Annotated in this window: 49 protein-coding genes and 1 pseudogene (1 of these 50 running past the window's edge); 17 read left to right on the forward strand and 33 right to left on the reverse strand. The window is 36.9% G+C overall.

Annotated elements, in window-relative coordinates:
• Positions 1-123: 123 nt before the first annotated feature.
• The 4 genes from GVN22_RS14985 to GVN22_RS15000 all read right to left on the reverse strand — a co-directional run bounded on the left by GVN22_RS14985 (position 124) and on the right by GVN22_RS15000 (position 2,695).
• Complete coding sequence (locus GVN22_RS14985; RefSeq protein ID WP_166551820.1) at positions 124-642, reverse strand: hypothetical protein; 519 nt, start codon at positions 640-642, stop codon at positions 124-126.
• A 129-nt stretch (positions 643-771) separates the two neighbouring features.
• Positions 772-1,443, reverse strand: coding sequence for an imm11 family protein (locus tag GVN22_RS14990; RefSeq protein WP_166551821.1), 672 nt, complete (start codon positions 1,441-1,443; stop codon positions 772-774).
• A 166-nt stretch (positions 1,444-1,609) separates the two neighbouring features.
• Complete coding sequence (locus GVN22_RS14995; protein ID WP_166551822.1) at positions 1,610-2,071, reverse strand: hypothetical protein; 462 nt, start codon at positions 2,069-2,071, stop codon at positions 1,610-1,612.
• Positions 2,072-2,194: 123 nt separating this feature from the next.
• Positions 2,195-2,695: an SMI1/KNR4 family protein gene (locus tag GVN22_RS15000; RefSeq protein ID WP_166551823.1), complete on the reverse strand. Its 501-nt coding sequence runs from the start codon at positions 2,693-2,695 to the stop codon at positions 2,195-2,197.
• A 119-nt stretch (positions 2,696-2,814) separates the two neighbouring features.
• Between GVN22_RS15000 and bla the strand changes: the two genes are divergently transcribed.
• Positions 2,815-3,576, forward strand: coding sequence for a subclass B1 metallo-beta-lactamase (gene bla, locus GVN22_RS15005; RefSeq protein WP_166551824.1), 762 nt, complete (start codon positions 2,815-2,817; stop codon positions 3,574-3,576).
• Between the two features lie 201 nt (positions 3,577-3,777).
• Here bla and GVN22_RS15010 read toward each other — a convergent pair whose 3' ends face one another.
• The 5 genes from GVN22_RS15010 to GVN22_RS15030 all read right to left on the reverse strand — a co-directional run bounded on the left by GVN22_RS15010 (position 3,778) and on the right by GVN22_RS15030 (position 9,505).
• On the reverse strand, positions 3,778-4,599 hold the full coding sequence (locus tag GVN22_RS15010; RefSeq protein WP_166551825.1) for a hypothetical protein: 822 nt from the start codon (positions 4,597-4,599) through the stop codon (positions 3,778-3,780).
• Between the two features lie 185 nt (positions 4,600-4,784).
• The gene (locus GVN22_RS15015) at positions 4,785-4,997 is read right to left on the reverse strand and encodes a heavy-metal-associated domain-containing protein (protein WP_166551826.1); all 213 of its coding nucleotides are present in this window, start codon (positions 4,995-4,997) and stop codon (positions 4,785-4,787) included.
• A 50-nt stretch (positions 4,998-5,047) separates the two neighbouring features.
• Positions 5,048-7,252 (reverse strand): cation-translocating P-type ATPase, encoded by a 2,205-nt coding sequence (locus GVN22_RS15020; protein ID WP_166551827.1) that lies wholly within the window; start codon positions 7,250-7,252, stop codon positions 5,048-5,050.
• Positions 7,253-7,746: 494 nt separating this feature from the next.
• Positions 7,747-8,502 carry an SDR family NAD(P)-dependent oxidoreductase gene (locus tag GVN22_RS15025; RefSeq protein ID WP_166551828.1) on the reverse strand — a complete coding sequence of 252 codons (756 nt, stop codon included), beginning with the start codon at positions 8,500-8,502 and terminating at the stop codon, positions 7,747-7,749.
• A gap of 97 nt (positions 8,503-8,599) precedes the next feature.
• Positions 8,600-9,505 (reverse strand): AraC family transcriptional regulator, encoded by a 906-nt coding sequence (locus tag GVN22_RS15030; protein ID WP_166551829.1) that lies wholly within the window; start codon positions 9,503-9,505, stop codon positions 8,600-8,602.
• A 153-nt stretch (positions 9,506-9,658) separates the two neighbouring features.
• On the opposite strand from GVN22_RS15030, the gene GVN22_RS15035 reads away from it, so the two are divergent.
• Both GVN22_RS15035 and GVN22_RS15040 read left to right on the forward strand, forming a co-directional pair.
• A complete protein-coding gene (locus GVN22_RS15035; RefSeq protein WP_166551830.1) occupies positions 9,659-10,657 on the forward strand; it encodes a nucleoside hydrolase in 999 nt (332 codons plus the stop codon).
• An 80-nt stretch (positions 10,658-10,737) separates the two neighbouring features.
• Positions 10,738-11,127 (forward strand): DUF1398 domain-containing protein, encoded by a 390-nt coding sequence (locus GVN22_RS15040; protein WP_166551831.1) that lies wholly within the window; start codon positions 10,738-10,740, stop codon positions 11,125-11,127.
• A 169-nt stretch (positions 11,128-11,296) separates the two neighbouring features.
• Here GVN22_RS15040 and GVN22_RS15045 read toward each other — a convergent pair whose 3' ends face one another.
• The 4 genes from GVN22_RS15045 to GVN22_RS15060 form a co-directional block, all read right to left on the reverse strand.
• On the reverse strand, positions 11,297-13,849 hold the full coding sequence (locus GVN22_RS15045; protein ID WP_166551832.1) for a family 20 glycosylhydrolase: 2,553 nt from the start codon (positions 13,847-13,849) through the stop codon (positions 11,297-11,299).
• Between the two features lie 150 nt (positions 13,850-13,999).
• On the reverse strand, positions 14,000-14,428 hold the full coding sequence (locus GVN22_RS15050) for a DUF6526 family protein (RefSeq protein WP_166551833.1): 429 nt from the start codon (positions 14,426-14,428) through the stop codon (positions 14,000-14,002).
• A 137-nt stretch (positions 14,429-14,565) separates the two neighbouring features.
• Positions 14,566-18,132 (reverse strand): response regulator, encoded by a 3,567-nt coding sequence (locus GVN22_RS15055; protein ID WP_166551834.1) that lies wholly within the window; start codon positions 18,130-18,132, stop codon positions 14,566-14,568.
• A 314-nt stretch (positions 18,133-18,446) separates the two neighbouring features.
• A complete protein-coding gene (locus GVN22_RS15060) occupies positions 18,447-21,353 on the reverse strand; it encodes a DEAD/DEAH box helicase (RefSeq protein ID WP_166551835.1) in 2,907 nt (968 codons plus the stop codon).
• 357 nt (positions 21,354-21,710) lie between these two features.
• On the opposite strand from GVN22_RS15060, the gene GVN22_RS15065 reads away from it, so the two are divergent.
• The 3 genes from GVN22_RS15065 to GVN22_RS15075 all read left to right on the forward strand — a co-directional run bounded on the left by GVN22_RS15065 (position 21,711) and on the right by GVN22_RS15075 (position 23,044).
• Positions 21,711-21,923 carry a hypothetical protein gene (locus GVN22_RS15065; RefSeq protein WP_166551836.1) on the forward strand — a complete coding sequence of 71 codons (213 nt, stop codon included), beginning with the start codon at positions 21,711-21,713 and terminating at the stop codon, positions 21,921-21,923.
• A gap of 41 nt (positions 21,924-21,964) precedes the next feature.
• Positions 21,965-22,711 carry a hypothetical protein gene (locus GVN22_RS15070; protein ID WP_166551837.1) on the forward strand — a complete coding sequence of 249 codons (747 nt, stop codon included), beginning with the start codon at positions 21,965-21,967 and terminating at the stop codon, positions 22,709-22,711.
• 81 nt (positions 22,712-22,792) lie between these two features.
• Positions 22,793-23,044, forward strand: a complete 252-nt coding sequence (locus GVN22_RS15075; RefSeq protein WP_166551838.1) for a hypothetical protein — start codon at positions 22,793-22,795, stop codon at positions 23,042-23,044.
• Positions 23,045-23,478: 434 nt separating this feature from the next.
• Here GVN22_RS15075 and ccoG read toward each other — a convergent pair whose 3' ends face one another.
• The 9 genes from ccoG to GVN22_RS15120 form a co-directional block, all read right to left on the reverse strand.
• Positions 23,479-24,921, reverse strand: coding sequence for a cytochrome c oxidase accessory protein CcoG (gene ccoG, locus GVN22_RS15080; protein WP_166551839.1), 1,443 nt, complete (start codon positions 24,919-24,921; stop codon positions 23,479-23,481).
• 269 nt (positions 24,922-25,190) lie between these two features.
• On the reverse strand, positions 25,191-26,057 hold the full coding sequence (locus GVN22_RS15085) for a cbb3-type cytochrome c oxidase N-terminal domain-containing protein (RefSeq protein ID WP_205690911.1): 867 nt from the start codon (positions 26,055-26,057) through the stop codon (positions 25,191-25,193).
• A 26-nt stretch (positions 26,058-26,083) separates the two neighbouring features.
• The gene (locus GVN22_RS15090) at positions 26,084-26,278 is read right to left on the reverse strand and encodes a hypothetical protein (RefSeq protein WP_095167122.1); all 195 of its coding nucleotides are present in this window, start codon (positions 26,276-26,278) and stop codon (positions 26,084-26,086) included.
• A gap of 139 nt (positions 26,279-26,417) precedes the next feature.
• A complete protein-coding gene (gene ccoN / locus GVN22_RS15095) occupies positions 26,418-28,559 on the reverse strand; it encodes a cytochrome-c oxidase, cbb3-type subunit I (RefSeq protein WP_166551840.1) in 2,142 nt (713 codons plus the stop codon).
• Between the two features lie 115 nt (positions 28,560-28,674).
• A complete protein-coding gene (ccoS, locus tag GVN22_RS15100) occupies positions 28,675-28,830 on the reverse strand; it encodes a cbb3-type cytochrome oxidase assembly protein CcoS (protein WP_166551841.1) in 156 nt (51 codons plus the stop codon).
• 204 nt (positions 28,831-29,034) lie between these two features.
• The gene (locus GVN22_RS15105) at positions 29,035-29,496 is read right to left on the reverse strand and encodes a group III truncated hemoglobin (protein WP_166551842.1); all 462 of its coding nucleotides are present in this window, start codon (positions 29,494-29,496) and stop codon (positions 29,035-29,037) included.
• Positions 29,497-29,882: 386 nt separating this feature from the next.
• A complete protein-coding gene (locus GVN22_RS15110; protein WP_205690912.1) occupies positions 29,883-30,701 on the reverse strand; it encodes a phytanoyl-CoA dioxygenase family protein in 819 nt (272 codons plus the stop codon).
• A 102-nt stretch (positions 30,702-30,803) separates the two neighbouring features.
• The gene (locus GVN22_RS15115; protein ID WP_166551844.1) at positions 30,804-31,550 is read right to left on the reverse strand and encodes an acyl-CoA desaturase; all 747 of its coding nucleotides are present in this window, start codon (positions 31,548-31,550) and stop codon (positions 30,804-30,806) included.
• A 203-nt stretch (positions 31,551-31,753) separates the two neighbouring features.
• Positions 31,754-34,147 (reverse strand): heavy metal translocating P-type ATPase metal-binding domain-containing protein, encoded by a 2,394-nt coding sequence (locus tag GVN22_RS15120; RefSeq protein WP_166551845.1) that lies wholly within the window; start codon positions 34,145-34,147, stop codon positions 31,754-31,756.
• A 149-nt stretch (positions 34,148-34,296) separates the two neighbouring features.
• Here GVN22_RS15120 and GVN22_RS15125 point away from each other — a divergent pair, with 149 nt between their 5' ends.
• From GVN22_RS15125 to GVN22_RS15135, 3 genes are all read left to right on the forward strand, one after another.
• On the forward strand, positions 34,297-34,998 hold the full coding sequence (locus tag GVN22_RS15125) for a Crp/Fnr family transcriptional regulator (RefSeq protein ID WP_166551846.1): 702 nt from the start codon (positions 34,297-34,299) through the stop codon (positions 34,996-34,998).
• Positions 34,999-35,087: 89 nt separating this feature from the next.
• Positions 35,088-35,453: a cyclic nucleotide-binding domain-containing protein gene (locus GVN22_RS15130; RefSeq protein WP_166551847.1), complete on the forward strand. Its 366-nt coding sequence runs from the start codon at positions 35,088-35,090 to the stop codon at positions 35,451-35,453.
• Positions 35,454-35,910: 457 nt separating this feature from the next.
• Positions 35,911-36,738 (forward strand): universal stress protein, encoded by an 828-nt coding sequence (locus GVN22_RS15135; RefSeq protein WP_166551848.1) that lies wholly within the window; start codon positions 35,911-35,913, stop codon positions 36,736-36,738.
• Between the two features lie 237 nt (positions 36,739-36,975).
• Here the strand turns inward: GVN22_RS15135 and GVN22_RS15140 are convergent, their stop codons facing one another.
• Both GVN22_RS15140 and GVN22_RS15145 read right to left on the reverse strand, forming a co-directional pair.
• Positions 36,976-38,037: a response regulator gene (locus tag GVN22_RS15140; RefSeq protein WP_166551849.1), complete on the reverse strand. Its 1,062-nt coding sequence runs from the start codon at positions 38,035-38,037 to the stop codon at positions 36,976-36,978.
• Positions 38,038-38,181: 144 nt separating this feature from the next.
• On the reverse strand, positions 38,182-39,783 hold the full coding sequence (locus tag GVN22_RS15145) for a PAS domain-containing sensor histidine kinase (RefSeq protein WP_205690913.1): 1,602 nt from the start codon (positions 39,781-39,783) through the stop codon (positions 38,182-38,184).
• Positions 39,784-39,968: 185 nt separating this feature from the next.
• Here GVN22_RS15145 and GVN22_RS15150 point away from each other — a divergent pair, with 185 nt between their 5' ends.
• Positions 39,969-40,550, forward strand: coding sequence for a hypothetical protein (locus GVN22_RS15150; protein WP_166551850.1), 582 nt, complete (start codon positions 39,969-39,971; stop codon positions 40,548-40,550).
• Between the two features lie 16 nt (positions 40,551-40,566).
• A complete protein-coding gene (locus GVN22_RS15155) occupies positions 40,567-41,082 on the forward strand; it encodes a GNAT family N-acetyltransferase (RefSeq protein ID WP_166551851.1) in 516 nt (171 codons plus the stop codon).
• Between the two features lie 37 nt (positions 41,083-41,119).
• Here the strand turns inward: GVN22_RS15155 and GVN22_RS15160 are convergent, their stop codons facing one another.
• The 4 genes from GVN22_RS15160 to GVN22_RS15175 form a co-directional block, all read right to left on the reverse strand.
• The gene (locus tag GVN22_RS15160) at positions 41,120-41,476 is read right to left on the reverse strand and encodes an iron chaperone (protein WP_166551852.1); all 357 of its coding nucleotides are present in this window, start codon (positions 41,474-41,476) and stop codon (positions 41,120-41,122) included.
• The gene (locus GVN22_RS15165; protein WP_166551853.1) at positions 41,463-41,834 is read right to left on the reverse strand and encodes a DoxX family protein; all 372 of its coding nucleotides are present in this window, start codon (positions 41,832-41,834) and stop codon (positions 41,463-41,465) included. Before GVN22_RS15165 ends, GVN22_RS15160 begins: the two co-directional genes overlap by 14 nt.
• A 41-nt stretch (positions 41,835-41,875) precedes the next feature.
• On the reverse strand, positions 41,876-42,058 hold the full coding sequence (locus GVN22_RS15170) for a hypothetical protein (RefSeq protein WP_166551854.1): 183 nt from the start codon (positions 42,056-42,058) through the stop codon (positions 41,876-41,878).
• Between the two features lie 109 nt (positions 42,059-42,167).
• A complete protein-coding gene (locus GVN22_RS15175) occupies positions 42,168-42,581 on the reverse strand; it encodes a VOC family protein (RefSeq protein WP_166551855.1) in 414 nt (137 codons plus the stop codon).
• A 179-nt stretch (positions 42,582-42,760) separates the two neighbouring features.
• Here GVN22_RS15175 and GVN22_RS15180 point away from each other — a divergent pair, with 179 nt between their 5' ends.
• On the forward strand, positions 42,761-43,738 hold the full coding sequence (locus tag GVN22_RS15180; RefSeq protein ID WP_166551856.1) for a helix-turn-helix domain-containing protein: 978 nt from the start codon (positions 42,761-42,763) through the stop codon (positions 43,736-43,738).
• Positions 43,739-43,800: 62 nt separating this feature from the next.
• On the opposite strand, the gene GVN22_RS15185 is transcribed toward GVN22_RS15180, so the two are convergent.
• Together GVN22_RS15185 and GVN22_RS15190 are read right to left on the reverse strand one after the other, a co-directional pair.
• A complete protein-coding gene (locus GVN22_RS15185; RefSeq protein WP_166551857.1) occupies positions 43,801-44,595 on the reverse strand; it encodes an alpha/beta fold hydrolase in 795 nt (264 codons plus the stop codon).
• A gap of 112 nt (positions 44,596-44,707) precedes the next feature.
• Positions 44,708-45,214 (reverse strand): GNAT family N-acetyltransferase, encoded by a 507-nt coding sequence (locus GVN22_RS15190; protein ID WP_166551858.1) that lies wholly within the window; start codon positions 45,212-45,214, stop codon positions 44,708-44,710.
• A 433-nt stretch (positions 45,215-45,647) separates the two neighbouring features.
• Between GVN22_RS15190 and GVN22_RS15195 the strand changes: the two genes are divergently transcribed.
• Positions 45,648-47,363: an IlvD/Edd family dehydratase gene (locus tag GVN22_RS15195; RefSeq protein WP_166551859.1), complete on the forward strand. Its 1,716-nt coding sequence runs from the start codon at positions 45,648-45,650 to the stop codon at positions 47,361-47,363.
• Positions 47,364-47,644: 281 nt separating this feature from the next.
• Here the strand turns inward: GVN22_RS15195 and GVN22_RS15200 are convergent, their stop codons facing one another.
• Positions 47,645-47,839, reverse strand: coding sequence for a hypothetical protein (locus GVN22_RS15200; protein ID WP_166551860.1), 195 nt, complete (start codon positions 47,837-47,839; stop codon positions 47,645-47,647).
• A gap of 359 nt (positions 47,840-48,198) precedes the next feature.
• On the opposite strand from GVN22_RS15200, the gene GVN22_RS15205 reads away from it, so the two are divergent.
• Complete coding sequence (locus GVN22_RS15205) at positions 48,199-49,608, forward strand: glycoside hydrolase family 125 protein (RefSeq protein ID WP_166551861.1); 1,410 nt, start codon at positions 48,199-48,201, stop codon at positions 49,606-49,608.
• 253 nt (positions 49,609-49,861) lie between these two features.
• Here GVN22_RS15205 and GVN22_RS15210 read toward each other — a convergent pair whose 3' ends face one another.
• On the reverse strand, positions 49,862-50,647 hold the full coding sequence (locus GVN22_RS15210) for a transglutaminase family protein (RefSeq protein ID WP_166551862.1): 786 nt from the start codon (positions 50,645-50,647) through the stop codon (positions 49,862-49,864).
• 286 nt (positions 50,648-50,933) lie between these two features.
• Between GVN22_RS15210 and GVN22_RS15215 the strand changes: the two genes are divergently transcribed.
• Positions 50,934-51,698 carry an SDR family oxidoreductase gene (locus GVN22_RS15215; RefSeq protein ID WP_166551863.1) on the forward strand — a complete coding sequence of 255 codons (765 nt, stop codon included), beginning with the start codon at positions 50,934-50,936 and terminating at the stop codon, positions 51,696-51,698.
• Between the two features lie 176 nt (positions 51,699-51,874).
• Here the strand turns inward: GVN22_RS15215 and GVN22_RS15220 are convergent.
• A pseudogene (locus GVN22_RS15220) lies at positions 51,875-52,714 on the reverse strand (transposase).
• Between the two features lie 173 nt (positions 52,715-52,887).
• Here GVN22_RS15220 and GVN22_RS15225 point away from each other — a divergent pair.
• A complete protein-coding gene (locus tag GVN22_RS15225; protein WP_166551864.1) occupies positions 52,888-54,528 on the forward strand; it encodes a DUF4419 domain-containing protein in 1,641 nt (546 codons plus the stop codon).
• A gap of 235 nt (positions 54,529-54,763) precedes the next feature.
• A protein-coding gene (locus GVN22_RS15230; RefSeq protein WP_166551865.1) for a two-component regulator propeller domain-containing protein crosses the window boundary here: on the forward strand, positions 54,764-57,671 show its 5' portion. The gene runs 1,220 nt beyond the window's last position; only the first 2,908 of its 4,128 coding nucleotides appear in the window; its start codon is at positions 54,764-54,766; the stop codon falls past the right edge of the window.

The following is a 57,671-nucleotide window of genomic DNA, read 5'->3' on the forward strand; positions in this document are numbered from 1 at the left end:
CCGCCGCTGCGGTTACTTTTTGTATCAAGACAAAAAGTAAGACGAAGAATTAATCAATAAAATATGCTTTTTGAAAAATTTAAATAGCTTCGATATTAGAGAAAGTAGCTAAAGTAAATTTAGCTACGCCAGTGTAGATTCCAACAAAGTCATGGCTTCAATAATGTTGGTAGCCTTCTCCATACTTTTGATTGGTGACAACCCAATACTTTTTCTTGCAGTATTTATTGAATCGGTATCAAACTGCTGTACGTTACGAATTTTAAGCATCACCGCAGTTTTAAGCGTAGCTGACTTGATACGTATAGTGAAGGGAGAATATCTTGCAGGGTGAATATGCACGTATCGCTCAGGCTCATTACCCCATAAAAATACCCACTTGGAAGTATCCGATAACTGAAAGGTTGCATAACCCTGATGTTTCTCTAAAAAGGCTTGATAATCCTCCTCAGAAGTAATCCCCTGCTCTTTCAAAAAATATAATGTCTCTTCAAAAATTGAGTCTAGCGATAAGCGACCTGTGTACAAATCCATCAACGAATCGCCCAATTTCGACAAATTCACCTCCGAATCTACAGTATGATTTGCAATAAAATCTATAATGCTGGGTAAATGGTGTTTGAGTGTGTTAAATAAAATCATAGTTTTTAGAGAAAGGGATACAATTCTTAAAACTGCCTAAGTGAGTGCCTAATATTAAAGCTTTTCAGTATTTGCTGGTCTTTTCTTTCATTGTTGATAAAAAACAACAATGGCAAAACTATGAACTACTTACTCATTTTCTTCTATCTCAAAAAATAGATTTTTAGCCTCTACAAAATCATAACCAGTAATTTGCTTCTCTTTAATCATATCAACCAATTTTTCGGACATATATTTATAACCCACATGAATATTATTGGCAAACAAATCATATTTAGGCATTTGACTCTTGAAACAGTATTCAATATTTATTCGATAATCACCACCATATTTTTTAAAAATCTGATACATTTGACCTTCTGATTCAATATTACCTTTTAGAGATACCTCTTTTGTACTCTGATCAATTAGTTCATAGAAACTCATCTCTCGGTCTATAAATTGATACAAATCAACAAAAAAATGAAGCCAGTAATATCCAGCTATTTGTTCTCCCTTATGCATAACTTTAATTGGATGATATTTATGAGGGGGTAAATGAAAACCTTGTAATAGCTCCTTCACTTTGTCATTTAAAAAAATCCCAAATCCTAGTGGACTACCATCTATAAAATCTGTTAAGAAAGCTTTCTTGTGAAGGGTTATTTGTACCTCTAGATTAAAATCAAGGAATTCTCCTTTTGTAAATTTCCCGCTGTAGGGTGGCTTGTAGAGCTCTATTGGGTAAGCTACACTTTCTGTTTGATGATAATGACCAACCACTTTTTTATTCATTGATGGTGCAAAAATGTAATATTTCATAGCTGTGAATATTTTGGTAATATTTCAGGGGTTATTACTTCAGCCATTGTTGGTATTGTGAACAACAATACGAGTGTCAGTAATTAATCGAATGGAAAATAAACGTTATTTTGGTGATTGCTTTCCCGCCTGTTGTAGGTCAAAGACCGACAACGGCTGTAAAAGATTATCTCTTGTAATTTGCTTTTATATTGTGTAACCTTATAAGTGCATATATTTGATTACTTGAAACAAACATCTCTTCCAATCGTCTAAGCATCAATGCTAATTCGTCATCATATAGTGCTCTATGTACAATTAAATCATCGTTTTCCATCTTTTCAAACAGATTGTATTCTCCTTTACTTATAAAATTTCCTTTTTTATAAGAGTAACACCTCCAAAATCGAGATATACACACCGCATACTTGAGTGTATATTTAGATTGGAGGACTAGTGTATTTGGATCAAAGGAATTCGAAATAAACTTTAGCTTCACTTCATCAAAAAATTCCTTTTCAAGTTTTTTTTCCAAAAGTTTGCTCCTCAAAACACAAATAGAGTTGTAAGCATCAATAAGGCATTCATCAATAATATTTTTAATATTATCTGAAAAGTCAGTTTCTATTTCATTAATTAATTCTAACATTATCATATTTGTTCGAAATCCATAGAATAAAAATCGTATTCAGCCATCGTAGTTTTTTGACCGACAATGGCTGTAAAATGCTTATTTTATATAACACTTAGTTGGTATAAAATAAGCATTCTTTTAAAGCATCTCTACAAATTCTAAGAAGGTATCTGCAATTTTGAAATAATTAAAATTATCTAGATCTCTAAAATTCATCCAGAAAATTTGCCCTTCTATCTCGTTTCTTAAACCTATGGCGATTGAGGCACTTATTCTTGTAAATCCAAATATTAAATAATCATTCGGGTCAGGCATATAAGGTACAAACCCTCTAAATTCTTTATAATTTTCATAATCCTCCATATTGGAATGATATAATATTTCCCAACGCAATGGAGTTTCAAAATATCCAAAGGTATCTTCATCCTCTTCGTAAAGAAATACATCGGTATTTACTGGGATATCATCTCCGATATTATCATATAACGCCAATAGTTCTAATAAGGGCTGTGGTAATTTTCTACCAATGGTTTGCTCCAGAGATTCTATATCAAAAACATAAGAATAAAGAGTATTATCCACCTGTGGTCTTCTAATGATTTTTTCAATTAATACCCGTTGTATTTTTGTTAATTGCATAGGAAGAAATGTTTGAGTGTGAAATAGTGTAGTTATTTTGACCAATAAGGACAAATATGCCTCTATAATACTAATAAACAGACAAATTTCGTTGCTTTGTAAAAATTATACGCAACAACATGAACTCCATTCTTAGAACCGCAGGCTTTATTCTTTTATGTGCTTTTACATTTCAATGTACCTCTTTAAAAAAGAAAGATTTTGATACGCGTCAGGTCTATAAATCTGATAAACTAATCATTCTTCAATTGGCGCCAAATTCATATCAGCATATCTCCTATCTCAAAACTAATGATTTTGGCAATGTGCCTTGTAATGGTCTTGTGGTAGTCGACGACAAAGAGGCAATCATTTTCGATACGCCGACTGATGATAAAGGTTCTGAAGAACTCATTCTATGGCTGACTGAAACCCAAAAATGTAAGATTAAAGCAATTATTCCTACGCATTTTCATGATGATTGTTTGGGAGGTTTGGGAATATTTGACAAATATCAAATACCATCTTATGCCAATGAAAAAACCATCGCATTGGCCAAGGAGAACGATTCAATTTTACCTCAAAATGGCTTCAAAGACTCTCTTTCGCTAGCGATTGGTCATGAAAATGTAACGATAAAGTTTATTGGCGAAGGACATACAGTGGATAATGTAGTCGGATATTTCCCTAAAGATGAGATTATGTTTGGTGGATGTTTAATCAAGGAATTGGGTGCTACCAGAGGCTACCTTGGAGATGCGAATCTGAAAGCTTGGTCTTCAACCGTTTTAGAAGTAAAAGCCCGTTATCCAAAAGTTAAAATTGTGGTGCCTGGGCATGGAGATGCAGGCGATCAAAAGCTTTTAGATTATACCGCAAGATTGTTCAAACCAAAAGAATAACTATTTCGATTAGGGTACGACTTAAGTCGCATCCTAATCGAAATAGTTGTCTATAGCACAAATGATAGCGACATCTCGATTTTGGGGATAAGTTTATCAAAAAAGCGGTCAAAGTTCAATTTTTGACCGCTTTTTGACTTTAGCCGTTATTGGTATTTTGACCAACGTTGGCTAAAATTTATTTGGAAGGTTGAAACAATGTCATTCTAATTCAAAACTTAAGATATTCTTTTTCCTCTCATATTCGCTCAGAAGAATTTTCTTTAAATCTTCATTATTTTCCATAATTTGATACATCTTTTCTCTAATCAGAGTCAAACGTTGTTCAGAACTTAATGTTAAATATTCCCTGGAAAGCTTTTTTACATTTAACTTAAAATCTTGATAATAGTTTGTTCCGCCAATTTGAGCAAAGTCCATCACTGTCATGAAACAAAATGCCTCTACTAAAGGATGAGATTCATTCTTAACAGGCTTCCCTTTGAATCCATTGAGTCCTACACAAACTTTAAAATAGACACTACTATCTGGCTTTACCATTACGGCATGAAAGAATTTACTAGCTATTGTAAATAATTGTTCTTTAGAAATTTTCTCTTTCTTCAAAAGTCCAATATTTTTACCTGCACCTGAACGCTGCTTTGAGTTCAAATACCAATATAGGAGGGGGTTTACATTTTTTTGAAAATAGCTATCCTTTTTTAATTCTTCAATGAATACCTCCTTCAACCTTACTGTGTCATTTTTATAATCAACTAACTTAGACCTTTCAAAAGATGAATAATTTTCAAGAATATAATCCAAATAAAGCGTGTTGTTGTTAGTCAAGTCTGAAAATACATCAGAGGTATCTAATGTATTATTTGGAAAAATAAATACGAATGAAGATTCTTTATTTTTTTCTACAGTAACTTGAAAGAGTTTTGAATAATCGTCGACAAACTGAATTTGATTAAAATTTTGAGCAATGCTAACAATTGAATTGCAGAGAAAGGCGATTAATAGATATAAAACTTTTTTCATTTTTAGGATAACTTTAGTTTAGAGTATACAACACACCAATATAAAACTAAAAAATTAGTTTTATATATCCTGTAACAAAAAAAATATTATTATGCCTCCTTGCTAGTGCTGGATTCCTATCCAGCACTCACAACTTCTTAGGATTTTATCCTATTTCTTTTGAAGAAAATATCAACAAATACAAACTAGGCAATAGGAGCTATCTCAAAACCCGCAGATTCTACCACTTCTTTGATTTTATCACTTGAAAGGTCTTCACCTTCGACAGTCAATATTTTCTCGGGAATTGAGGTGTCAACCTTCCAGTTTTCGATTTCTTCCACTTGATTTAAGAAAGGGGTTACTTTGCTTACGCAGTTACCACAATTGATATTTGTTTTAAATTGTAATTTTTCCATGATTTTTGTTTTTATAATTTAACTATTAATTTGAGATGATTTCTCCTTTTTTACTTTTTCAATCTTAACGAATTTGTCACTACTGATACTGAACTAAATGCCATCGCTGCACCCGCTAACATGGGGTTCATTAAAAAACCATTGATCGGAAACAACACCCCAGCTGCTATCGGAATTCCGATGATGTTATAAATAAAAGCCCAAAACAAATTTTGTTGAATAATGGACTGTGTTCTTTTGGATAAGTTTATTACCTCAGAAATTTTGGTTAACTGATCTGAAATCAAGGTAATTTTTGCGACATCCATCGCTACGTCCGAACCTTTACTCATCGCTATACTGACATCCGCCTGAGCCAAAGCCTCCGAGTCGTTAATACCATCACCCACCATTCCGACAACATTACCTTTTTGTTGAAACTCTCTGACAATCTTAGATTTATCGCTTGGCAGTACTTCAGCTTTAAATTGTGTTATTCCAAGTTCAAACGCTACCTTTTGGGCTGTCTTATGATTATCTCCTGTTAGCATGACTATCTCTATTCCAGACTCTTGCAAGGCTGAAATCGCATTTTTTGCATCAGGTTTTAAGGTATCTTCTAAGGCAATTCCTGCTAATATTTCTTTCTCATTTGCTAAAAATACAGTGGTATATCCCAAGTTTTGCCAATGATGATATAATTGATTTTCTTGATATATCCCTAATTCTCGCATCCATTTGACACTTCCTAAAAAATAGGTAGTTTCTTCCAAAACAGCCTTTACTCCTTTCCCAACAACATTTTCAAAATGGCTCAAAGTTTGAGTTTTACCATTTTTTTCTTTTAAAAATGGAATAATAGCCTGTGCTAATGGATGTGAGGAGGCTTGTTCTACACTCACAAATAGGTCAATTATGTGGCTGTCCTCTAATCCAAAACTATCTTTGATACTTGGTTTTCCTTCAGTCAATGTGCCAGTTTTATCCAAAACTATGGTGTCTAAACGATGTGCTAGTTCCAGACTTTCAGCATCTTTAATGAGCATTCCTTCTTCGGCTGCTTTGCCTATTCCAACCATAATTGCCGTAGGGGTTGCCAGTCCTAATGCGCAGGGACAAGCAATCACCAATACTGAAACGGAGGTAATAAGTGCATAAGAAAAAGCATTCGTTCCACCAAAAACCATCCATGAAATGAAGGTGACAATCGCAATTCCTAATACCACAGGCACAAAGACACTGGCAATTTTATCAACCAACTTTTGTATTGGCGCTTTACTACCTTGTGCCTCTTGTACTCGTTTGATGATTTGGGATAATAAGGTCTCAGAACCTACTTTTTCAGCTAAAAACTTCAAAGTTCCTTGTTGGTTAATAGTTCCAGAAAAGACTTTTGTTCCCTTCGACTTTTCTACTGGAATAGGTTCGCCCGAAATCATACTTTCGTCAACAAAGCTATGTCCGAATAGAACTTTTCCGTCCACGGCAATACGCTCTCCAGGTTTAACAACTACCCTATCCCCTACTCGAACATCCTCTATAGGCACTTGTTGTTCTTCGCCATTAACGATGAGCCAAACCGTTTTAGGTTGAAAACCAATGAGCTTTTTGATGGCCGAAGAGGTATTGGATTTGGCATTTTCTTCCAAAAGTTTTCCAATTAACACAAAAACAATTACAATGGCAGATGCCTCAAAATAGATGTGAGCATGCAAGCCTCGATGGTGCCAAAACTCAGGGAAAAGGGTGGTAAAAACGCTAAAAAAGTAGGCTACTCCTGTACTGACCGCCACGAGTGTATCCATATTGGCGCTCCCATGAAGCGCTTGTTTCCATGCGTTGAAAAAGAAGTTTTTTCCAAAATAAAAAACCACTGGTGTAGACAAAATCCAAGACACCCAAGGCACCCACGGTTCATTCATAAAGAACATACCTAATATAGAAACAGGTATGCCCAAAATCGCAGAACCGATAGCACTTCTTTTTAAAGAATCATGTTTTTGAGTTTTGTATGCCTCAACCTGAGTTCGGGTATCCTCCGAAGGCAAAATCAAGTCATAACCAACAGATTGTACTTTGGACTGTAGTTTTTCGATAGAAGTTTTGTCGCCATCAATCGTCAATTGCACAGTTTCGTTGGCAAAATTGACAGCACAATTTTCAACGCCCTCCTGCTTTTTTAGGACTTTCTCTACGCTTAATGCACAGGCTGCACAGGTCATTCCTGTAACAGAGACTTGAATATGAATTGTAGTATGTTCCTCTAAATTTTCCATGTCATATCGATTTCTTGGATACAAAATTAGAGGATGTTATGAGGAGAATTGTTACAGAATTTTCGGATAGATGTATATAATTTTCAGAAAGGGACAGTTTAAAGCACAAACTTATTGAATGAATTGAGATTGCGTAAATGAATGCATATTCTAGGCTGTAGAGACGCAATGATTGCGTCTTAAGCCAAATCAGCCATAGCGGAGTAATATCAAAAAAGCGGTCGAAAAAACAATTTTGACCGCTTTTTAATGAAAAGTTGGAGCATAATCCTAGTTTTACAACTCAGGATTATTCATGCTTGTCCCAATATGGCTATTATTTGATAGTAGTGTACGAAGCGTTTTAAGTACAATCTATTTTGAACATCGGATGTTGAATTTCGAAAATGGAACCTACTTTTTTATTTATATTTTGTAAAAAATAAAAGTATTTTAATTCATTTCCGAAATCAGAAATCCCAAATCCGCAATAGTTTGAAATCCTTCGTACAGTCCTAATTATGAATTCCCCCTGAAACCTCGATACGCTGACCGTTAATCCACTTGGCGTCGTCACTACACAAAAACGCAGCCACGCTTCCAATATCATCCGCCAAACCTACTCGCCCAAGGGCTGTTCTTGATGCAATAGCCTGATTTAGCGCCACGTTATCACGAACATTCCCTCCTCCAAAATCTGTCGCAATAGCGCCAGGAGCAATCGAGTTAGCTCTGATTTTGCGACTACCGAGTTCTTCCGCTTGGTATCTTGTCAGCGTATCTATTGCAGATTTCATAATCGCATACGCTGAAGAGCCTGGGTAAGAAAAACGTGCCAAACCAGATGATGTATTCAAAATACTTCCACCGTCATTCATTAATGGTAAAAGTTTTTGAGTTAAGAAATAAGGTGCTTTCAAATGAATGTTCACCATTTTATCAAAATCAGCTTCGGTCGTTTCAGTGTAAGCGCTATAATGTCCTACGCCTGCATTATTAATGAGTGCATCAAACTTATCTGTACCAAATTCTGCTTTTAATACTTCTTGAAACTCAGCGATAAATGCGTCAAAGTTTGAAGTGTTAGATATGTCTAAAGAAATAGCCGCTGCTTTCTGCCCGATTGCCTGAATTTCAGCAACCACTGCGTCAGCATCAGTTTTTTGACTTTGATAGGTAATCACTACATCGAATCCTTTGTGGGCTAATTGGATAGCCTCATCTTTTCCTAAACCACGGCTACCGCCTGTAACTAATGCTATTTTGCTCATTGTTGTAAGTGTTAAATTTGATGGTACAAAGTTGTGACATCTCTCAACACTTTTGTTTGCAAAAAGAAAAGCATTATTTGCAAAATTCAAACAATGGCTAAATTCTATATTGAGCAGGTGAAAAAGACGTTTGTCTTTTGAAAAAATTAGAAAAATGCGCTATCTCTTCAAAACCTAGACTGTAGGCAATTTCAGAAATATTCCAATTGGTTTCTTTCAAAAGTATTTTTGATTCTTGGACAATTCTACTGCCGATTATCTCTGTGGTAGTTTTGCCTGTGCTATCTTTTAACACTTTGTTCAAATGGTTGACGTGAACAGCCAAGCGGTCAGCATAGTCTTTAGCACTTCGTAAGTGTAATTTTTGCTGTGGTGATTCTATTGGAAATTGTCTTTCGAGTAGCTCTAAAAACAAGGAAGATATTCTGTCTGAAGCGTTGTGAGCTGAATACAATGCTGTGGCAGGTTGTAATTTTTGACCAAAATGCAGCAGTTCCATGACATAGTTTCGCAACAAATCATACTTGAAAGCGTAGTCAGAGGATAATTCTTTATGCATTTTCTTGAAAATATAAGAAACCTCCTCTACGTCTTCAGAAGAAAGCTTGAAGATAGGAAATCCATCAGGGCGAAAAATTGGAAGCTCGTCAATGGGAAAGCCTACCTTATTTTTCATCATAAATTCAGAAGTAAACACGCAGAAATTTCCCGACTGAAACTCATCTTGAGGAAGGTAATGATAAGGTATTTTGGGAGTAGCAAAAAGCAATGCATTTTCCTCAATATCAAAAACTTTGTTGGCATATTCAGCACGATTTTTGCCGATAATCAAGCTGATTTTGTAATAAGAACGTCGATTGTAAGGCATCATATTGCGCTCTCGAAGTCCACGGATAAACTCGTCGATAGCAAATACATTAAAATGACCGATTTCCTTTTTAAAATTTTCAGGAAGCGGAATATTAACATCATTATAAAACTCTTCTACAGATTTTGTGCTCATGTTTGTAAAAATCAAAGAATGTATTAATTTTCCAACATATTCTTTTGTATTAAAATTCCTCTATCCATAATTATTCCACCTTACAACACTGCTACTCACAGTAAAATCCAATGAAAGCGTTCTTTTCTAGTAAACAAATCCCCTTATGATCTCATGAAGAAAAAAATAATCTTGTCCCTCTCTTTATTAATAGCTAGTCTTACTCCTTTCGGTCAGACTATTCCTTCCGAAATCAAACCTCGTATGCGTGTCATTGTCGATAATGATTTTAGTGGTGACCCCGATGGATTGTTCCAAATGGCGCACTTATTATTATCGCCTTCGGTTGATATTCGTGGGATTATTGGTTCGCATTTGAGTGTCAAAGATGGCTTTGACCCTTCTGCTACACAGGCAGAAAACGCTGCAAAAAAAGCTAAAGAGCTTCTTCAAATTATGAATTTGGAAGGAAAAATGCCAGTAGTGGCTGGCTCAAATTCAGGTATGTCAGACGATTATACACCCGTAAAAAGTGCTGGTGTAGACCTGATTATCAACGAAGCCTTGCGTACCGATACCAAACAGCCCCTCTATATGCTTTGTGGTGCTGGACTCACAGAGATAGCTTCGGCACTATTAACGAAGCCTGAAATTGCTGGAAAAATTACTTTGATTTGGATTGGTGGACCAGAATACACGGATATTGCTCTACCACCTCCTGGATATTCAAAAGTGGAATATAATCTCAATATTGACCCGAACGCCGCCATGGCGGTATTTAACAAAACAGCCGTAAAACTGTGGCAAATTCCAAGAAACGTATATCGTCAGGCGCTGTTTCCATATTCGCATCTGGTGACTAAAGTCAAACCACAGGGTAAATTGGGAGAGTATTTGTACAAGGAGCTTCATACGCTCATGAGCCGCGTTGGGCGCATTGGTGAAACTTATATTCTTGGAGATAGTCCTTTGGTTCTTTTTACTGCCTTGCAATCCTATTTTGAGGCAGACCCGTCATCAAGTTTTTATGTGGTAAAACAGGCTCCAAAAATCAATTCAGATGGGCAATATCAATATAATTACGATGGACGAAATATTCGTGTTTATACTCAAATCGATAATTATTTGATGTTTAGCGACTTTCTTGCCAAGTTGGAAATGAATAATAAGTAACCCAAAATCAACGATTTTTTACAATTTCTGGAAAAATCAAATGCCGAATTTTGTGCTATCAAACTTAAAACAAATCGAACATGTTTACGGTAAAACAAATCAATGAAGCACACGAAAAGGTAAAATCTGGCGCAGATTTTCCTTTATACATTCAAGAAATCAAGGCATTTGGGGTTGTAGGTTTTGAAACTTGGGTAAATGATAGTCACACGAATTACTGGGGTAAAAATAACTTTGAAACCTCATCTGAGCCCGTATATGATGCTCTAATCATTGAAGATGACTGTACTCCAACTATTTTTGCAGAAGATCTTAAAGCTCATCAAGCTGGAAAAACAGACTATTACCAATTTTGTAAAGATTGTGCCAAATCTGGTATTGAAAAATGGATAGTATTGCTAGAGGATATGACTTGCATTTACTATGACAAAAAAGGAAATCAAATTTTGGTAGAAACTATTCCTAGTTAATCGGAAAGGTTTAATTGTGAGAATGAGTAATTATTCTAAAATTTAGTATTCCCGCTGTAGAGACGCAATGCTTGCGTCTAAAGAGGTGTATCAAAAAAGGCGTTCGGAAATAGTTTTTCGAACGCCTTTTTTGATACTACTGTCAAGATATTCCTAATATCAGAGCAAATTAATTTTTGATTTCTATACTTCTTCCTCCTCTTCCATTTGGGGAAAATACCTTCAATTTGATAATTCCTTTCTCAGAAATCGGCTCAGTGTATAATTTGCTTTGGGCAGTTGGCTCCGAGCCATCTACAGTATATCTAATTTCAAAGGAAGGCATCTGGGTATTGGCATATACTTTACCATTTTCCACTTTTGCACCAGCTGTAGGTATTCTAAACTGATAACCTCCTGATAAAGATTCGATTTTAGGAAGTTCCTTTTGAGAAATGGTATTAACAAACACATTCCAAGCTTCTTGATACTGCTTTTTAGATAACTGATTATCGGCAGTTTGCGCCCATTGAGGGTCGGGCGCCCAAGCTCTTTCCACTAATCCTAGCATTTTGGGAAGCAACATATATTCCAACCTTTCTGGAGATTTAACGTTTTCGCTCCAAAGCAATCCTTGTATTCCGACGATATTACTTTTCCCAAAATCTGTTAGTCTGTCTTTTCCAACAAAATAACTTTGTTCTATTGGATTACCTCTTCTGTCTTCTGTCGAGTTTTTGAAATAATCAAAAGGAATAAAGTAGAAGGGCTTATCGACATCTACGAAGCCACCCCAATAATAGCCAGGCTCTTCGTACGTTTTTTGGTAAGACAAATCAAAATACATATTGCTGACACAGGATAAAATCACTTTATAACCTGCATTTGCCAAGCGATATGGTAAATCTTCATTGCCCCAACCAATCATATTATTCCAAACATTTACTTGAAAACCTTCGTTTGCCAAACGAGGATTAGGAATCATCGTTTTTTGTCCCATCAATTGCGTTTTACGCATGGCGATTTCTTCCCAACCAGACAAAAACAGTCCTTTCTTTTTGAGAAATGTATTAATCTTCCCAAAATAGTAATACCACAAATCATCAATATTGTCAACGGTCGGGTCGGCTTTTACCAATGCCTGACAAAGCGGTGATTGCTCCCAAACACCAGCAGGCACTTCATCTCCACCAAAGTGGATAGTTGTCAATGGTGCGCCAGCGTCTTTATACATAGCAATAATTTCGTCGGTTACTTTTTCGAGAAAAGTATACACTGAAGGTCTTGCTACGCAAATAACATTATCTGTCCAAAGTTGTGCGGTACGATATTGCGATTTATCCTCAGGGTCACGAAGCCAATATTTTTCGGCTTCTTCCATATTTCCTTGGGCTTTATATTTCTCATAACGAGCGTCCATGGCTTTGATCGAAGCACGGGCATGCCCAGGAGATTCCACTTCAGGAATGATTTGAATATGGCGGTCAGTGGCATATTTCAAGATGTCAATAAACTCTGCTCTGCTATAAAAACCACTACCTGAACTTTGTCCTGCATTCGGACCTGCACCAAAGGAAGCAGGAAGGAAGTTTTTACTATCTAATGAATGCCCTCGATTGGCGCCAACCGTTGTTAATTCAGGTAAGCCATTAATTTCCAATCGCCAACCTTCATCGTCGATAAAGTGCAAATGCAACACATTCAGTTTGTAAGTTGACATCAAATCCAAAACACGTTTTAACTCAGCAGGTTTTTGGAAATTTCTTGCCACATCTAGCATCAAACTTCTAAAACCAAATCGTGGTGCATCTTCCACTTTCAAGCATGGAATCTGGATTTTTTCCATGCTATTTTTCCAAACTGCAACTGGAAATAAGTCCTTGAGCGATTGGATGGCATAAAAAGCTCCTTTTTTGCTAGAAGCACTAATGGTAATTTGTGTTGGCATAACACTCAAATGATATGCCTCCTCGGCCAAGTCGGCTTGTTTTTTAAATACAATCGAACTAGCACTTGCCTGAGAAGTTTCTAGTATTTTTTTACCCAAAACCTTTTGTAAATCTTCCTGAAAATAATTGATTTCAGTTTTCCATTCTGAAGGTGCAACGATTGAGGTAGCCGCATTTAACTCAAAATTTCCATTAGTTTTTTGATAAAACTGGGGGGTAGGAAAAATTGGGGGCAAATCATTGACATTGAGTTGATGAATCAAGGCATTTTTCTCATACAATTGAGCGGAGGTCAAATACCCTACTTTGTCTTCTGTCGGAGCTATTACTTTATATTTTTGGATAGTTTTCCCCTCCTCTGGCTTTTGCTCATTGACCCAATATAATCCAAATGGTGCATCGGCTATATTGACAAAAATTTCTGAAGAAAGAAAACTAACATCTAAAATTTTTCCAGCTTCTAGTCCAGCAAAATTCGCTTTAGGACTCAATTTGAAAATATCACCATTGATATGTTCAATGGCGATATTGGATGAAATAGAATTAGGGTCTATATCTCGGATATAGTTAAAATACAAACTCCAACCCGATTTTGGAAGTGCCTGTTTACCTGTATTTTTTAGTGTAAAAACAGATACATATTGTCGTTTTCCTTCAAAAGCATTATCGGTAACTTTCCAAGAAATCTCCAGTTGTTCCGAATTAAAGAGCGGTACTTTTTTTTGCGCTTTTCCTTCTAAACACAGCGTAATAAGAAGCGAAAAAAGCAGCCATGTTATTGATTTTTTTTTCATAAGTATTTATAGAATTGAAAAATTGGGTGATAAAATTGGTAAGTTATTGGGCACTTGGCTGTCAGCTATGGGCGCTCGGCAAAATGTTTTCTATGAAAGTTATTCAAACTTTTAGTCTACCTCACTAGGCACTAACACTAAAGTATTTTCTTATGCTCGATGATAATCTGGCTTCCAGTTTTGAATAGCTTGCTTGATTTCTTTTGCAGAAAGTGCTTCTGTTGCTGCTTGTTCGACTAAGGCGATAAGTTCTTCGTTTGGTGCAAATCTTAAGGCAATAATTTGTCCCATTCGCAAATTTGATGGTAAAAGTTTACCTGTAAGAACAAAGTAACGTAAATTTTCTTCCGCACGAATTGCTCTATCCTGTGCACGTAGGGCAAACACTCTTGTGTACCAAAATACCCCTAAAAGCGCTGCTATTGTCAATAGGAGTGTTATTGCGAGTACAGCCTGTTCGCTGCCATTCTTGATGGTATAAATAATGGCGGTAATCAGCGCTCCTAATAACAAGACTGACGTGATTACATGGTAGCCAAGTACATATTTGGAGTGATTTTGAAAATTTTGCTCTTGCATGGGTGGTATTTTTTGAAATGTTTAGTTATTCTTCAAACTTAAAGACTTTCTGAATGAAAACAAAAATTCATCGACCACACACCGCAAATAAAAAAGGCTATCCCTTTTCAGAGATAGCCTTATGACAAAATGCTATTTTAGCTGTTGAGAATCTGATAAATGAGTGGCTTTATTATTTCTATTTCAGCATCAAATTCATCTAAAAGACTCTTGAATTCTTCCTGATTAAATACTTTTAGTTTTTCTATTTTCCCAGCTCTCACTCCTAACTCTCGCATACCTGCCGATAGAGCGGTTCCTTTCATTTTATGACCTAGTTTGTTGAGCGCAATTAGGTTTTCTTCATCAATTAAAGTTTGGAATTGCCCCGTAATAGTCTCAAACTGCATCAGTACCATTTCTAGTACTTCTTTAGCAAGCTCAGGGTCGTCTCCCATTCTTTTAGACAAATCGGCAAAATCTAAATGTTGAGTGTCAATCGAACTAAGCAAGGCTGTTTCAATTGGATTATTCATGTTCTGTTCTATCTTGAGCCATTTATTAAGCGCTCGTTCGAGGGTATCCCTCACAAATGGCTTCATTATATAATCGTCCATACCAGCCTCTAAGCATCGGGTTTGCTCGCCTTTTACTGTACCTGCTGTGAGCGCAACGATTGGTGTGTGTTTAATAAATTCTTTGCTTCGGATAATTTGGGTAGCTTCATAGCCATTCAATTCTGGCATCTGAATATCCATTAATATCAAATTGGGAGCGTGTTTTTCATACATGTCTACAGCTTCCCGACCATTTTCGGCAGTTACAATACGAGCTTCTGGCAACACGGCCTTCAAGACTGTAAGTGCCAAAAACATATTCACATTATTATCTTCCGCAATCAGAATGGTGTAATCCCCTGATTTCATCAGATTATTGTCACCACTGACTCTATCAAAGTTAATGCTGTTGTCTTTAGAACGTCCACTTATTTGAAGTATTGCCTCATATAGCTTATGAATGGTAATAGGTTTCACCATTCTTTTGGCAACATCGAGCAACTCACAAGTTTTTATCACTACATCGTCGTCTGACGAGCTATGCAAAAGCATAATTGGTATATCCAAGCGTAACTCTTCTCGAATAATTCGGATTGTTTCTAAGCCATCAACCTCGGGCATGTGATAATCCATAATAATCAGCTCAGCATCTTCTGGTCTTTCTTGTAAGAACTGAATAGCTTTGGTTCCAGATTCTACAGATTTAGCATAAATACCAGAAATACCCAACATCTCCTCCAAAATTGCACGGTTACTGCTATTATCATCAACGACCAAGACATGAGAAAAAGTTCCTTGTAAATCAAAGGCAATATCCTCATCCTCATGACTTTCGAACTCGACATCGAAGAAAAACGTACTCCCTTTATCCAACTCACTTTCTAATTGTAGCTGACTGTTCATCAACGACAACAGTTTATTAGATATAGTCAATCCAAGACCTGTTCCACCAAATCGTCTTGTCACAGAAGCATCTTCTTGAGAAAAAGCTTCAAAAATTTTCACAATATTTTTAGGTGCAATACCAATGCCTGTATCTCGCACAGCAAACCTTAATATGTTGTGATTTAGATCTATGGCCTCTACAAGCTCCACCTTCAACTCTATTTCGCCATGATGCGTAAATTTGACCGCATTGCCCAAAAGATTCACCAAAATTTGTCTTAATCGTACGGCATCTGCCTGCAAATACCTCGGAATAGCTGGCGAAATACGTAGCAATACCTCCAAGTTTTTTTGATGCGCTTGATAACTTACCAAATCCACCACTTGACTTCCTAATTCGAAGACATCTATTTGTTCATACGAAAGTTCAAGTTTGCCAGCCTCTATTTTTGAAAAATCAAGAATATCATTGATTACATCCAAAAGAGAATGTGCCGAATGGTGAATCGTTGACACATATTGCTTTTGCATTTCATTCAAACCCGTCCTAATCAACAAATCCGTAAACCCAATCACACCGTTCAGAGGAGTGCGAATTTCGTGACTCATGTTTGCCAAAAATTCTGATTTGGCTCTACTGGCTGCCTCAGCGTGCTCTCTGGCATTATGTAATTGTTGCTCTATTTGCTTACGTGAGGTAATATCCCGCACAACTGCTTGAATCAACTGTTCGCCTTCAATATTAAGTTTTGACAAAAATACTTCTGCCAAAAAGGTTTCGTTAGTTTCTTGTTTTTGACAAATCCATTCAAACTGATGACTTTGATTTTGCAGACACTGTAATACATGTTCATTTAACGTATCCGCAATATTCTCTGTATCCTTTTGAAATGAGGCAGATAAGTCAAGAGCCGATTTTTGACAAAGAGATTCTTTAGATTTAGCCCCAAAAAGTCGAATTGCGGCAGGATTACAATCAAGGCATTTATACTGAGAAAGTACCAAAACCGCATCGCTGGTAGAATCATACAGCGCTCGAAACTTTGCTTCTGAACGAACAATTTCTAATTCTGCTTCTTTTTGTTTGGTAATATCGTGTAAGTAACCATGCCAAATTACGCCATCTTCCACACGCTCTGGAGTAGACTCGCTACGAACCCAAATTTTTCCTTTTTGTGGTAAAACCAAACGAAAATCAATAGATTTTACTTGTAAAGTTTGATAAGACTCTTCAATAGTGGCTAATAATCCTGTTAAATCCTTATTGTGAATTCTCGAAAACGCCTCCACATAGCTTGTTTCTTTGTATTTTACGGTAGTTTCAAACAAATCAAACAACGACTCCGAACAGTACACAATTGTCATACGCCCATCGAGGTATCGTTTCAACTGATACAAACCTCCAGGCACTTGGTTAGAAAGTTTTTTGAAGAGTTTGTTGGTATTTTTTATTTCTACTTCGTTCTCTTTTTCTTTCGTGATATCCTTAAAAGTACCGTAAAGTCTTTTACATTTTTTACCCTCAAATTCTCCCTCACCAATGATACGAATCCATTTTTTCTTACTAGTAAAAGTTTCGATTTGCAGCTCTATGTCAAACGGAATACCTGTTTCGACGGTCGACTTGAATGCTTCGAATAAAACAGATTTGCTTTGTGGGTCTTTATAAAAGCTTAAACTTCCTTCTACATCTAAATCAAAGTCAACAGGGACTTCCAATATTTCTCTAGCCTCTTTGGTCCACTTTATCTGATACCTTGGCAACTCTATTTGCCAAGCACCAATATTAGCCATCTGACTACTTTTGGCAACGATTTCTTTAGATAATTGTAGCTGTCCCTCGTTGTTTCCCCACTGGCTTGTAAGCACTAAGTTATTTTGAATTTTTTGTTGAATTTTGAGGGAAGTGATATTTTCAAAATGAACCATCATTTCCTTTTCATCATCACTCAAGCCACACTTTGCTCGTATCCATATCAAATCACCAAAAAAGTGTTTGGCTCTGAACTCTAAGACTAACACAGGCTGATGCATTTGTGTAAAATGCTTCAACGAGGCAATACATTCTTCTTTATCTTCGGGGTGAAATGCTTCGGGATGATGAGCCAAATTTTGCACACTTTCATAGCCCAAAAACTTTACTAATTGGGGAGCAAACCAAAAACTCTCAAGGTTATTAATTGAGCAAGTCCATAAATCTTTAATAAAAAACTCATAAACAAACTCTGAAAACCCTGAAGTTGTGGTAAGATGTGTGTCGTTATGTTGATTGAATTGATTCATATAGATTTGAAGCAGAAGTGTACTGGTTAACAAAATTCGGCTCTGTGATAGCCCTTTAGGAAGTTTCGTATCGGGGAATTAGTGGTTATGATAGTACGAAATCTTGCCAAAATCTTATTTACGAAAAAACTACCCGTTTGGACGCATTTAGTTAACAATATTTTCTTCTGAAGAGGAGTGCCATAATTTTTCAAACGTAAGGTCTCTCGAAAAATTAGTCACACTCCATAAATTAACGCAAAAATTTCATTCCAAAGTTCAACATAATTCGGGTTTCACTTCATAACCAATCCGCTATAAGCAAAGCAAAAAAGTTAAATTTTGGAAAGATACTGATAGAGTTTTCCTGAGGGTGAAGTCGGATTTTTCTGAAAAACCCCAGCATTCCCTATCACTACAAAACTACTCTTAGCCCTTGACACAGCTACATTTAGCATATTTGGTCGGTTTTTCCTATCAAAAAAGAATACCTCCGCATCATCTTGGGCATACACGGGAGAAAAAACAATAATTTCTCTCTCTGCTCCTTGTAAAGCATGAACCGTGCCTATTTTCATTAGGTGAGTATCTATCCCTATTTTTTTTAGTTTTTTGTATAAAATTTTTCGTTGACCTCTAAATGGTGTTATAATTCCAACCAACTCTTCGATGCGCTTATACTGCTTTGCTTTTTCGGTATAATGCCTTTCTATGGTACTTTTGTTGGTCAATAACCATCGACAAATTTCATCTGCTTCTTCTTCATTAAATCTTTCTTTATTTCTTACAGTCGAACTACTTGGTTGGTCGAGTAATACCATTGGAGGAAAAATTTGTTGGGAGGCATCCGATAGTTTCATGAGCTTCAAAAGCCCTTTGTAAGCCAAATCGTTGCAATAGCTAATGATGGCAGGATGGCAACGACGGTGCTCCAACAACATAATTCCTTTTTGCGCACTAATCGGGTCAAAAACGTCTGTCGCTTCCAAGGCCATTTTCATAATCGAGCCACTTGAGGCGGTAAAACCTTTTTCTTGTAGTTTACTCAAAAACGCATCTTGCTCATTTTCAATCAATTCGTTTTTCAGTAAGTTTCCTAAGTCTATTTTAAAAATGGTATTCCAAACAGGCTCAATCTGCTGAATATCGCCAACAATTACCGCCTGCTTTGCCAAACCAAAGCTTGCTAGTCCTACCTCTGGACTTACCTGACCAGCCTCGTCAACTATCAGAAAATCAACAAACTCTAACATCGGAGGGGTTTCCCATTTTTTAGTTCCGTCTACATTTTCTCCTGCAAATTTGAGATACGAGAAAAAACGAGGCGCCATAAAAAAGGTACTCACAAAACATGGTGTCAACATAGCACGAGTGCGCCACATGAGTTTGCGACCTGCCAAACCCTTATTGGGCGACTCATTTTTGAGTTGATCTGTAATAGCTTCTAGCCAACGTCCCTCCCAATAATGGATTGCCAGCAAAAAGGCTTTATATCTAATTTGGGTATCTACTTCGTCAAAAAAATATTGGTTACGACTATTAAACTGTCGTAGCTTCAAAAAATCCTTTTCCCAAACTTTTTCCTCATCCGTACAAGGGTTAGAGAAAATTCCGTACTGACGCTTCCATTTTTCCCATACAGCCCAAGCTTTTATGACTTCTTGAATCAACTTCAATTTTGTTTCAAAAAAACTTTTCAAACGACTTCTGGACGTATCTTTTAGTGGTTCTAAATTCAGAACCGTTTGTCGAATCATCGGTCTGGCAGTAGCCTGAATATGATACAGTTGGTCTTCGATACTACTCTCAATGGCCACCCAAAAATCCTGATTTTCTTCTAAATCAGCCCAATGTTTCGGGTCTATCGAACGTTGGGTAAATTCTGCCATTTTTTCGCAAACTATTTTCCATAAAATCCGTCCTTCTTCTAGGGACTTTTGAAGGCTTTTAATCTCAGTTTGCAACCAAAAGTAAGCTTCCGATATATCATCTGTACGCTTGTGGGTATATCGCTCGACCATGTTTAAAAAATACCTTTCAGCCTTTTCGACATAAGCTTCTTCTTCCAGACGAGCAAATAGCCCAGAGTCGTCCAATTTCATATAATTGATATTGACGAGTTCTTTTTCGTTTTTATTTCTTGCAGGCAAGTACGTAGCATATCCTTCTAAATCAGGCAACCAACGCTCTTGTAAATCTTGAAATCGCTCAGCACGAACAGGTTTAAAACTTTCAATGATATTTAGTACGGCTTGATTATTGGCAGAACACGCCAACAATATAGCAGGGTCTTGACCTTGAATGGCAGTTTGAACCATTTGATTAGCAACAATGCTCTGGATTAATGTTGTCTTACCTGTTCCTGGAGGACCATTCACGGCAAACACCCTTGACTTTCGTTCTTGACTGAGCGTTGCCAAGGCATTTCGTTGAGAAATACTTAAAGGAAAAGCACCGCCCATTTGTCCCAAATGTTGTAAATGGGTTTCCAACCACTGTGAAACTACCACGGGTGAAGTGAAGTTTTTTTGTTCCTTCAAACCAATCATATCCTTCAATAAGGAAGGTAATTGCTTGGCATTTTCGAGATGTTCGTACAAGGATACAATGGCTGCACCCGCCTGCATATCTTTTTCGGGAACGACTATCGTAGTTTCGTAAACCACACGATAATCATCTTCCGAAAACTCATCTATGGCTTGTCCTCGCAAAGTGAAAAAGCTTTCTTCGAGGTATTCAACATAATTTTCCCAACGTAAAAAAGTATTCCTATCATTCGACAACAGCTCTTCAAGCGAGTCTAATTGACAGAAAACAAAATCGGTATCTTCATTCCCCACAGGACTCATCCATTCGCGAGGAACAATTGGATAGTATTCGTCAACTATCGAAAAATGACCTCCTCGGTGAAGCAAAATCGGAAACCAAAAAGGATAAATAGGTTTTGGTGTAAAAAACAGATGCTCCTCTCGCTGAGGTTCGAGATAGCTGGGCGAAACTAGTAGCTGTAGCGCCTCGGGACGTTCCCATTTAGGATCTTTGTCTGAGCGAATGCCTTTTTCGTAGTTACGCTTTTTTTCTTGTTCCTGAAAAAATGTTTCGCATACTTGTTCATCAATCATTCCCAAGCGCCAAACCTCGGCAGAAAAACGAAGCTTTTCGTTTACTTCTACATCAATATTGGCTTTCATGGCTTGCGCCAAACACGTTTTCCAGTATGCTAATAATTTTTTTTCAATCATGGTTGGTTGTAGTCCTCGGTAAGAAATAAGAAAACAAAGGTAAAGGCTAAGAATCAAAGTGAAAAGTGAACACGCACAAAGTAATTAGCATCCATCTATTTTTAATGTTAGTGCAGAATTATAAGGAACAATTGCAAAACATTAGTTATCAACCTATTACATTCGCAAAAGTCGAACCTCAGTTGTCCTCAAAGATAACCATCTCATTTACAATAGAATACAACCAAAATCCATCATTCAAAATTCCAAACTTACTTGTCCTTTACAAAATATTTTATTCAAAAAATAGTTATATTAGTAATACGAATGTAAATTTGTTTAGATTCCATTTTGAATGATGTTAAATACTACTTGAATATGGCTCTTCTTAAAAATATCATGGCTTTTTTATTTGGTTCAGCAGAATCAGACTATCCAGTTTTGGGAAAAAACTCAAAATTGATTTTGTCTGATGCTAACATGGCTGAGCAATTATTAACGGCTATCGACCGTGAGAGAAATAGCGAAAATATCATTACTATTTCTGGAACGAAAGGCTCTTTCCGTGTTGAACGAGTTTCCGAAATTTAATACCTCTTTTACAGATTTTCCTGTAAACCTTAACTGCATTTATGTCAGGAATCACCTACGGCGTTGCGCTGATTATTTTATTCTTTATTCTTCCTGGGGGACTTTTCCGAAAAGCTTATTCTCCGATTCATCTTTCTAATTATCATTTACGAGCCAGTAATTTTGCCGAAATCGCTACAACCTTAGGATTTGGGATGGTTATTCAATGTCTTGGTATATTGATCATTAACAAATTTCATCCATCGCTTTACGTCGATTTTCGCTTGTTACCAAAGCTACTATCAAATCCTGACGAAGTGGTACTTTCAAAAGTACAGAAGCATTTGATTCCAATTTTTAGTTACAATGCCTGTTTGTTACTTTTTAGCTACGTTATGGGTAGTTTGCTTCAGAGGCTGGTGCTGTCGTTACGACTTGACGAACGCTTTTTAGTGCTAAAATTCGATAATGCTTTTCACTATGTTTTTTCAGGAAAAATGTTCTTGAAGAAAGATACGGAAGAGATATTGACCTACATGAATGTTTGTGTCAAAATTGATAATGACTTTTTTGTGTATTCTGGTTTTTTATTGGATTATCAGCTCAATAAAGACGGGCATTGCGAATTGATTGAACTTGGTAAGGTAAAAAGAAAAGTAATCGATAAACATAACACAGAATTTAGCCATATCCTTAAAAAGAACCAGCATCATGAATACAATCTGTTTTGTGACAAATTGTTTATTCCGTATAATCAAATTCTCAATTTTGGCATAACCTACTTCCGTGTACAGCGTGTAAATGGATAGATAAAGATTACCCTTCTCTTCCCATTTTGTCGGTCTGTGTTAGATTTAGTATTTTTGCCGATTCATTAAAAATCAAAAACAATGTTGTGGACTGATATTCTAGTAGAAGCCTTAGGTTGGATTGGCTCAGTGTTGATTGTAGGTGCGTATGCGCTTAATATTCAAGGAAAACTGCGTGCAGACCAGCCCTTATATATTTGGAGTAATATGATTGGTGGGGTGTTTTTTATCGTAAATACGGTTGCTCATAAAGCCTATCCTTCCGCTTTGGTCAATGTCGTTTGGGTAGCTATTGCGGTTTACTCTATTTTAAAAACTAAACAAACAAGGTGATAGAAATCTCTAATTTAGTGATTGGAGATTGAGTGAATGAGTGATTTTTTTAAACCTACCTTTCACTCGTAGAGATAAAATGCTTTGCGTCTAAAGAGGTATCATGTTGAAATATAGTATCAAACATGAGTCATTCCTAATTTAGTGATTGAATGAATGAGTGATTAATTTAAAATTTGTATTCTGGCAGCTTAAGACCCAATGATTGCGTCTTAAGCCAAGTTATATCTAGCATAATAGAATCAAAAAAACGATCGGAAAATATTTTCCGACCGCTTTTTTGATGAAAACTTAGAGAATAACCTAAATGTCAAAATTAGGGATGACTTACTATGCTATGTCTAACTCGGTTTGAGACGCAAAGCATTGCGTTTCTACAAGTAAAATAAAATCACTAATTCACTCAATTGTAAATCACTAAATTAGAAATATAACTACTCCATCGGACCAAGGAAGGAGGTTTTTACTTCATCTATTACTTGTCCGTTGCTTAAAATCTCGACTTTGAGTTTGATCGAAGGAGACTCCAACTCTTTTTTAGGAATCACAATAAAGAAAGAACCTTTTGTCAAATCGCTTTTATTGAGTTGAAGAGGTTTGCCGATTAGTTTGATTTGAGCAGAAGGATAATCTTTCACTCGCAACGAAACTGGCATAGCATTGATAGTCTTGTTCAAGATTTCAATATTGTACAAGTTAGAAACATTTCCTTTTTCCTCTTGATATGTTAAGCCTGGTGTGCGTAAAAGTGTTGTTTCGACGTCGCTACGGGTTATCAACATATATGCTAAAATCCCCAATAAAGCTACTAATACGCCTGTGTAGGCTTTTATCCTTAAATTAAACGACAATTTTTTTCCTTGCTCAATACCATCTAATGACGCATAACGAATCAAGCCTGTTGGCTGATTGGTTTTTACCATTACCTCATCACAAGCATCGATACAAGCTGTACAGCCAATACATTCAAGCTGAGTACCATTACGAATATCGATACCCGTTGGACATACTTGCACACAAATACTGCAATCTACACAATGTCCTTTGTTGGCGTTAGGATTTGCCAATGCTTTTAGCTCTTCCAATGGATTGGGTTGCTCTTCTACCTTTTTCTTTTTGCCACGAGGTTCGCCACGAAGAAAATCATAAGCTACAATAATAGATTTTTTGTCTAGTAATACCCCTTGTAAGCGACCGTAAGGACAAACTACGATACAAACCAATTCACGGAATTTGGCAAAGACAAAATAGAATACAAAGGTAAAAATGACAATAGCCACTAATCCAGAAATATGATTCAGCGGATTATCGAGAATGATAGAAAATAGCTCTCTTTTACCGATGATATAGGCCAAAAATGTATTAGCAATCAGGAAGGAGATAATGAAGAAAATAACATGCTTCGAAGTTTTCTTCACTATCTTTTCAGTATCCCAAGGCTGTGCATCAAGGCGTTGTTGTGCTCTGTAGTCACCTTCAATAAAATTTTCGATTTTACGGAAAAGCATTTCCATAAAAATGGTTTGAGGACAAGCCCAACCGCACCATACACGACCAAAAATTACGGTAAAAAGTATAATAAAAACGATAAAAGTAAGCAAGCCGAAAGCCACTAGGTGGAAGTCCTGAGGAAAAAAGGTTACACCAAAAAAGATAAACTTTCGCTCAATTACATTAAAGAGAAATAATGGTCCACCATTAACTTCTACAAATGGTATTCCAAAAAGAAATCCCAACAAAAGCCATGAAAAATAAGTACGAAGCTTGTACAACTGGCCAACCACAATACGTGGATATATCCAAATACGTTTCCCTGTTTCGGTGACATTAGAAAGATGATCACGAAATTCGGTGGTATCAATTTTAGGAGGTTTCATAATTTTAAGAGTTAAATTTCAGCACATAAGTGAATTAGAAATAGTAAATACCAATGCTGAATTGTGAGTTGTGAATTTTGAATGTAAATTTCTAATATCCCGAATTTTACATTTCTATTTAATCAAATATTGTTTTGCTAGTAACCTTACTATGTATCTTCTTTAAAAAACAATTCGAACGCATCGAGGCTTATGCACTACCCATAAGTCTCGAACGTCCGAATCGTAATAACTTTATCATTAAAGGCTATTCATTTCTGTTAGCCCTACTACTTCATACTAACAGCAGCTTCAGCCTTATCTCCTTGAGGAGCTTTAGCATTAGCAGGCTTTGTTCCTTGAATCGACACAATGTAGCTCAACACTTGTTGCACTTGAATTGGATTCAATGTTTTTTTCCAAGAAATCATCCCTTTTTCAGGAACACCCTCGTTGATAGTGTGGAAAATAGCTTTTGGCGTACCACCATGCAACCAGTATTCATCTGTTAAGTTTGGACCAACAACACCTTCACCATTCGCCCCGTGACATGCTACACAGTTTTGAGTATAAATCTTTTTACCATCCTCAACACCTTTGGCATCTGTCAATACTTTTACATTGTCTTCGTTTACCGAATTAGCAAACTTTTTCATGTACTCTTCACGTGCTTTTTCAGCAATGGTTACTTCTTCGGTATATTCATTGTTCATGATTTTACCATTTCCGATTACGTGGTATCCAATCAAATAAAAAATACCAACGATAATCGTGATGTAGAAAAGGTACATAAACCATGGAGGAGTTGGGTTGTCAAGCTCAGCAATACCATCGTATTGGTGCTCCATAATCTGGTCTTTTTCAAACTGGATTGGTTTCAAGCTCCAGAATTTTTGCCAGAAAGTACGATTTTGCATCGCCTGTTCAAACTCAGAGCTTTCAGTTTTCGGTTTGAAAATATTTCTGATTTGTGAGTTAAGATTGAGCGTAACCACAATAATCACTGCACAAATCATGGTCATTAAGCCAAGTAAGGTAATTACAAAAAGCTCTTGACCTGATTTAAGTCCTGGAAGAAAAGTGTTTTTGGCTTCTTCGGCCGCAAACATCGAGAATGAGACCAGACTTAATATTGCTAAAATAGATAATCGCTTCATCGGATTGGTTATCAATTAGAAAGTTGTCAAATAGAAATCACATCTTGAAGCTCATTTTGGTTACTGTCTTCAAGGGGTAGGTTTTGCATTTTGTTCAAGTAGCTTTTGTCCATAATGAACAAATAAATACTTACAAGAACGAAGAAGGCCATAAATATGAGAAACGAGGTAATCATATATACATCAGCGCCGTCTACTTTGTCAATAAATTGCTTAAACATGACTTTAGATTTTTTAAGGCAGCTAAAGAGAATTTTGAGTGTCGAGTTTTGAGTGATGAGTTGTGAGTTAAAAAATATAAAACACTTACAATTAATATTTTATGCCTAACAACTCATCACTCAAAACTCTTCACTTAGATTAGTTTGCCGCAGTTTCAGTTTTCTTAATATCTGTACCTATTCTTTGTAGGTAAGCAATCAATGCAATGATTTCTTTATCTGAAGAAACTTTCACACCTTCCTTCGCAAGATTGGCAGCGATACCATCTGCTTGAGTTTTCAAATCTTCTTGTGCTTTTTGAATTTGGTAAGCATCATACGGCACACCCAATTTTTGCATCGCTTTCATTTTTGCCTCAATGTCAGTTGTATTCAATTTTTGTTCTAACAACCATGGGTATGGAGGCATAATAGAACCTGGCGACATTGAAATTGGCTCACGCATGTGGTGATAGTGCCAAGAGTCTGGATATTTACCACCTTCACGGTGCAAATCTGGACCCGTACGTTTTGAACCCCACAAGAATGGGTGATCATATACAAATTCTCCTGCTTTTGAATATTGACCGTAACGTTCTGTTTCACTTCTAAACGGACGAACCATTTGACTGTGACAACTCACACAACCTTCACGGATATACAAATCACGACCTTCTAATTCGAGTGCAGTATATGGCTGAACAGCACTAATCGTTTCTACGTTAGATTTTACCATGAAAGTAGGAATCAATTCTACGGCAGTACCAACCAAAATCATTACCAATGAACCTACCAATAATGGAATTGGTTTACGTTCGAACCAACGGTGCCAGTAAGTATCGCTTCCTGTTGGAGTGTAAGCTACTTCCAAAGCTGGAGCTTCGGCTGGTTCGTTTGCTTCCAAAGAACCTTGCGCCATTGTTTTGAATAAGTTGTAAGCCATCAAAATAGCACCTGTCAAGTAAATCAAACCACCAAAGGCGCGCATAGCATGCATTGGTAAAATTTGTAGCGTAGTTTCAAGGAAGTTACCGTATTTCAAAGTTCCTTCTGGCGTAAAGTCTTTCCACATCATACCTTGTGTAAAACCTGAAATATACATTGGTACAGCATAGAAGATAATCCCTAAAGTACCCAACCAGAAGTGTACATTAATCAATTTTTTAGAGTAAATCGTTGTATGGTAAATACGAGGAAGCAACCAGTAAAGAATTGCAAAGCTCAAGAAACCATTCCAACCCAAAGCACCTACGTGTACGTGTGCTACAATCCAGTCAGTGAAGTGAGCAATAGCGTTTACGTTTTTCAACGAAAGCATAGGTCCTTCGAAAGTTGCCATACCGTAGCTAGTTACCCCAACTACCATAAATTTCAAGATGGCATCTTCACGAACTTTGTCCCAAGCACCACGCAAGGTCAACAAACCGTTAATCATACCACCCCAAGATGGAGCAATCAACATAATCGAGAATACCGTACCTAATGATTGTGCCCAGTCTGGTAAGCTAGTGTATAATAAGTGGTGAGGACCAGCCCAGATATAGATAAAAATCAAAGCCCAGAAGTGCAAAATCGATAACTTATAAGAATATACGGGACGATTTGCCATTTTTGGTAAGTAGTAGTACATCAATCCTAAGAAAGGAGTTGTCAAGAAAAATGCTACTGCATTGTGACCATACCACCATTGAACCAAAGCATCTTGAACACCAGCATACAAAGAATAACTTTTGAAAATTGTAACTGGTAATTCGAAAGAGTTCACAACGTGCAACACTGCTACGGTAATAAATGTAGCAATATAAAACCAAATAGCTACATACAAGTGGCGTTCACGACGTTTGAAAATAGTACCAAACATATTAATACCAAACACTACCCAAATCAAAGTGATAGCTATATCGATTGGCCATTCTAACTCTGCATATTCTTTACTACTTGTTAAACCCAATGGAAGAGTAATGGCTGCTGCTACGATAATTAATTGCCATCCCCAAAAGTGAATTTTCGAAAGAAAATCGCTAAACATTCTGGCTTTACAGAGGCGTTGAAGGGAGTAGTAAACACCCATAAAAATAGCGTTTCCTACAAAAGCAAAAATAACGGCATTGGTGTGTAGAGGACGAATACGCCCGAATGTACCATATTGCGTAACATTAAGCTCAGGCTTGAAGAGTTGAGAAGCGATAATAACGCCCACCAACATGCCCACAATCCCCCAAATAATCGTCGCAACGGCAAAGTTTCGGACAATCTTATTGTCGTACTCAAAGCGTTCGATGTGTGTACTGATAGCTGACATATTTTTAGATTATAAATTGGTTACGAGAACAATTGCGATTGAGAGCGAATTTTGGCGATTCTACCCTCCCATTTTACTACGTCGATTGAGTCTGACTCAACGTTTGATTTCTAGTTTATTTCGGAGTACTTTTTTGGTCGTCCAACAAAATACGCATAGCGGGAGTGTGTAAATCGTCGTTTTGTCCGTCTTTCATTGACCAAAAAAACGCACCTAAAAAAACAAGTGCCATCACCAAACTGATTCCGATCATGATGAAGATGATTTGCATTTTTTTGTGTTTTTCTGTGTTTCTATGCTTCAAAATTGGGGCTTTCTGCTGTGTTCAGCTATGAGGAATGTTAGTGGGGTTACTCGTATTTATTAGTCTGTTTTATGACAAAAGTCAGTAAAAAAGGCTTGTTTGAGGAGGAGCATAAAAAAAGGCACAAGAGTTATTCTTGCACCTTTTGGGGTAAGTTTCTTATTATCAAGACTATGATTGCGATACTTCTATCGTAGGAGAATCATTCAGTTTATTCATGTAATCAATCTTATGCGCCCATGCATTGGCTATATTATAGGCCCTTTGCTTGGCTTCTTCAGCTTTTTCGCCTTCAAATAGTTCGTCCAAGGTTTGAAAAAACAAACTCAGCCATTGCTCAAAATGAGGGATTGTAAGCTGATGCACCGAATTAATTACAAAATGTGGACGTAACGGATGTCCATCGTATCCTTCTGTACCAAACAATATCATTTCCCAAAAATTGTACATTTTAGGTAAATGCTTTTGCCAATTCACTCTTGCTACATGATCGAAGATATGTCCGAGCATTTGATTATCTCGTACTTTATCATAAAAGGTATTCACAAGAAGTTCGACATCCTCACGTCCTTCCAAAGCCTTTTTCACTCTGGGAGTTTGTGTATTGGTATCTATATGTTGTTCTGGATTCATTGTTTAAAGCTTAAAATATGGGGTTGTCTGTCAATCTTTTGACACTCAAATCGCTAAAAAAGTTCTTTTTGAATGGCATAAATACTTTCCTTTCCTAGCAATAATTTGATAAATCTAGTTCAAGACTATGTTACCCTTAGTTCAAGACTTTGTCTTGGACTCATTTTTTATTCAGTTTACAAACTGAACAATAGGATAGTCCAAGACTATGTCTTGAACTAGGTTTCAAACTAAGTCTCGAAAAAAAGCACAAAGCTAACACCACAAACTGCCTAAAAACGGGTCAATGGATGTTTTCCTTGTGCTTTAGTATTAACAAAATTGGATTGATATGAATTTTAAATTACTCCGAAATTCATCACTGTATTGATTGGTGTCAGTAAATATTATCGTTGAACAATCTTCGCCAAGCGGTGATAAAATGGCGTCGAACTGTTTTCGTCTTTTGGGGCATATTTGCCTTGAATAATCGGAAAATACATGACACGGCGACGTGATTTTTCGCCTGTAAAAGGGCAAACTTCCACTCTATGCCAAAGGTCACCGTCGTGTACTGTCAAGTCTCCAGCTTCGATGTCCAAACCAACTTCATTAGGGTCTGGATTATGGTCGATGAATTGTTTTTTCAAAAACAAAACCTTCATTTTGCTCAATTTATGTGTGCCTGGCAGTACTCTCAAACCACCGTTCTCAAAAGGACAATCGTCCAAATGTGTCCCAATATTGAGCATTTTCAAAATCTTTTGTCCCAAAAATAAATCTCGTGGGCTATCGGTATGCCAACCCATTTGTGAGAATTTACTATTGTCTTGATTGATATAATGATTAAACACTAATCCATCCTTTTCTACCTCCGCGATACGATTATTGTTGGGTTCTAACAAAGTCAAAAGCGCCTTCAAACGTGGGTCTTGCAAATATTGATGTAATATACCGCTATGTGTCGAAAGAAAACACATACGCTGAATCATGGGATTGCCTGCTGGGTCTTTACCAAATTTCAGCGGCGTACCATTCATTTTTTCGATTCCTTTATCAATCCACTCTTTCTCTACTCTGTGGGCTTCTTGCAAAAACAATTTGACAGTATCTTTAGACAAAAAGTTTTTGAAATGTAAAAATCCATATTCGTTAAAAAAAGCACGCTGCTCGTCTGTTATCTGCTCACCGAGCGTAAAGGTCTTTGCTTCAAATTGTTTCCCCATATCTTTAAACATTTAGCATATTTTGTTTCAGGTCAAAGAATAGGCTTTAGTCAATTCACTACAAAAGTCTATTGACTAAAGCCTATTCTTTCACTCCTGATATTACATATAATTCAAGTCGTTATTTTTCTTCAACTTAATAATGTGTAAGGCATTCAACAGTAAAATCACTGGATACGTTGGGTCAAACTCATGCCATTTTACACCGAAGTTGGCACGACCACCTAATTTGTGGTGATTGTTATGATATGACTCACCCATCATCAAGAAATCAAATGGAAGTAAGTTTTTAGCTGTATCGTTTACTTTGAAATTGATGTATCCATATTTGTGTGCAAACCAGTTGATCACTACTCCATGCACAGGTCCCATCAAATAATGAATTGGCAACAAAGCATATTCCCATGGAGAAGTAGCAAATTTCATATAGAACAATGTGTAAAGTGTACCCCAGAAAATACGCATCAACCATTGGTCACCTAACTTTTCTAAAAACATCCAGTTTGGTACATTCTTTTTGAATTTAGGGTCAATGTCAGCTCTATCGTACAATACATCATTATAAATCTTCTTAGTCTTCCACATCATATCAAACAAGTTGCTTGAATAGCTTGGTGAATGCGGATCATTTTCGGTATCAGCATAAGCATGGTGCAAGCGGTGCATAATACCGTAAGCTTTTGGACTCAAGAAAGACGAACCTTGGGTAATTAAGGTAAAAACATAGAAAAATTTTTCCCAGCCCTTAGACATCGTAAACATTTGGTGTGCCGCGTAGCGGTGCAAGAAGAATGTCTGCGAGAATAATGACAGATACCAGTGTGCTACAAAAAAAATTAAAATTGCCATGTAATTGGGATTTATAGATTAGGTAAATGTTTGACTAATACAGGTTAAACCGCTCAGAAAGCCAGCAGGCGAGCCAATGCTCACAACACGGTACAAGGAAAAAAGCAATTTTCCGATGAACGATTCGTACACTATCATTAGCCAAACCATTACGAATTTGGAACAAATTTAATAGACTATCTAATCTGTAGAGTTGACAAAAATCAGTACTTAAACTGACTTTTACCACGTAAAATCATCCCTACAGAGGCAATAATCACCATGGTCGATGAGCTCATAGGCATCAGTATTGCAGCTACTACAGGATGCAAAGTACCAGAGGCAGCAAAGGTCAGACCGACAAAGTTGTAAATCAGCGATACCACAAAACTGAACTGTATCAAACGCAAGGCATATTTGCTGTACTTGAAAATAGCAGTAAACTTATGCAAAGAGTTCGCCTCCAAAATACCGTCGCTTGATGGCGTAAAGTTGAGCGTATCGTCGGTGATAGCTATCCCAACATTAGATTGCTTCAAAGCTCCCGCGTCGTTGAGTCCATCGCCCACCATGACTACTTTTTTGCCTTGAGCTTGTAGTTTTTTGATAAAATCAAGTTTTTCTTGTGGGGTACAATTAAACTTCAGGTTGTTTTCATCCGAGAACCAGCTTTTCAATTGATTACGCTCCGCTTCGTTGTCACCTGATAACAAATAGGTATGGTATGTTTTACTGAGTTCTCGAATTTGGCTCTCTATATCGGCACGATAATGATTTGGTAACGAGTAATAGCCAATATACTCATGGTCGATTTTGAGATGGGCAACACTGGCATTAAAGCCTTTCTCAGGTTTTTTCCCGTCTGGATTCACAAAGTCAAACGAACCTAATTTGATTTGGTGGTTCTCATACAATCCCTTCAAACCTTGCCCAGTGATTTCCTGAAAATTTTCTATTTCTAGAAAAGTAGGTTCAGGATACAGGTATTTGATTTTTTGTGAAATCGGGTGTGTCGAATTTCTTACCAAAGACGATACCAACATCTCCTCAAACTGGTTCAAAGGTCGCTGACTATGAAAAGTTGGCAAACTTCTTTCAGAGGTTGTTAAGGTTCCTGTTTTATCAAAAACAATGGTATCACATTGTGCCATAGCCTCGATAATGTCAGCATTTTTGAGATAAAAATTCTGTTTTCCCAAAATTCTCAAACCATTTCCCAAAGCAAAAGGATAACTCAACGACAACACACACGGACAAACTACAATCAGAATAGCAGTAAAGGCATTGATTACTTTTGAAGGCTCGTGGAAATACCAATAGATAGAAACACAGGCAGCAATTGTCAATACTGAAATTGTATAGTATTTCCCTACTAAATCAGAGAAAGTTTTGATTTTAGAATCTTGGCTTTTTTGAAAAGTATCATTATTCCACAATTGGGTCAAATAACTTTGAGATACCTCTTTCAATACTTCCATTTCGAGTGTCTCCCCTACCTGACGACCGCCTGCATACAAGAAATCACCTACTTTTTTAGCTTCCAATGCAGATTCACCTGTTACGAAACTGTAATCTATTTGTGCATTGCCTTTGTATAGAAATGAGTCAGCAGGGATGAGTTCGCCATTTCTTACGAGAATTTTATCCCCTTTTTTCAAAGCATTCAAAGAGATGGGCTCTTCTTTTCCTTGAGTCAATCGAATAACAGCCAAAGGAAAATAGGATTTGTAATCCCTTTCAAACGACAAAAAACTATACGTTTTCTGCTGAAACCATTTACCAATCAATAAAAAGAAAATCAAGCCTGATAAAGAATCAAAATAACCAGCTCCATTTAAAAAGATGACCTCATAAGTACCTCTAAAAAATGCGACCAAAATCCCGAGAAGAATCGGAAAGTCGATATTGATAATCCCTTTTCTCAGACTTTTATACACTGATACAAAATAATCTGAACCAGAATATGCCACCACGGGAACTGACAATGCCATACTCAGAAATCCAAAAAGCTTTTTGTACATCATGTCATCCAAGCCTAAATATTCTGGAAAACTAAACAACATGATATTACCTGCACAAAAACCTGCGACACCAATTTGCGTCAATAGTTTTTTGTAAGAAGGTTTGTTTTTTTCCTTCACCACGTCATTCAAACTAATCAGTGGTTCGTAGCCAAATGAAGTCAACATTTCGGCTAATTGGCGTAATGTGAGCTCTTCTGGATTGAAGGTAATCGCCACTTGTTTTTTCAAAAAATCAACTTTTGATTGCTTTACACCCGTATGAAGTTTGTACATATTCTCCAAGAGATACAAACAAGATGAACAGTGAATGGAAGGAATATAAAAGCTAATTTTGGCAATTTTGTCACTTCTAAAGTCTAATAATTGATTGGTAATCTCGGTATTATCCAAAAACTCAAAATGAGCCATTTGCGGACTATTACCTGACATTTTTTCAATGTCATAGTAATTACAAAGATTATTTTGGTCAAGTATTTCATAAACAGTTTTGCAACCTTCGCAGCAAAAGTTTTTCTCCTCGATATGTATGTGAGTGTCTGGGCAGTCGTTACCACAATGATAACACACCAGAGCCTCGTCAGTAAGCGTTTCCATGGCCTCTACAATTTTTTCCAAAATTTGCCTTTGACCTCTGAAGTAAATATGAGTAAGGTGATGTCAAAAACTGATAAAACTCATATTTTCCGATACTGACCTTTTGCAACTTCGCAGAGTGATATTTATCAATCTAATCAGTGTTATATATGAAACCGCAAGCTCCACATTGTCAAAGTTGCCAATTCAAAGATAGTTCACTCTTCAAGCAGTGCCATCTTCACGAGTTGGAAGAACTGAATGAAAGCAAATGCTTTAACTCCTATAAAAAAGGTCAGGTTATCTTTCATGAAGGAAATAGACCGCTGGGTATTTTCTGCGTATATGGCGGTAAGGTAAAGGTAAGTAGAATGGGCTCAGACGGAAAAGAGCAGATTATTAGACTTGCCAAAAAGGGAGATACCTTGGGTTATCGTTCGCTGATAGACAATACTAAATATACAGCTTCGGCTATTGCTTTGGACGAAACAGAGGTTTGTTTTATTCCTGCAACAGAGTTCAATAAGTTGGTAGATGAAAACGTAAAAGTTTCGACCGATTTAATGAAAATGCTTGCTCGTGCTCTAGGAGATACACAAGATAAGTTGATTCATTTGGCGATGAAACCTGTGCGTGAGAGATTGGCAGAGGCATTATTATTACTCAAAAGTACTTATCAAGAAGAAGGCAAAACGCCCTTTTCGATCTCTATTTCGAGAGAAGATCTCTCATCGATTGTTGGCACTGCCAAAGAAACTGTCATTCGCTTTTTATCAGAATTTAAAGAAGACGGCATTATTACAACGCATGGTAGTGAAATCACCATTTTGAACCCAGAGAAATTAGTAAAAATTAGTAGTATGTACGACTAATTTTTATGTCAGCTTGCCCAGTGACTATTATCATTTCAGGGGCTTGCAATCTCGCCTAACTTAGCCAACTCATAGCAAGCAAAGAAACAATGAGAGAAACGGAACGTAAAATTTTAGCGAGTGGTATAGAATTAAGTTTCAAAGAAGGTGAGTATTTGTATAGAAAAGGACAAGATGCCGAATTTGTATTTTATCTGAAAGATGGTGCTTTTGAACTTCGAGATGAACATAACAAACCCATTGTTATCGATGGATTTAGGTGCTTCTTGGGATTGGAAGAAATGCTCTCAGATAAAAAACATCGATATGGCGTTAAGGTTCTTTCCAATGCACATGTACTTGTTTTTGAAAAATCCTTACTCAATACCCTTATCTATGAATACGAATTGGCCCAAAGATATTTTATGCTCAAAATGTGTGATTATCTGGCCTTTCATGAGAAAGTGTATGAATAAAACTTTCGATATAAAATTAGCAGAAAACTAGGTTAGCTTTGGCAATTGACCATCTTTAGGATTTTGTCATGACGAATTTTAATCTTTTTAGCGTGACTGCTTTCATTCAAAAACATGACAATTGTCATGTTTTTAATACCAGAAAAACGGCAACTTTACCGTATATCAATGATATATTAGTAGCAAAGTTCTAAGGCAAAATAAGATTGCATTAGGACGCTTTAGGCTGTAAGCCTTAGGCAGCAGGCATAAATGTTTATATTACACTCTTAAACTTTTATTCTTCTGCGTAATGCTTAAAGTCTACGGCGGGTGAAATTAATAATATCCCTACGAGTTTACTTTGATTAGTATCCTACTGATTGTGAGTATCTTCAAACAACGGGTAATTATTAATTAATAACTTCTTCTTACTAAAATCAAGTTTATGTTTTTCCATTAAATCTATAAAAAAGTCATGAAAAAGATACTCGTGCCTACTGATTTCTCTGAACTATCGTTAGCAGCATTAGATGTAGCAGCCATGTTTGCTCGTGCAACCTCGGCAGAAATTGTTCTATATCACAAAGATTTTATTATTCTTCCAAACATAGATTTTATTGAAGCGCCCATTACGACCTACGATGTAGAAACCAATGAAGCGATTCATAATCAAACGCAAAAGCAATTGGAAGACATCATCCAGTCGCCTAAATACGACGGAATCAGCATTGTAGTGTACAATACAGATGACTATGAGGAACTGGGCGAGGCGATTTCTGAAAGAACCGATATTGACCTAATCGTTATGGGTTCTGAAGGCGCCACTGGCTGGAAAGAGTTTTTGGACGGTTCCAATTCTGAAAGTGTGGTAAGACATGCACATTGCCCTGTTTTGGTTATCAAAGAGCCGATTTCGACATTCTACCCACGCAAGGTAATGTTTGCTGTCGATTTTGAAACGCCTTTTGATGATAAACTCATTAAGACTTTAAGCCATGAAATTGAACAAACATACGTGGTTTATGTGAACTCTTCAGATGGTTTTGAAGATACCAGAACCATCAATGAGAAGATGGCAGCTTTTGAGAAGGAGCATAATCTTACCGACCATGAGTTTGTGATTTACAACGACTACAGCGCAAGTAATGGCGTAATTCATGCGGCCGAAGATTTACAAGCTGATCTCATCGTCATGTCGACTAAAGCTCGTTCTGGACTGAGTCATTTCTTATTTGGTAGCGTAACCGAAACGGTAATCAACCACTCAAGCATTCCTGTACTTGCCACTTTAGCAAAACATTAATTAAACCGTTAGACGTTCTTTTTGTCGAATCAATGAAATTCCTGGAATGGCAATTCGGCAAACACGAATGGTACTTGATATCAGGATTTTACCAACAATTTAATAGCTCAGGCTACTGAAATATTCTTTTGAAAAATCACAAACTGATATTCAATTTTTGAATTTATGTAGTCATGAGCCATGAAAAAGGCGTAGAAACCGTGTTTCTACGCCTAATTTTTTGCTTGAAGTCCTCTCCTAATTTCTTAAATTAGCCAACTTCTTCTCGTCGATAATCGTAATTTCACTACCGCTAATTTCGATTAGTTTATCGGCTTTAAATTCACTCAGTGTTCGAATCAGTGACTCTGTGGCTGTACCCACAATGGACGCCAAATCGTCTCTCGAAATTTTCATGGTAAATTTCGTACTTTCTTCTGCCTTATACTTTTTCTGTAACAACAGAAGACCGTCTGCCACACGCTTGCGAAGAGAATTGTATGCCATGCCTAATAAATATGTCTCTTTATCGGCAATATTATTAGCTAACAATTTGATGAATTTATTGGCAACTTGCTGATTTTTAGATAAAAGCTCCATAAAATCACCTCTTGGAATACCGATAATTTGTGAGTCTTCCAATGCCTCTGCTGTTTCTTGATAATCTGTATTTTCGATGATAGCAATATGACCAAAGAAATCGCCTTCATTGTAAAGCCCCGTCACAAATTCTTTTCCATCACGGTTGGTTTTGTAGGTCTTAATTTTTCCAGATTTTAAGAAATAAAACTTAATAGGCTCGTCTCCTTCAGAATAGACAATTTGTTTTTTCTTCAAAGTGGATACCTTTCTATCGGACGATAAATCTGTTAAATCTCGGTATTTGTTCGCTTCCGAATAGAGTTCTTCCAAATGCTCGTGAGCCACTTTTCCTGCTCCATGCAAAAGTTGTTCAACTTTTTTCAAACGACTTTCGATCGCATTCAATAATTCGATTTCATGAAAAGGCTTTGTCAGATAGTCATCTGCGCCCATTTCCATTCCTTTTCTAAAGTCAGTTCTTTCTGTTTTAGCAGTCAAGAAAATAAATGGAATCCCTTGTAGATCAGGATTTTGATTAAAAATATGTAATACTCCATAACCGTCAAGCACAGGCATCATAATATCACAAATGACAATATCAGGACGACTTTGAATGGCTTTTTCAACTCCATCTTTACCATTAACTGCGGTAATTACTTCGTAGTTGGCCAATTCGAGAATCTCGGCGGTGGTTTCTCTGATGTCATCGCTGTCTTCGATAAGTAATATCTTCTTCATAAAGTTTAATTGTTGTGTTAAGACAAGTTTTAACAAATGATTTTTATTGAATATTGAGGTAAATCTGTGTTAGTACTGAACGATGAATCGCGAATGTGGCGTTTTAGTCATCCTCCGCTTTGTGTGACTCTTTTGAAGGCTAAATCAAGCCAAATCCAACTGCACAGTCACCGTTGTACCTTCATTGAGTTTACTCGAAATACTCACTTTTCCTCCAAGCAACTCTGTATATTTGGCAACGATATGTAGACCCAATCCAGTACCTTGAATATTAGTAACATTTACACCTCTAAAGAAGCGGTCAAACAAATGTTTTTGGTCTTCCTCAGATATACCAATACCTTCGTCTTGTACACTTAAGACAAAATGAGAAGGCATTTTTTGTGTTCGAATTGTAATACACGAGCTCTCTCCTGAAAATTTAACGGCATTGGAACACAAGTTGATGATGATTTTTCTCAGCAAAGATTTATCCGTAAGAAGTTCTGTTTCCCCCGAGTGCTCAAAACGTAGATTTTGATTTTTCTTCAGCAAATTGCTCACGTCTGCCAAGGTATCATTTACCAACTCAGGAATTTCAACATAGGCTAAATGTGCCTCAATTTTTCCTTCTTCAAGTTTTCCTACTGACAAAAATTCTTCTAAAATATCTGTCAAATTACTTACAGCCGATTTTATTCGGTGAATATGCTTCTCGCGCTTTTCTTGGTCTTCAGTTTTGGGATATTTAGAAATTAAAGAGGCTGAGGATAAGATAGCGGTCAGTGGTGTTCTAAATTCGTGAGAAGCCATAGCCACAAAACGAGACTTTAGTTCGCCCAATTCTTTTTCTTTACTCAGTGCCAATTCGAGCTCTTGCTTCGACTCTTCCAAGTCCTTGAGTGTTTCTACCAACGCATTTGTCCGATTCATGACCTCCTGCTCGAGACTCTCATTGAGTTTTTTTATCTCTTGGTTTTTCAGAATCATCTCCATTTCGATTTTCTTCTTGTACGTAATATCGTTGATAAAGGAGATAAAATATTGATTACCATTTTGCTCAAAAAAACTCAAACTGATTTCTACCGAAAACAAGGTGCCATCTTTTTTACGGGCTTTCAAATCCAAGCCAATACCCATTGGACGAATTTGAGGTTTGTGTAAATACTTTTCGGTGTGTTGACGATGGGTACCTGCCAATGCCGTCGGAAGTAACGTTTCAATAGGCATACCAATAAGCTCATTGGAATCATACCCAAAAAGCGCATTAGCAAATCGATTGGTTAAGACGATTTTACTACTTTTATCCATCATCACAATGCCCATTGCAGCGTGCATGAACAAAGCCTCAAAACGAGCCTCTCCTTCAGAAAATTGAATCTGCGTATGTTTTTCCGCTTGAATATCGGACAGATTAACCAACCAATGCCCCTTAGCAGTATCTGGTTCTTGAAGTAACTTTACCTGAATGCGTCCCCAAAATTTAGTACCACTCGGACTCGTAAAACTGTCGTCAATACAAAATTCAGCTGAAGTTTTTAGATGTTCTGAAACCTGAAGTTCCCACTGAATGAGACTTTCATTGTTGCGAAGTCCTTCCAAGAAAAAGTTATTGGCTTGCTCCAGATTTTCTAACTCAAACATTTTTAGCCCTGTCTTGTTGAGATAGATAAACTTATGCGTATCTGGATTGTAGATTCCAACAAATAGCGGGCTATTCTCCAAAGCAACGTGACAAAGTTGTTGGTCTAAGGAAGTACAGTTCATAGGTATTATGGCTTTGTTTCGTCATAAATGATACTTTACTCTACGTAAATTCTTCATTTTGCGGGGAGAATCGTTTATGAGAAGGTATCTGTCAAAAATAGTCGATTTGAATAAATTTTAGTTCTTCGATTTTTCAAATCATTCTGGGTAAATTTACATGATAATGCCGATATTTTCCTGAAAAAATGAAAAAAATCACCTTCTTTACTTCTTGTGTTGCAACCTTATTGTCAGGAATGCTTTGTTATGTTTTTTGGAACGAACATCAAGAAGAACGCTTTATCCAAGAAAATCTCAAGAATGCCTTAACTGATCTGTCTAAAACTACTTCAGCGAAATCAGATTCTTGCCTGTGGTTATGGTACTCTAACACTACGCTTTATAAGGTATTTGTGGATAAAAAAGGTAATGCTACTATTAGTTATGGTTCGAGGAAATGGCAACGAAAAATTAACAGTATTTCTACAAAAATGTACTTTGTGGATGGCGATTTCAATTTGAATAATTCGCCAGAAATATATCTGTTTGGACTCACCTCCAAAGGATACGTCGTTCAAGCTTTTGAATTACAGCAAGAACAGTTACATCCGTTTGCCTTGCCTCCGCTCATGGGGACAAACCTTTTTGGTTATCGTGGTAATGATTCCTTATATTTTGAGAAAAACCTTTTGGTACGTCAATTCCTAACGAATTATGGTCAAAAAGTCTGCTATTACGAACTTATGCCTAACTTGCAGTACGAACTTCGACTAACAAAAACTCTTTAATACTTCATCAAAAATTATGAATTATGAAATTATGAAAGCAAGCTTGGAGGATAGCAAACGCCTTTCAGCGCTGTGTAAAAGTATTTATGTTGAACATTATCTTCATTTGTGGCTAGAGGGAGGAAAGGATTGGTATCTTGAGAAATCATACGCCGAGCAGGTAATTTATAGTGAGATAATGCATCCGAATTCAGATTATTTCATTCTTTCGATAAATTCCTTGCCTGTGGGATATTTGAAGGTAAATTATGACTATTCAGAAAAAAGTAGTGCCCTCGAAGTAGAAAGAATCTACTTTCATCAGTCCTACAAAGGGCATGGATTAGGACGTAAATTGATGGAATTTGCTTTTGAATTAGCCCAAAAACAAGGAAAAGAAAGTGTTGTCTTGAAAGCGATGGATAGCAGTAAAGATGCCATTGGATTTTATCATAAAATCGGATTTCAACAAATTGGCACGCTCATTTTACATGATTTTGAATTGATGAAACCAGAATACAGAGGAATGGTCATTTTAGAATATTGTTTTTAATAGAAAACCCTTGCCAAGTATGGCAAGGGTTTGTGTTTTATTTACTCCTATTTTCCTCTAGTCTGTAAGTTACAATTTTTTGAATCAAATCAAAAGGAATCTCCTGATTTAAAGGAAATTGTATCGAACCTTTTGCCCATTTGTAATGGCCTAACTCAGATTCAAAATGTTTGATTCCTGAACCAGTCGGATAAAATCCGATATGATTTTTGTAGGCCGCAAAGTAGACTAATACGCCTTTGAACTTGTACGCGGGCATATTGTAACTAATACATTCCTGTGCTTCGGGCGCAGTTGCTCGTATCAAATCTCGAATTTGACCAACAATTAGTTGAACCTCCTCAGGAAAGTTTGATTCGTACTCGTCTACGCTTAAGAACTTATGCTTTTCCATCCTCCAATTTATGGTAATAAAAATACGAAACCATCAAAACTACTAATACTATCAAAGGAAAGAATGCTTGTCCGCCCACGCCATCCACGGCGGCATGACTGATGCTGGCAAAAAGAAAGTCAAATACAAAACCTGCATAAGCCCATTCTTTTAATCGCTTAGGGACCTGTGGAATCATCAATGCCAAAGTTCCTAATACTTTGAATACCACCAAGGCGTTTCCAAAATACTCAGGATAACCCAAATGCTTGATCCCTTCCTTTGCCAATTCGGTTTGAGAAGTAAGCGCTGGCATCACTCCTTCAAATAAGAAAATGAGCGTGGTAGTAACCCAGAAAATAATTTTGTCTTTTTTCATGTTAAATAAAGAGAAATTAAGTGTTTATGCGGTATTGCGAGTTAGACTTTATGTTTTTTCAAATGAAATCCTGCTGTTTGAGCCGCAGGCGAGTTTAGGATTTCTTGACTTTCTTTTGCGGCCGCCGCTGCGGTTACTTTTCTTGTGTCAAGACAAGAAAAGTAAGGAGTGTCGATAGGAAATGTTGTTTTTTTAAACAAATGCCAAATAAAATTTTTAAACATACTATTAGTAGTGTACGAAGAATTTCAATCAATTTCGGAAAGGTGCGGAAACACCTACTTCTTGAATAAAGAAGTAAACTATCCCTTTTTTGCCTATCTCCTCACTCAATTACTGTTTCAATTCCATAAACTTCTCCATATCCATCCAGCCAATTTCCCAAATATGTCCGTCGAGGTCATTGTAGGCACGACCATACATGAAGCCATAATCCTGAGAAGGACGAGCTTCTGTTCCTCCTGAGGCTAGCGCTCTTTCCAAAATAGCATCAACCTCCTCTCTGCTTTCAGAATCCAGTGCAATAAGCACTTGGGAGGTTTCGTGAGCATTAGGAATCTGTTTTGGCGTAAAAGTCTGAAATCTTGATTCTTCTAACAACATTACAAAAATATTCTCAGAAATTATCATACAAGTAGCCTGATCGTCAGTAAACTGAGGGTTAAAAGTGTATCCGACATGAGTAAAAAATTCAATAGATTTTTGGAGATTTTTTACAGGGAGATTTACAAAGATTTTAGAAGCCATAAGTTTTTTAGTTTTGAATATGTTTTATCAGAAAATCTATTTATTGTTTCTTTTCTACAAAAATACTGTCTACAAAAATTAGTCACAGATAGTAAATACGACAAAATAAAGGTTGTTTACGACAACATTAATTTTTACATTTGTAAGTAAACAAAAACCTTACTTCAAACCTAAAATCTGTGAAAAAAGTAGCTATCATTGTCCCCGAAACTGCTGTAATAGAAGCAGTTGCCGACCCTCGGTATCTATTACTAGCTGTCAACCAATTTCTGTCTCAAGCAGGTCAGCAACCTTTGTTTGAGGTTCAATTAGTGGGTCAAAGCAAAGAAGTAAAAGTCGCCAATGGTGTATTTTCTATACATACTGATGCTGTTATTTCAGAAGCACAAAGACCAGACTTGATTATTATTCCTGCCCTGAGTGGAAATTTATCCGATGCCATTAGTCTCAATCAATCATTTCTACCTTGGATTCGCCAAAACTATCAAGAAGGTACCGAGGTGGCAAGTTTGTGTTTAGGAGCATTTTTATTGGCATCAACAGGTCTTCTCAATGGCAAATCTTGTTCGACTCATTGGTTATTTGCCAATGATTTCAGAACAATGTTTCCTGAGGTAACCTTGATGGACAATCGAATTATTACAGAACAGAATGGATTGTATTCGAGTGGAGGCGCCAATTCATACTGGAATCTCTTGTTGCACTTAGTCGAAAAATACAGTAGTCGAGAATTAGCTGTTTTGGCTTCCAAGTTTTTCGTACTAGACATCAACCGTAAAAGTCAATCATCGTTCAGTATTTTTCACGGACAAAAAATGCATGATGATTCCGCTATAAAGTTGGTACAGGAATTTATCGAAGAGCATTTTGAAAAGCGCATTACGATTGAAGAATTAGCGGCACAGCACAACCTAGGACGACGTACATTTGAAAGAAGATTTAAAAAAGCAACCAATAACTCAGTAATAGAATACGTACAAAGAGTAAGAATAGAAGCAGCAAAAAAAGCCTTAGAAAGTGGTCGAAAAACGATTACCGAAGTGATGTTTGATGTTGGCTACAGTGACACGAAGGCATTCAGAGATGTTTTCAAAAAGATTACTGGGTTATCGCCAACAGACTATAAACAACGTTATGAAAAAATAGGCATTGAATAAATTGTCTCAGTATGAAGATACAACGCAGGTATCTTCATACTGAAACTTTACTACATCTACTTCTATTCCTCCAAAAACTTCAGTATCTCGACAGAAAACTCGGCAGTTCGGTAGGTTCCGTTATGGTCTCCTTTCACAATTGCTAATTTTGCATTTTTAAAAAATCCTTGCAAAATTTTCGGATCGCCATTATCCAAATCGGCATCACCGTTGATAATCATCGTTTTCCCTTTAAAATTTGCCAGTGCTTTGGGCGAAGTTGCAGGTTGATAACGTTGTAAATACCCCAACACCAATGTGTCAGCGCCAATAGATTTGGCATATTTTACGGCTCCTTGCGCTTCTGGATACATATATGCTTTACCTAAAAAAGCCTCCTCAAACATTTTTCTTCTATCCCATTCTGGATTAGTAAAATGCTGTCCTATTCCTCCCAGCACTGCTTTTTTGACTTGTTTATCCAAACTCAATAATTTAGCGGCGATAATTGCTCCTCTTGAATAGCCTACCACTGTATATTCTTTAATCTGTAAAGATTTTATCAATGCCATCATATCTTTAGTTTCGGCATTATTTTGATAAAATTTTTCCTCGTGAGGCTTGTCAGATTTCCCATTGCCGCGCATATCTGGCACGATAACACGATAACCTTTGGCAATCAAATCTTTATACAACTGTGTTCGACGCCAATTGGCGCCTGTATTGATAAAGCCATGCAATAAAAGTACGGGCTTGCCTCGACCTGTATCTTCATAGGCAATTCGTTGATGGTCGAAGGATTCAAAATAATGAATAGTTTGCGCTTTTAAAGAAAAGCAAGAAATTAATGTTGTGAGTAAGAGAACGATTGATTTCATAAGTAAGAGAAATAGTTTTATAGAAAATTAATTTTATCAGCCTTAGGCTTTAAGCTATATGCAGTAGGCAGACTTGTTAAAGCAAAATGTAAACCATAAGGCGTTATATTTTTCAAACATTCAGTTCGAAAAGAAATAATTCATCGTTGTGTAATATGATTTTATCTACCTTAACGAGTCCAATTTTTTCCAGTAATTTTTGTGAAGCATAGTTCTCCAAATTGGTAATAGCTTTGATTTTTTTGAGAGAAAAATCTTCAATAGCAGCCTTCAACATCCTTGAAGCGGCTTCAAACCCATAGCCTTTTCCTTCATACTCTGGGAAAAAGGCAAAGCCTATATCGATACCTTCCAAGCCTTCACGGTCGTACAAGCCACAACTGCCAATTTTGACACCATCCTCTTTACGAATCACGGTGTAATTGCCATATCCAAGTCGCTCGTATTGATACAACACACGACTGTTGATATAATGAATAGCATCCTCTACATCATGAATATTTCTATCTCCTATAAATTGAAGCCATTTGGGAGTATTCAACAAAGCCAAAATAAATTCAGCATCTTCAAGGTCTGTCGGTTTTAAGATTAACCGTTCGGTTTCAAATGTTTTGTACATTGGGTGTTGGGAGAGGTAAGTAATAGCTAAACGCAGTAAGCAAAAGCTGTACGCTAAGCGAATTTATGTAAAAAATAATGCAAAATAGAGAATATAACAAAAGAGCATATTTAAATTTTCTAAGTAATAAAAATGAAAACGCTTGTATTAAATTTTATGAAATCCTACTGTTTGAGCCGCAGGCGAGGTGGGTCGCCACTCCGATTAGGATTTCTTGACTTTCTTTTGTTACTTTTCTTGTGTCAAGACAAGAAAAGTAAGGAGTGTCGATAGGAATTCTATTTCTTTTACAAATACCAAATAAAACTTCAAACATACTCTAATTCAATTATCTCTTTTGGATTTCATTACGAATTGAATCTCTCTAAAATTAATCATAATTTCCAGAAAAGATTAATTTAGCATCTATCCCGAAAAACAAATACTATTTAACATGAAAAAAAATCAACTTCGTTCACAAAACTGGTTTGGCAAATCAGGCAAAGATGGATTTATCTATCGAGCTTGGATGAAAAATCAAGGGATTCCATCTGATTTCTTTGAAGGAAAACCTGTCATTGGTATCTGTAATACTTGGTCAGAACTGACTCCCTGTAATGCTCATTTTCGTGACCTTGCCGAAGCCGTCAAAAAAGGCGTTCTCGAAGCAGGTGGCTTCCCTGTCGAATTTCCAGTGATGTCTCTGGGCGAAACGCTCATCAAACCTACCGCCATGCTCTATCGTAATTTGGCAAGTATGGATGTCGAGGAGTCTATCAGAGCCAATCCTATCGACGGCGTAGTATTGCTTTGTGGTTGTGATAAAACCACCCCTTCGCTGGTTATGGGAGCTTGTAGCGTAGATTTACCTACCCTTGTTATCTCTGGTGGCCCCATGATGAAAGGCAAATGGAAAGGCAAAGATATAGGCACTTCAGATGTTTGGCGATTTGCGGAGGCATACAAATTAGGGGAATTATCTCAAGAAGAATTTGTAGAAGCCGAAGCCTGTATGGCACGTACACAAGGACATTGTGCCGTGATGGGAACTGCCTCCACAATGGCAACCATGGTAGAAGCTTTAGGTTTATCCTTGCCCAACAATGCGGCTATTCCAGCAGCAGATGCCAGAAGAAAAGTAATTTCTCAACTTTCGGGCAGACGTATTGTCGAAATGGTGCAGGAAAATTTGACCTTAAGTAAAATACTGACCAGAGAAGCATTTGAAAATGCCATCAAGGTAAATGCTGCGATTGGTGGCTCTACCAATTTTGTGATTCACCTTTTGGCAATTGCAGGTCGCATTGGAGTCGATTTATCGATTGATGATTTTGATAGACTTTCTCAAGATATTCCTCTATTGGCAAACCTCCAACCTTCTGGGGAGCATTTTATGGAAGATTTGTATTATGCTGGAGGCCTGCCTGCAGTCATGAAACAAATGCTAGAGCATTTACATAAAGATACGATTACGGTAAATGGTAAAACTGTAGCTGAAAATGTTACGCAATCTGAAATTTACAATTCTGATATCATTAGTTCACTAGAAAATCCTTTTAAACCTAATTCTGGAATTGCAGTGGTAAAAGGAAATTTAGCACCAAATGGTGCAGTCATAAAACCGTCTGCTGCGACTCCTGCTTTGATGAAGCATCGAGGAAAAGCGGTAGTTTTTGAAAACATTGAGGACTATCATGCTAAGATTGATGACCCCGATCTTGATATTGATGAAAACTCGGTGATGGTTCTCAAAAATGTTGGACCTAAAGGCTATCCTGGTATGGCAGAAGTTGGCAATATGAGTTTGCCTAAAAAGTTATTAGAAAAAGGTATCAAAGATATGGTACGTATTTCGGACGGCAGAATGAGTGGTACAGGTTTTGGTACAGTTGTACTTCATGTTTCGCCTGAGGCTGCGGCTGGCGGCAATATTGCACTGGTACAAAATGGCGACTGGATAGCGCTGGATGTAGACAATCGAAGCCTTACGCTTGAAATATCAGAGAAAGAGCTCAAAAATAGGCGTAATAATTGGGTAGCACCTAACCTTAACATCAACCGAGGATATGTCAGTTTATATATCAACCATGTCGAGCAGGCGCATTTGGGGGCTGATATGAGTTTTTTGAAAGGAAAATCTGGCAGTGAGGTTGCTCGTGATTCGCACTAGTCTGATATTGAGTGAATGGTGGTTGAGTGATTGAGTGATTATTTTAAAATCTATTTCTGTCGTAGAGATGTAATGCCTTGCATCTGAAGAAGTGTCATTTTAAAATATAGTGTCAAAAAGCGGTCGAAAATTGATTTTCTGACCGCTTTTTTGATATTATTCTGCTCGGCTGACTCGGTTTAAGACGCAAAGCATTGCGTCTCTACAGCTTAGAATAATCACTCATTCGCTCAACCTCAATTCACTCAATTAGGGATGGCTCATGTTTTGTTTAAAAGCCATTAATGCCAATGTGCTCTACCTTTACCGCGACCACGTCCTCGTCCAGGTTTTTCTACAACAATGACTTCCCTTGGCTGTTGAACTACTACCGTTCTTCGTGGACGTCTATCAACAAACACCGTTCGCGTGGGTGTTACACAACTGGCTAAAAATGCCACCGAAAAAATTACAAATAGACTCAATATTGGTTTCATAAGGATTACAATTCAGAAATTAAAAAATCAATTATCTAATCTAAAAACGGTCCAAGTAAGCTCAGATTTTGTCAAATAATGGTAATTGAGTAAGTGGTTACGATATGATACCAATTATCTATTTGAGATTTCTAATTTCTGAAATATGGAATACACCTTTATTTTTAGTAAAACATGATTCGAGTGAGTTATTTGTTCTTCCGACATTCCTAAAACTTATTCTGGTAATATCTTTCCATAAAATGATTTTTTCGACAACTTTGTCGCTTTAATTTTTGTTACAAAATCACTCATTTTCTGTAAAACCTAGGGAATGGCATTTGTCCTTCCTTTAAGCCCTTTTTAAAAACTATTTAAAAATGAACAGACGTCATTTTATCAAAAACAGCTCATTAGCAGGTCTTGGATTAGCCTTTTATTCAAACACCTCTTATGGTGCAACCGACTTCCCAGTTGTACGTGTTAGCGCCGACAAAAGAAATTTTTCGAGTCCAGCAGTAGAAGAAACGATTACTAGACTCAAATCAAAAATCAAAGATCCAGAATTAGCTTGGTTATTTGAAAACTGTTTTCCCAATACTTTGGATACAACCGTTCATTACAAAGTTGAAAACGGTAAGCCTGATACCTTTGTGATTACAGGAGATATTGATGCCATGTGGTTGCGTGACAGTACTGCCCAAGTATGGCCATACTTACCTCTTGCCAAAAAAAATGAAGATATTCGCAAATTGTTGGAAGGAGTCGTTCGTCGTCAAGCAAAATGTTTATTAATCGACCCTTATGCCAACGCCTTCTATGCCGAAAAAGGCAATAGCGAGTGGACCAAAGATTTAACGGATATGAAGCCCGAACTCCACGAGCGTAAGTGGGAATTAGATTCTGTTTGTTACACCATCCGTTTGGCATATCATTATTGGAAAACCACAGGCGACACCTCTGTATTTGATGCAGATTGGTCAAAAGCGATGAAAGGCGTTTTGAGAATTTGTAAAGAACAACAACGTAAAAATAGCAGAGGAAGCTACAAATTTGGACGTAATACTTTCTGGTCTACAGATACAGTACCGGGCAATGGTTATGGCAATCCAACCAAGCCTATTGGTATGATTCATAGCATTTTCCGTCCATCTGATGATGCTACGATTTTTCCATTTTATACTCCTGCCAACCTTTTTGCAGTTGTATCTTTTAAACAATTAGGAGAAATCGCTGAAACAGTTTTGAAAGATGCAGCATTTGCTCAAGAGTGTAAAGCCCTATCTGCTGAAGTCAAAAAAGCAATTCAAGAATATGCCATTTATAACCATCCAACTTTTGGTAAAATATATGCCTTGGAAGTAGACGGATTTGGCAACCATTTGTTACAAGACGATGCCAATGTACCAAATTTACTTGGCTTGCCATATTTGGGTGCGGTGGACGTAAACGACCCTATTTATCAAAATACAAGAAAATTTGTATTGAGTTCATTCAACCCTTATTTCTTCAAAGGAAAAGCAGCTGAAGGAATTGGTAGTCCTCATACCTTAGTTGACAACATTTGGCATATTGGTTTGGTGATGCGTGCCATGACATCTACAAATGACCAAGAAATTGCGGCTCAATTGAAAATGATTAAAAATACACACGCTGGCACTGGTTTTATGCACGAGTCTTTTGACAAAGACGATTCGTCGAAATTTACAAGAAAATGGTTTGCTTGGGCGAATACTCTTTTTGGCGAATTGATTTTAAAAATTGAAAAGGAAAGACCGCATTTATTGTAGAACTATTGAGTGATTGATGATTGAACGATTTAGTGATTTTTCTTTATAGATTTAATGGATAGAGACTTTCTACTTTAGATCTAAAAAAGTCACTCAAAAATAAAGAATCAAAAACGGCGTTCGAAAATAGTATTTCGAACGCCGTTTTTAATATTAAAATTTATGATAAAACCCCTTTAGACACAACGCACTGTGTCTCTACCGCCTACATACAAATTTTAAAACAATCACTCAATTCGGAATACTTCAGATTTTATACCTGTTCAACCCAGACCTTCATGTTTAGTAATTCAGAACTTCCAAATTGCGTAATCAATGCCACATCAGTGGCATCTCTTCCATAGGCAATAACAATTCTTCCGCCCGTAGTACAATCCTGAACTGCATCAAAAGCGTACCATTTACCGCCCAAATACACCTCAAACCAAGCGTGCAAATCTATAAATTTCAATTCCTTCACATAGCCAACCACCATTCTCGAAGGGATATTGATACTTCTACAAAGAGATATAGCTAAATGTGTGAAATCACGACAAACGCCTTTTTTCAAATCCAAAATATCTAAGGCAGTTGTACTAGATTCTGTCACACCATATTCGTAAGCAATATTCTGATGAATCCATTCACTAATGGCTGTAACTTGCTCATAACCAGACCATATTTTCTTGGTAATATCAACAGCCAATCTACCGATCACAGGGCTATCTGACTGGCAATATCTACTTGGAAACAAAAATTGTAGGGTATCACTCGGAAGGTTTTCAATGAGAACATAAGCAGCTTGAGAATTCACATCAACATTATCATCAACCTCTGCCACTACTTCCGAACGAATAGTTACTGTGCCAACGGGAAGTAACATACGTTGACATACATTTCCAAACGAGTCTATGTACTCTACGATGGGTGTATAGGGACTCAGAATTAGCCTATCTTCCTGTATGAATTGTCCTTCAGTACTGCGAGGGCGCAACATGGTAACGACAGGTGTGGGCTCTTTAATTTGGTAAATAAACTCTGCTCCCGCTGATAATTTCATGAATAAGTTGTGTATTAGACGTGTTGATGTATGACCTATCCAAATTTGTGGTGAAATTTTGATAGGTTTATAAGGCTCTTCTACCTAAAAGAAGTAATATTGAGGGATTAGCTCGTAAACAAATATAGCTAAAAATAAGGGTTATCTGAACTTGTTTTAGCTTTATTTCGTCGAAATATTAAACCTTAGTTATCATTTCACACCATAATTAAAGTAATTTTCAAAATCAAATGGGAAGAATTGGCATTTGATAAACGCCAACTCATAAGATTCGATATTTCATACTATGACAAACTGGAATTTGCAGGGTAAAAAAGCCCTTATTACAGGTGGCACAAAAGGCATAGGAAAAGCCACCGCCACTGAGTTTTTGAAGCTTGGCGCACAGGTTCTTATCATTGCAAGAAATGGCGATGAAATCCAAGAATGTATCAAAGAATGGAGCACTTTAGGTTTTGAAGCGCAAGGAATCGCAGCAGATGTAACCCAATCCGAAGAGCGTGAATTGTATATTTTCCCTATTTTAAAAGAATGGGGCTCTCTTGATATTCTGGTGAATAATGTGGGTACCAATATCCGAAAAGAATTCACGGAATATGAGCCAGAAGAAATTCAAAAGGTATTTGAAACCAATCTTTTTAGCGCCATCGCTATGACGCGACTATGTTTTGAGTTTTTGGAAAAAGGTCAGGATGCTAGTGTGATTAATGTAAGTTCTGTAGCAGCGTCAGTGGATGTTGCTTCTGGTACTCCTTATGGTATGACAAAAGCAGCTGAACTACAATTTACCAGAAATTTGGCAGTAGAATGGGCAAAGTATGGCATTCGTGTAAACGCTGTTTCGCCATGGTACACCAAAACACCCTTGACCGTTCCGGTGCTCTCTCAACCTGATAGACTCAAAAAAATTCTGGATAGAACTCCCCTGAATCGTGTTGCAGAACCCGAAGAGGTAGCTTCTGCAATTGCCTTTTTCGCCATGCCTGTTTCATCCTATATCACAGGACAGAATTTGGCTGTAGATGGTGGATTTTTAGCCAAAGGACTCTGAGCGAGTTTTGAGTGATGAGTTTGGAGTGATGAATTATATCTTGTCCTTTATAAAAGCGCCGTAGGTACGACAGAAAACTAACTCTATTAAAGACTGTCGCTCCTACGGTGCGGATAAAAAATTGGTTACTGAAAAAAACTCTATTTTGTGTAATTGATAAAGTTAATTAATTGAAGTCATCTTGACTTTTTGATTTTCTTCATTGAGATGATAATAAAAGCTATAAAGTGAAATCCTATCCAACTTGAAAGGGTTGTGTTAAATCGATTTAACAAAGACCTGTAACTATCTATTCATGCGTTAGTTCTTTCAATAGAGTATCTTTCTTATAGAGATCTTCGTCAATAGCGCTAGACACATTATCGCCAGTAGTGTTCCTTCTGTTGGGAGCAATATTGGCGATAATGTTTTTTTGATGGCATAATTGATGTAAACTTTCCGCATCAAATCGCAGCGGCGAACCACCCAGCGTCGGCATTCATAAATAGTCCACCAACTGAAATAGTAGCGTCTTCTAAAACCTTAGTGAGTTCTCCAAAAGTGTTCTCAATGTTAAATAAATCATTGCGATTACCTGAAACTAGCGTTGACATAGCCAATGCAAGTCATTGTTTATCAGTCAAGTAAAGTGCATCAGTAGTTTTTCTCTTCTTTCTACCTTGATAAGCAATCTCTTCGCCACCTCGAATACATGACGAATGACTTCCATCTAAATTTACCAATGAAAGGTCGAAAGAAGACTTGTATTTTTTTAAAAGTTCTATCCAACACTTTTTCCAAATACCTTCCTTGCACCAACGGCGATAATGTCCGAAAACAGTTTTATAATGAAGAGCACGAGTGCTAAATAGGCTTTTGACAGGTAATAAATGCCATTGAATTCCGCTTTTTAACTTATAAAGAATACAGTTAATTATTTCACAAAGAGGCACTTGTGGCTTAAATCCTCGTTTTCTTTCAGGTAAATAACTAATTTTTTCTGATTCTATTATATCTTTGCTGAGTACGTAGTACATAAAAAGGTTGCTTGGTATGGTTCGCAAAACAAATATCGGCAACCTTTTTTATTTCTATGTAATGCTACCAAAAGTCAAGATGACTTCATTCTTACTTTCACTTAAAAAATGGTAATTTACAGAGTCATTCCTAAAATCACGCAAATTCTAAACTTAATTTAAGATATACTGGTATGAAAAAAAGCATTTTCTACACGCTAATTACTTTATCAATACTTTCATGTCAGAAAAAGCAGGAGGAGCAACATTCTAATGCTCCAAAAGATTCTCAAGAAGTCTCCACACAAAAAACTCTCCAAAAGCCTGAAGGAATTACTTTTCAGGTAGATGATGTTACATTGGCAAAAAACTTTCTGAAAGAGCTTCCTGCTCACAAGGCATTTCATATCTCAGTAGGTAAGGAACTACTTTTTTATCCCGAAGAACAAAAAGCTTACCATGTTATACCTGCTCAAGAAAACGGTTTTGTAAGTACAATTCAGTATTGTTATGATCAACATCGTCCATTAGTCCTTTCACCTGATGCCATCTGGACGACAATTTGTCAAGGAGTTTCCTATCACATAAATGAAAACTACAGTTCTTTAAAGGGAAAATTATTTGAGAAAAATAAGCCCAAAATCCTTTCAATCCGTAACGATAGTCTTGAATTTGGAGCAAAGCACTGGAATATTTTTATAAATGATATTTCAAATGAGACTCGCAAATACACAAAACAGGATTATTACTCTTTTTTTGTTGGTGATTACTCTACCACAACGCCCGTCATCAAAACAGCTTATCAAATTGCCTTGCTTAACTCTTATAAAAAAGGCTTTGATTACATCGCTGAAACAGGATGTGGCATTCCTTCTATTACGATAACAGGAACGAAGGAAGATTGGGAAAAAATCCAACAGAAAATTCAACTCCTCGATCAGATTGGCTTAGAAGATTGGCGCCATGAACTATCTCCAATTATTGAAGAGTTTAAGTTGGCAAGTCAAGGTAAAATTCACCAAGAGTTTTGGCGGAATATCTACAAAAATGCGACAGAGTATAATAGATTCTATATTTCGGGGTGGATGATTAAGCTGTTTCCATATATTAAACAGATGGAGGAAAGCACTCAAAGAAATGCTAATGGCGAGACAATCACCAAAGAAATATTAAAAAAGAATCCCTTTCTCAAAGATGACTTGTATTTGAAGTCTACCTTAAGTACAGATAATTTCCCTTCTGGAGTCTTGAAGGTGCCTATTACTTGGGAAAATCATTATAAAAAAACAAATACGAAACTTGAGTTGTGTGCTGGTTTTTTGGGTATATCTCAGTTTCAAGATAAATCTTTGGAACCCCTGATTTCGTGGGTGGTAGCAAGTACAAAAGACGAAAAAACATCTTTCGAATATAATGCAGTCGACTATTCGATGGTACATCGTGAAAATGATTGGTCGCCCAATTTTGCGAGCTATGTAATTGATTCTGCCATCTATGATTATAAAACCAATGCCACAACCTCAAAGAGCTTAGCCTATATCAAAACATATCTGCTCACCTCTATGGCAAATGACTCTAAATGGCATTCCGTCAAATTAGAGCATGATACCTTAAAAATAGAAATTCTAGTCAACGGAAAAGTTGGAGAAGTTTCGTTTTCAAAAACTAAGAATCCTACATTGAATCAATTTTTATATCAAACCTTACGAAAACTACCCGCACCTTGGCTACCTGCCCGAGCTACGATAGATGCCGTTATTGAATTAATGGAAGATGAGAATCTTTCTCGAAAAAAGATTCGAGTAAACAGCCTCGTTGAAATTCCTTTTCAATAAGGTGACCATTCATGTTTTCAAGGCTTAGATAACATCATCTCAGTTCATCTAAATGTATATTCTTGGTAATAAGCGATTGTCGAAAGTATAGTTATTAGTGCGCAAATTGGGTTAAAGACTAAGCCTCAAATAGGCTGACCGATAAGTAATGGTTGGGGATTACTCATTAAGGAAGAATCAATAAATTACCATTGGGATAGCATCTTTTCGGGAAAAACTCTTTTATTTTTGTACTATGAAAATATTCTGGTACTTATTTCTGTTCTTTTCCACTAACTCCATTGCTCAATTTTCTCAAAATACTAAAGCTTTAAAATACAGCACTAAAGATGGTTTGTCTTTTGGGATTGTCAACTCTATTGTGCAGGACAACAATGGCTTTATGTGGATTGCCACCGACGATGGTCTCAATCGTTTCGATGGTATTTCTTTTCGTGTTTTTCGCCATGATTCCGAAGAGAAATTTAGTTTACCAGGCAATTACATCAATACCGTTTTCAAGGATTCTCATGGTCAACTTTGGATTACTTCCCGAAAAGGACTCCTAAAATTTGATGCTTCACAAGAACATTTCTATCCTCAATCGCTCTACAATGGCAAAAATATGGATGAGGATATTAGCTCGATTTCTGAAGCAAAAAATGGCAATCTCTGGATTTCGTCTTCTTTACATGGAGTATTTAATTTTAACCCTCAGACAGGAAAAACGCTTAACTATCGCATGACCAACACGACGGGGATGCGTAGCAATACCATTTTAGTCACCCTAGAAGACTCCCAAGGACTTGTTTGGCTTGGCTCGCATACCAATGGGATAAATGTTTTTCAACAGAACAATAATAAACTACGTCCCTACTCCATCAAAAACATAGAACTACTCAATAATTTTCGCATTAACAGCATTTTTGAGGATTCCAACCATCAAATTTGGTTAGCAACTTTTGATGGGATTTACTTTTTTGACAGAAAATCCAATAGTATTTCGAAAGTAGGTTTTACTAATTTTTCGAGTAATAAAGTCTTCATATCATTATTGGAAGACAAGCAAAAAAATCTGTACATCGGCGTTCAAGATGGCGGATTATATCAAATCAAAATACAACCCAATTACCCCCAAATCGCTGCATTACCCATTCAGGTGGTTAAAGAACCTAATGGAGTACTAACCCAACGTTCAGTACAATGTTTGTATGCCGACAAAGACCAAAATATCTGGCTTGGAACTTATGGCGAAGGCATTATGATGCTTAATCATAGTCCGCAACGTTTTTTACAGTTTCAGAAAAAAATTACCACACAAAATACTGAAAGCTGGCTTCGCTACTACGGTATGACTGCCGACCATGAGGGAAATCTTTGGCTCGGAACTGACGGTGATGGTATTTACAAAACTACCCACGAAGGAAAAACCCTCAAGCATTATGTTGCCAGTAAAGCCAAAGGAAGCCTGACCAATAATGCTATTTTATCGGCATTCAATGACAGTAAAAATAACCTTTGGTTTGGTTCTTATGCTGGTGGATTATACCGCTACGACCCTCGTACCGATAGTTTTATCAATTACAAACATATTGCCACCGACCCCAACAGCATCGGCGCCAACGACGTCAGAGTAATCTTTGAAGATGCTCAAAAAAACATTTGGATTGGCACAAATGGCGGCGGATTCAGTCGATTTAATCCTCAAAATCAAACCTTTACCAACTACAGCAGTAAACTTCGCAACTTTGATTCGAACGATGTACGCGCTATTGCCCAAGACCATCGAGGTAATTTGCTCATTGGTACTTACGGCATGGGGGTTATCCAATTTAACCCACAGACCCAGAAATCTACGCAACTGCTCAAGGATGTTCTTCCATCGGGCGTTGTATTGAGTCTAGCTTATCACCCCAATAATGGATTATGGATAGGTACACAAGAAATAGGACTGATTCGTTATCAATTTGACTCCAATACTTATACCAGATTTACAGAAAAAAATGGTCTGAGTAGCAATACTATCCTGTCGATCAAAGCGCTACCTAATCAGCAAATTTGGGTTAGCACCAATGCAGGTATCTCAAAAATCGATGCTAAAACCAACAAGATTTATAATTATGATAGAAAAGATGGGCTCCAAAACGGGCAATTCAATGGTGGGTCAGTTTTGTATGAGCCCCGCAAAGGATTTTTATGTTTTGGAGGAACCGAAGGTTGGAATCTTTTTTATCCCAAAAATATCGATGTTCTTACCTATCAGCCTAATGTGTTAATTACGGGTATTCAGCTATACGGAAAAGACATTGACCAAAGTGGCGTGCCTCAGCGAGAATTTATTCCTTTTGACAATCAAAATCCTGATGCGAAAGTAGAATTACAACCCAATCAATCAGTTTTTTCGATTCAATATGGCGCTATCAACTATTCGTATCCAGACGAAAGCTACTTTGCTTATCAGCTTGAAGGACTAGATAATGATTGGAACTATGCTGGAAAACAAAAATCTGCTACGTATCGCTATCTCGAACCTGGGCACTATGTATTTAAGGTAAAAGTGGCGAACAAAGACCGTGTTTGGTCTGACAAAATTGCCTCTATCAATTTAGTAATTTTACCCCCTTGGTACAAAACATGGTGGGCATATTTGATTTATTTGGGCATTATAGCTTCTGCTATTTATTACTATCAACGCTATCGACAAAATCAGGCAGAATTGAAATACCAAATTCGGGTAGCAAAAATTGAAGCCGAAAAAGAGAAAGAGTTAAATGAGAAAAAGCTTTCGTTTTTTACACAAATATCACACGAGTTTCGAACACCCCTGACCTTAATCATTAACCCAATTAAGGAGCTACTGAAAGATGAAAGTCAAGATACGAATAGCTTGCAATTGGTGTATCGGAATGCAAGAAGACTATTGAGTTTGGTAGACCAATTATTACTATTTCGAAAAGCAGAAGCTGAAAGAGACCATCTCAAGGTATCCTTATTAAATGTCAAAGAATTGGCAGAGGAGGTATTTTTATGCTTCACATATCAGGCAAAAGAAAAAAACCTCCATTATGATTTTGTTTGTACAGATGAACAATTGGAGATTTATGGCGATAAAGAAAAGTTAGAAATTGCACTTTTTAACCTTATTTCTAATGCCATTAAATTTA

This window comes from Cellulophaga sp. BC115SP (assembly GCF_009905545.1).
GTDB classification, from domain to species: Bacteria; Bacteroidota; Bacteroidia; order Cytophagales; family Spirosomataceae; genus Flectobacillus; species Flectobacillus rivi.

Excerpts from the sequence above, each read along its gene's own strand:
- GVN22_RS15015 (WP_166551826.1), bottom strand. The coding sequence starts at position 4,997 with ATGGAAAAATTACAATTTAAAACAAATATCAATTGTGGTAACTGCGTA.
- GVN22_RS15115 (WP_166551844.1), bottom strand. The coding sequence starts at position 31,550 with ATGGCAATTTTAATTTTTTTTGTAGCACACTGGTATCTGTCATTATTC.
- GVN22_RS15030 (WP_166551829.1), bottom strand. The coding sequence starts at position 9,505 with ATGAGCACAAAATCTGTAGAAGAGTTTTATAATGATGTTAATATTCCG.
- GVN22_RS15200 (WP_166551860.1), bottom strand. The coding sequence starts at position 47,839 with ATGAAACCAATATTGAGTCTATTTGTAATTTTTTCGGTGGCATTTTTA.
- GVN22_RS15075 (WP_166551838.1), top strand. The coding sequence starts at position 22,793 with ATGTTGTGGACTGATATTCTAGTAGAAGCCTTAGGTTGGATTGGCTCA.
- GVN22_RS15035 (WP_166551830.1), top strand. The coding sequence starts at position 9,659 with ATGAAGAAAAAAATAATCTTGTCCCTCTCTTTATTAATAGCTAGTCTT.
- GVN22_RS15065 (WP_166551836.1), top strand. The coding sequence starts at position 21,711 with ATGGCTCTTCTTAAAAATATCATGGCTTTTTTATTTGGTTCAGCAGAA.
- GVN22_RS15130 (WP_166551847.1), top strand. The coding sequence starts at position 35,088 with ATGAGAGAAACGGAACGTAAAATTTTAGCGAGTGGTATAGAATTAAGT.
- GVN22_RS15145 (WP_205690913.1), bottom strand. The coding sequence starts at position 39,783 with ATGAACTGTACTTCCTTAGACCAACAACTTTGTCACGTTGCTTTGGAG.
- ccoN (WP_166551840.1), bottom strand. The coding sequence starts at position 28,559 with ATGTCAGCTATCAGTACACACATCGAACGCTTTGAGTACGACAATAAG.
- GVN22_RS15000 (WP_166551823.1), bottom strand. The coding sequence starts at position 2,695 with ATGCAATTAACAAAAATACAACGGGTATTAATTGAAAAAATCATTAGA.
- GVN22_RS15195 (WP_166551859.1), top strand. The coding sequence starts at position 45,648 with ATGAAAAAAAATCAACTTCGTTCACAAAACTGGTTTGGCAAATCAGGC.
- GVN22_RS15155 (WP_166551851.1), top strand. The coding sequence starts at position 40,567 with ATGAATTATGAAATTATGAAAGCAAGCTTGGAGGATAGCAAACGCCTT.
- GVN22_RS15040 (WP_166551831.1), top strand. The coding sequence starts at position 10,738 with ATGTTTACGGTAAAACAAATCAATGAAGCACACGAAAAGGTAAAATCT.
- GVN22_RS15160 (WP_166551852.1), bottom strand. The coding sequence starts at position 41,476 with ATGGAAAAGCATAAGTTCTTAAGCGTAGACGAGTACGAATCAAACTTT.
- GVN22_RS15140 (WP_166551849.1), bottom strand. The coding sequence starts at position 38,037 with ATGAAGAAGATATTACTTATCGAAGACAGCGATGACATCAGAGAAACC.
- GVN22_RS15170 (WP_166551854.1), bottom strand. The coding sequence starts at position 42,058 with ATGTTTAAAAATTTTATTTGGCATTTGTTTAAAAAAACAACATTTCCT.
- GVN22_RS15070 (WP_166551837.1), top strand. The coding sequence starts at position 21,965 with ATGTCAGGAATCACCTACGGCGTTGCGCTGATTATTTTATTCTTTATT.
- ccoG (WP_166551839.1), bottom strand. The coding sequence starts at position 24,921 with ATGAAACCTCCTAAAATTGATACCACCGAATTTCGTGATCATCTTTCT.
- GVN22_RS15135 (WP_166551848.1), top strand. The coding sequence starts at position 35,911 with ATGAAAAAGATACTCGTGCCTACTGATTTCTCTGAACTATCGTTAGCA.
- GVN22_RS15165 (WP_166551853.1), bottom strand. The coding sequence starts at position 41,834 with ATGAAAAAAGACAAAATTATTTTCTGGGTTACTACCACGCTCATTTTC.
- GVN22_RS15050 (WP_166551833.1), bottom strand. The coding sequence starts at position 14,428 with ATGCAAGAGCAAAATTTTCAAAATCACTCCAAATATGTACTTGGCTAC.
- ccoS (WP_166551841.1), bottom strand. The coding sequence starts at position 28,830 with ATGCAAATCATCTTCATCATGATCGGAATCAGTTTGGTGATGGCACTT.
- GVN22_RS15110 (WP_205690912.1), bottom strand. The coding sequence starts at position 30,701 with ATGGGGAAACAATTTGAAGCAAAGACCTTTACGCTCGGTGAGCAGATA.
- GVN22_RS15210 (WP_166551862.1), bottom strand. The coding sequence starts at position 50,647 with ATGAAATTATCAGCGGGAGCAGAGTTTATTTACCAAATTAAAGAGCCC.
- GVN22_RS15225 (WP_166551864.1), top strand. The coding sequence starts at position 52,888 with ATGAAAAAAAGCATTTTCTACACGCTAATTACTTTATCAATACTTTCA.
- GVN22_RS15215 (WP_166551863.1), top strand. The coding sequence starts at position 50,934 with ATGACAAACTGGAATTTGCAGGGTAAAAAAGCCCTTATTACAGGTGGC.
- GVN22_RS14995 (WP_166551822.1), bottom strand. The coding sequence starts at position 2,071 with ATGTTAGAATTAATTAATGAAATAGAAACTGACTTTTCAGATAATATT.
- GVN22_RS15010 (WP_166551825.1), bottom strand. The coding sequence starts at position 4,599 with ATGAAAAAAGTTTTATATCTATTAATCGCCTTTCTCTGCAATTCAATT.
- bla (WP_166551824.1), top strand. The coding sequence starts at position 2,815 with ATGAACTCCATTCTTAGAACCGCAGGCTTTATTCTTTTATGTGCTTTT.
- GVN22_RS15185 (WP_166551857.1), bottom strand. The coding sequence starts at position 44,595 with ATGAAATCAATCGTTCTCTTACTCACAACATTAATTTCTTGCTTTTCT.
- GVN22_RS15085 (WP_205690911.1), bottom strand. The coding sequence starts at position 26,057 with ATGAAGCGATTATCTATTTTAGCAATATTAAGTCTGGTCTCATTCTCG.
- GVN22_RS15020 (WP_166551827.1), bottom strand. The coding sequence starts at position 7,252 with ATGGAAAATTTAGAGGAACATACTACAATTCATATTCAAGTCTCTGTT.
- GVN22_RS15045 (WP_166551832.1), bottom strand. The coding sequence starts at position 13,849 with ATGAAAAAAAAATCAATAACATGGCTGCTTTTTTCGCTTCTTATTACG.
- GVN22_RS15175 (WP_166551855.1), bottom strand. The coding sequence starts at position 42,581 with ATGGCTTCTAAAATCTTTGTAAATCTCCCTGTAAAAAATCTCCAAAAA.
- GVN22_RS15120 (WP_166551845.1), bottom strand. The coding sequence starts at position 34,147 with ATGGAAACGCTTACTGACGAGGCTCTGGTGTGTTATCATTGTGGTAAC.
- GVN22_RS15205 (WP_166551861.1), top strand. The coding sequence starts at position 48,199 with ATGAACAGACGTCATTTTATCAAAAACAGCTCATTAGCAGGTCTTGGA.
- GVN22_RS15125 (WP_166551846.1), top strand. The coding sequence starts at position 34,297 with ATGAAACCGCAAGCTCCACATTGTCAAAGTTGCCAATTCAAAGATAGT.
- GVN22_RS15055 (WP_166551834.1), bottom strand. The coding sequence starts at position 18,132 with ATGAATCAATTCAATCAACATAACGACACACATCTTACCACAACTTCA.
- GVN22_RS14990 (WP_166551821.1), bottom strand. The coding sequence starts at position 1,443 with ATGAAATATTACATTTTTGCACCATCAATGAATAAAAAAGTGGTTGGT.
- GVN22_RS15025 (WP_166551828.1), bottom strand. The coding sequence starts at position 8,502 with ATGAGCAAAATAGCATTAGTTACAGGCGGTAGCCGTGGTTTAGGAAAA.
- GVN22_RS15060 (WP_166551835.1), bottom strand. The coding sequence starts at position 21,353 with ATGATTGAAAAAAAATTATTAGCATACTGGAAAACGTGTTTGGCGCAA.
- GVN22_RS15190 (WP_166551858.1), bottom strand. The coding sequence starts at position 45,214 with ATGTACAAAACATTTGAAACCGAACGGTTAATCTTAAAACCGACAGAC.
- GVN22_RS15105 (WP_166551842.1), bottom strand. The coding sequence starts at position 29,496 with ATGAATCCAGAACAACATATAGATACCAATACACAAACTCCCAGAGTG.
- GVN22_RS15090 (WP_095167122.1), bottom strand. The coding sequence starts at position 26,278 with ATGTTTAAGCAATTTATTGACAAAGTAGACGGCGCTGATGTATATATG.
- GVN22_RS15150 (WP_166551850.1), top strand. The coding sequence starts at position 39,969 with ATGAAAAAAATCACCTTCTTTACTTCTTGTGTTGCAACCTTATTGTCA.
- GVN22_RS14985 (WP_166551820.1), bottom strand. The coding sequence starts at position 642 with ATGATTTTATTTAACACACTCAAACACCATTTACCCAGCATTATAGAT.